Raw genomic sequence first — 57,506 nt, forward strand, 5'->3', positions numbered from 1 at the left:
GGATCGAGCAGACGTCGCCGATGCTGGCGTCCGGTCCCTCGGATTCCACCGTTAATCCGATGATCTGGATCACTTTGCCGTTCACCCGCACCGGATCCAGCTCGCGAAGCGTCTCCGTATAACGTCCGATCTCAGGAGGCGTCATGCGGTTCGCCCCCCTCGCCGCGATGGGCCGCGACTCTCAGCAGCTGCTCGCGGATCGCTTCGAGCTGCGTATCGACTCTCGCGTCGATGCTGCCGAACGCCGATCTGACGATGCATCCGCCTTCTTTGATCGAAGCGTCGGGCACGACCTGCAGCTCCGCCTGCGCGTCCAGCACGAGCGCCAGCTCGTCCTTCGCGGCCTGCACGTAAGCGAATTGGGAGGGCGACACGCACAGCACGATAACGCCTTGTTCCTTCCTTCGGGCCAGCGCCTTCTCGAACAGCTTCATCGACATCTCCGGCGCCTTCGACAGCTTGCGCTGCACAATCTTCTCCGCGATGGCGCAGCTCAGCTCCACGAGGAACGACTCGCCTTCGACGATGATCGCTTCCTTCGCCTGGTAGGCTTGGGCCACGATCGCCTCCGCTTCGCGAAGCCGCTCGTCGTATTGCCGTTTCAGCTGTTCCTCCGCCTCGTTCGCTCCGTTGCGGTAGCCTTCGTCGTAGCCTTGCCGGCTCGCCTCCTCGCGCGCGCGGTCGTCTTCCTCGCGGCGCGATTGCCACCACGCTTCCGCGTCCCGTTCGGCGGCCGCTTTCAGCTCCGCGGCGTCGGCCTTCGCCTGCCGTACGATCTCCTCGGCCGTATGCTCGGCATCGGCGATGATGCGTCCCTTTAACGTTTGTGTTTCGACATCGGGAGCTTGATTTCCTTCGCCATCCGTGTCGGAACCGGAAATATTTTGCGGAACGGGCGCGATTCTCTGAATCAATTCCAATCTCTTCAGATCGTCCAGCGATACGACATGCGAGGATTTGATGAGATTAGACAATAATATCGTCTCCTCCGCCGCGAGCGATAATGATCTCTCCGGCCTCTTCCAGTCTGCGGATCGTCGCTACGATGCGAGTCTGCGCCTCTTCCACGTCGCGCAGCCGCACCGGCCCCATGTATTCCATCTCTTCCTTGAACGTCTCGGCCATCCGCTTCGACATGTTCCGGAAAATCGATTCCCGCACTTCCTCGCTGGCGACCTTAAGCGCAAGCTGCAAATCCGCGTTCTCGATGTCCCGGATGATGCGCTGGATGGAACGGTTGTCCAGGTTGACGATGTCCTCGAACACGAACATCCGCTTCTTGATCTCCTCCGCCAGCTCCGGATCCTGGATTTCCAGGGAATCCAGAATCGTGCGTTCCGTGCCGCGGTCTACGCCGTTGAGGATTTGTACGATCGCCTCGATGCCTCCGGCGTTCGTGTAATCTTGCGTGACCGTGGAGCTGAGCTTCTGCTCCAACACCCGCTCGACCTGGGAGATGACGTCCGGCGACGTGCTGTCCATCAGCGCGATTCGTCTCGCGACCTCCGCCTGCTTCTCCTGCGGCAGGGACGAGAGCACCGCGGACGATTGATCCGGCTGCAAATAAGAGAGCACGAGCGCGATCGTCTGCGAATTCTCATTCTGGATGAAGTTCAGAATTTGCGAAGGCTCGGCCTTCCGCGCAAAATCGAACGGCCGAACCTGCAAGGTTGCGGTCAGGCGATTCAGAATGTCCATCGCCTTCTGCGAGCCTAGCGCCTTCTCCAAAATTTCCTTCGCGTAAGTAATGCCGCCTTGCGTTATGTACTCCTGCGCGATGCAGATTTGATGGAATTCGCCGAGAATTTGCTCCTTCTCCCCGGCGTCCACCTTGCGCACGTTGGCGATTTCGAGCGTCAGCTGCTCAATTTCGTCGTCGCGCAAGTGCTTGAACACTTGCGCGGATACTTCCGGTCCAAGGGTGATGAGCAGAATGGCCGCCTTCTGCCTCCCGGACAACTGAAAACCTTTCGCCACCGCTGCCACCTCTATTCATCCACCAGCCAAGTCCGGAGAAGATTGACGAATTCATCCGGCTTGCGCTTGGCTAAGCTTTCCAACTGCTTGCGCACCTGGCTCTCGTTCGTAATGTTGTCGATATCGATCGTCGGCATTTCCGCGCGCGGCAGCTCCGCGATCTCGGCCGCTTCCTGGGCGGCTTTGCGGCGACGGTAAATGTAATAGCCTCCGCCTCCGAGCAGCGCCAGCGCGAGCAAACCCGTCGCGGCCATCCAGTAGGTCGAGTTCGACACGCCGCCCGAAGCCGACGTCGTCCCCTCGAAGGATTGCGACAGAACCGACACCCGCTGCGCCAGAGCTTCGTCCGACAGCTCCAATCCGGACTCGGCCAGCAGCACTCTCACGTTCCCTACCAGCATCCCTTGAATCTCTTCCAGACGCTCGGGAGTCATATTTGCGGAATTTACTGCGACATTTATCGATAAGTCCTTCACTTTATAAGGTCCGTAGTCGATATTATTAGTAATGCGAGTCACATCGTAATTGATGAAGGTGGATACTTTCTCCGAAGAGGAGGAGCCCGTTCCGCCCGACGAAGGGTAGTTCGCGACATCCGTCTCGCCGGTGCCCGCGACTCCGCCGGATTGGCTGTCCTGGCCCTGATACGTTTCGCTGGATTCCTCGCGGCTGATCTCGATGCCCTTGTTGTCGTTGTCCGGCAGAGGCTGCACGATCTGCTCCTGCGAAGTCTTTTTGTCGAAGTTCAGGGAAGACACGACGCTCACAACCATGTTGTCCATGCCGACGATCGGATTCAGGAATTGCTGGATGTCCCTCTTCAGCGTATTCTCGAATTCGTTCTGGATCGCGAACTGCGTCTCGTAGAGCGCGCCGCCCGCTCCGGCGCCGCCGCCCAACTGGGTGGACGGAGTCAGATCGCCGGTGCTGCTGCTGATCGTGATGTCGTTAATGGCCAAGTTCGGCACGGCCGACTTGACGAGATTGTAATAGCTGTCGATCTCTTCCTGTTTCGGACGGAAGCCCGGCTTAAACGTAATGACGACGGCCGCGATCGCTTTCTCCTTGTCCGATTCGTTCAGGAACACCGAATCCTCGGGCAGCGTCACAATCGCTTTGACTTTCGAGATCCCTTGCTTGCTCATCAGCAATTGCTGAATTTCCCCATTAAGCGCATTGCGGAACTTGACGTTGAACTCCTGGTCGGTCGTCCCGATCGCCGACGATGATTTGCTGAGCTCCGGGAAGCCGATGGAGCCGTTCTGGACGAGCCCCTGGGAGCCGACGTCCACTTTGACCCTGGCCGCGGAAGCGCTCGGCACGTAGATGCTCGTCCCGGCATCGCTCAGCTTGTAGCTGATCCCGCTGCCGTCCAGGTATTCTATAATGGCGGCGGCGTCGGTGCTGTCCAGGTTCTGGAAAGCGATCTCGTATTCCGTCCTGCTGAATAGATAGGTCAGCAATATGATGGCAAAAAGCAACAAGGCCGCTGTTGAGGCGAGCACCCACTTTTGCGTCTTGCTGTACTGGTTCCAGAAACCGAGCAGCTTTTCTCGAACCCGTGCCCACTTCTCGTTCACGATTTCACCCCACCTGCGGTTAGAAGAACAGAGAAGGCCGGTCGACGTAGACGCGCGCCTTCATCCGTTGATTTCAAAATTTCTTGTCGATTCTGCATCGAAATCAGACCTGCATCCGCATTATTTCCTGGTAAGCTTCGATCACCTTATTGCGGACTTGTCCGGTCAAGGAGAGGCTGAGCTCCGCCTGCGTAGCGGCGATAAGCACCTGGTTCTCGTCGACTTCCCCGATCAGAAATTGGTCGTTCAGCTTATGTACGTTCTGCTCTTGGGCGGCCACGCCGTCAAGAGCGCTCTTCAGGAACGAGGCGAAACTCTCCGTCGCTTCCGCCGGAGTCGCCTTCGCCTGAATCGGATTCAGGCCGGACAGCGCGCTTACGGAGTTTATCGGCATTGCGTTCGTAATCAAGCTACCACTCCTTCAACGTTATTGGGGGTCGTTCGGCGGACGGGCCGCCGTCAGCGGCCCATTTCCAGCGCCTTCATGAACATCGATTTCCTTGCGTTCAAAGCCGTGATATTGGCTTCGTAAGACCGGGAAGCGGCCAGCAGGTCGACCTGCTCCTTCAACATGTCTACGTTGGGCATATAGACCATGCCGCTCGCATCCGCGTCGGGATGCGTCGGATTGTATACCTGCTTAAACGGCGCCGAATCCTCGCGGATGGCCGCCACCTTGACGCCTTGCGCCGACTGCCCGTTCAGCTGCTGTCCGAGCACGTCCTGGAACTTGGGCTGAGCGGCTTCCATTACGACGACCTGACGGCGGTAAGGAACGAATTTGCCGTTCACGTAACCGGCTCTCGTCGTCTCCGCGTTCGCGATGTTCGCCGATATGACGTCCATCCGCAGCCGCTGGGCGGTTAACGCGGAAGCGCTGATATCGAATCCTCCGAGCTTCATTCGTTACGCACTCCCTTGAATTCCGATTCTCATCATTTTCGCCTCGTGGCTGACCTGCTGCGTCATCAGGTTGTATCTGAGCTGATTTTCCGCGAGCAGCGCCATTTCCTTCTCGATATCCACGTTGTTCCTGTTGTTATTGATAGCCGTCGATTCGTCGGTGACGACCCTCGGAGACGGGGACGGATAAGCTCCGTTAATCGGGATGTGGCGCGGATCGGTCAGCCTGCCCGCGAGCGCATGCGTCCTCTGCGAGCCGATCGCCCGCGTCAGCATCTCCTCGAAGGCTACGTCCGATCTCTTGAAGTTGGGCGTATCATTGTTCGCGATGTTGTTGGACAGCACGCGTTGTCTCATCGCCGCGGCCTGGATGGCGGTCTCCAGACGCTGAAACGATGCGCCGCTTAACAATTCCATCATGGGTCGCCCCTTTCCGCTCGTTCATGAGATAATCTTCATTATTGCTCTCGTTCGCTCCAAACTCTGGCTTTGCATCTGTTTAATTCCACGCCGTTCTCGCAAATTCCTGCTTGATGCGACAAGAGATTTGCTCATTCTACAAAAAAAACGGCGCAATACGACATATTAGAATTTTCTAAGATCCATCATCTACGACATCCGGGTGCGTGACAATAAGAAAAAAGCCCTAATCTTCCAAAAGAAGATAGGGCTTCCTTGTTCGCCTGGCGTTCGCGTTTATCCGTTCTTGCGATGCTCCAGCTCCTGCAGCAATTGGGCGTTGAGAATGCGAATGTACGTTCCTTTCATCCCCAGAGAGCGAGTTTCGATCACTCCCGCGCTCTCCAGCTTCCGCAGCGCATTGACAATGACAGATCTTGTAATTCCGGCCCTGTCCGCGATTTTGGAAGCGACCAGCAGCCCTTCCTTGCCTTGCAATTCTTCGAAGATTTGCTCGACGGCTTCCATCTCGCTGAAGGAGAGCGAATTGACCGCAACCGACACAATCGCCTTGCTTCTGGCTTCGGCTTCCCGCTCGTCGATCCTCTCCCGAAGTATCTCCATGCCTATAATCGTAGATCCGTACTCCGCCAAAATTAGATCGTCGTCCCCAAACGGCTCGTGTTCGCGGGATAGGACCAAAGTCCCCAATCTGTCGCCTCCGCCGATAATCGGAACGATGGTGACAATTCCGTTCCCGAAAGCCGCTTCGATCGGGGTTAAAATTTCCTCATTCGACGAAACGTTGGCCGCCGTCTCCGAAATTCGCAGCAGCCGGTCGTTCGTCTCGGCGGGAAATCGCATCCCGTCCGCCGCTTCCCTGCGCAGCCACATCTCGGGAAATCCCGCGGAATGCGCCGAGCCGAGCACTTTTCCCTTCCTGCTGAGCACGAATACGTCGCCCTGCATCGTCTCGCGCAGCCTTTCCGCCATCTCGCGAAAGTTGAGAGGCTTGCCCGCCGCTTCCTGCAGCAGCCGGTTAAGCGTACGGGTCTTCATCAACAGCGTCATGATTGTGCTTCCTCCTAATGCGACAAGCAAATACAACGATTCCGCCGTCCGAAGACGGCGGCATGCGTTCGGCCAGAGCCTCTATAGAATATATTGACTCAAATCTCGATTGCTTGCAATCATCGATAATTTCTCGCGGACGTACTCCGGCGTAATCTCCATCTCCTCCAGCTGCAGCTCGGGCGCCTCGAAGCTCAAATCCTCCAGCAGCTTCTCAAGCAGCGTATGCAGCCGGCGAGCGCCGATGTTCTCGGTATTCCGGTTGACCTCCTGGGCCATTCTCGCCAGCTCCGAGATCGCGTCGTCCGTGAAGACGACATGAATGCCCTCCGTCTGCAGCAAAGCCGTGTACTGCTTCGTCAGCGCGTTCTCCGGCTCCGTCAGGATGCGAATGAAATCTTCGTCCGTCAGGCTGCTCAGCTCGACGCGGATCGGAAACCGGCCCTGCAGCTCGGGAATCAAATCCGAAGGCTTGGCGATATGGAACGCTCCAGCGGCGACGAACAGCACGTAATCCGTCTTGACCGGTCCGTACTTGGTCACGACCGTGGAGCCTTCGACGATCGGCAGAATGTCCCGCTGCACGCCTTCGCGCGAGACGTCGGGTCCTTGGCCGCGGCCCTGGCTGGCGATCTTGTCGATCTCGTCGATAAAAATAATGCCCGACTGTTCCGCCCTGCGCACGGACTCGGAGATCACGTCGTCCATGTCGATCAGCTTGTTGGCTTCCTCCACGATGAGCACCTTGCGGGCTTCCTTCACGGGAAGGCGGCGCTTCTTGCGGCGCTTCGGCAGAAACTGCCCGAGCATCTCCTGCATGTTGCCGAACTGCTCCTGGCCCGGTCCGCCAAGCATATCCAGCATCGTCGGCGAATTGTCCTCGACCTCGATCTCGACGATCTCGTTCTCGAGCTGCCCGGCCTCCAGCTTCGCCTTCGTATCCCGTCTCCTGTCCTGCAGTCCCGGATCGACGGGATCGGGCTCGTCGCCGGGCGAAGCGCTGCCTCCGAACAGCATCTCCAGCGGATTCTTCTGCGGCTTCGGACGCGACGGGGACGGCGCCAGCAGCGAGACCAGCCGCTCGTTGGCGGCTCTCTCGGCCTTGTCCTTGACCTTCTCCGTGCGCTCCTCCTTCACCATCCGGATCGCCGTCTCGACCAAATCCCGGACCATCGACTCGACGTCTCTGCCGACATAGCCGACTTCCGTAAATTTCGTCGCTTCGACTTTAACGAACGGAGCGTGAACGAGCTTCGCCAGCCGGCGCGCGATTTCCGTTTTCCCTACGCCGGTCGGCCCGATCATCAAGATGTTTTTCGGCACGACCTCGTCGCGGATGTCCTCCGGCAGGCGGCTGCGGCGATAACGGTTGCGGAGCGCCACGGCGACCGAACGCTTGGCGGACTTCTGGCCGACGATGTACTTGTCTAGCTCGGCTACGATTTGGCGGGGCGTCAGTGCGTCGTTCATAGGATCCTCTCCCTTGCGCTTGTCGAAAGTAATCATTCTATTTCCTCGACGATTAAATTGTTGTTGGTGAACACGCAGATTTCCGAAGCCGTCTCCAGCGCCGCCCGCGCAATGTCGCGGGCTTCCATATCCGGCGCGTGGCGCTTGAGCGCGCGCGCCGCGGCGAGCGCGAAGCTGCCGCCCGAACCGATGGACAGAATGCCGTCGTCCGGCTCGATCACTTCTCCGTTGCCGGAGAGCAGCAGCATGCCCGTGGCGTCGACGACGATCATCATCGCCTCCAGTCGGCGAAGCACGCGATCGGAGCGCCATTCCTTGGCCAGCTCGACCGCCGCCCGCTGCAGGTTGCCGTGATGCTCCTCGAGCTTGCCCTCGAATTTCTCGAACAGCGTAATCGCGTCCGCGACCGAGCCGGCGAACCCGGCCAGCACCTGGTTGCGGTACAGCCTGCGAACCTTCTTCGCCGTATTCTTCATCACCATGTTATTGCCGAACGTCACCTGGCCGTCTCCCGCGATCGCCCCTTTGCCCTTATGGCGAATCGCGCAAATCGTCGTGGCGTGGAATGTCATATCCATAGGCTGATCCCTCCAGATCATTCATATTTGAACAGTTGTGCAGAAGTCCGTAAAGCCGGAAAAGCAGCGGCATAGGTTCTTATACGCAGCCGCTGCTTCATCGGTTACAAGACGGAACTGACGCGGATTTCGGACCGCAGCGCGTCGATGGCCTCCAGGGCGCGCGCGGCGATGGCGTCGTTCTTGTCCTTCTTGCTCTTCACGCGGTAGCCGAGCGGCGGGAATAAGCCGAAGTTCGCGTTCATCGGCTGGAAATGCTTAAAGTCCGCCGTCGTAATATAATGCGCCATGCTGCCGAGCGCCGTATGGGCGGGAAGCGTCAGCGGCTCCCTGCCCCCGGCCAGGCGCCCGGCGTTCAGCCCCGCGATCAGGCCCGAGGCGGCCGACTCCACGTAGCCTTCGACCCCGGTCATCTGGCCCGCGAAAAACAGCGTCTCCCGGGCGCGGAATTGATACGTCGGATGCAGCAGCTTGGGCGAATTGATGAACGTATTGCGGTGCATGACCCCGTAGCGGACGAACTCGGCGTTCTCCAGCCCCGGAATCAGCGAGAACACCCGTTTCTGCTCGCCCCATTTCAGATGGGTCTGAAAGCCGACGATATTGTACAGCGTGCCGGCGGCGTTGTCCTGGCGCAGCTGGATGACCGCATGCGACCTCGCCTCCGTGCGCGGATCGACCAAGCCGACCGGCTTCATCGGCCCGAACAGCACCGTCATCTTCCCCCGCTTCGCCATCGCCTCGATCGGCATGCACCCTTCGAAATACATTTCCTTCTCGAAATCTTTCACTTCCGCCGTCTCCGCATGGATCAGCGCGTCGTAGAAGACGTCGAACTCGGCCTCCGTCATCGGACAGTTCAAATATGCCGCTTCCCCTTTGTCGTAGCGGGAAGCGAGGAACACCTTGTCGAAATCGATGGAGTCCTTCTCCACGATCGGAGCGGCCGCGTCGAAGAAATAGAAATATTCCTCGCCCATCAGCCGCTTGATGTCGTCCGACAGCTCCGGCGAAGTAAGCGGCCCCGTCGCGACGACGACGATTCCGTCTTCCGGAATGGCGGAAACCTCCTCGTTCACGACCGTAATGAGCGGATGCTCCTTCAGCCGACTGGTCACCTCCGCGGAGAAGCCTTCGCGGTCGACCGCAAGCGCTCCGCCCGCCGGCACGGCATGCAGGTCGGCGCAGGCGAGAATGAGCGAATCGAGCCGCCGCATCTCTTCCTTCAGCACGCCGACCGCGTTCGCCAGCCCGTTCGCCCGCAAGCTGTTGCTGCAGACGAGCTCGGCGAAGCTCGCCGTATGATGCGCCGGCGTCTGTCTGACCGGCCGCATCTCGTATAACCTGACGGGAATCCCCTGCGCGGCAATCTGCCAGGCAGCCTCGCTGCCTGCCAGCCCCGCTCCGACGACCGTCACGGATTGTTGTTCGCTCACTGTCATTCCCCCAAACCCCATGTTGCTTCGAGCCAAGCCCCGATTATTCCGCCGTTTCCTCCGCCTCTTCGGCAGCCTCCGTATGGCCGCATACGGTACAGTTCAACTGCGTCTCGCCCTTGACCCGCTTCTCGACCATCAGGCCGCCGCAGCTCGGACAAGGCTTCGCCGACGGCTTATCCCAGGACACGTAATCGCAGCCCGGATACAGATTGCAGCCGTAGAATACGCGTCCCTTCTTGCTGCGCCGCTCGACGATCTGGCCTTCCTTGCACTTCGGACAGGTTACGCCGGTATCTTTAATAATCGGCTTCGTGTTCCGGCAGTTCGGGAAGCCCGAGCAAGCCAGAAACTTGCCGAAGCGCCCCATCTTGTACACCATCGGGCTGCCGCACTTGTCGCACACCTCGTCGGAAGGCTCGTCTTTGATCTCGATTTCCTTCATCTCTTCTTCGGCGACCGTGAGCCGTTCCTCGAACGATTTGTAGAAATCCCCGATCACGTTGACCCAGTCCTGGGTGCCCTCCTCGACATGGTCGAGATCGTCCTCCATGTTGGCGGTGAATTCGACGTCGAGGATTTCCGGAAAAAACTCCTCCATCAGCTGGATGACCAGCTCCCCGAGCTCGGTCGGAATAAACTTCTTCTCTTCCAGCGCCACGTAGTTGCGCTTCTGGATCGTCTCCAGCGTCGGCGCGTACGTGCTCGGACGGCCGATGCCGAGCTCCTCCAGCGCCCGAACCAGACGGGCTTCCGTAAATCGCGGCGGCGGCTGGGTGAAATGCTGCTTCGGCTCGATGTCCTTAGCCTCCGCCTTGTCACCCGGCGCCAGAGGAGGCAGCAGCCGATCCTCGTCCGTCGTCGTGCCGTCGTCGTTGCCTTCGACGTACACTTTCATGAAGCCGGGAAACTTCAGCTTCGAGCCGTTGGCCCGGAACATGACCGGACCGTTCTCCAGATCGACGGTCATCGTATCGAGTACGGCGGACGCCATCTGACTGGCGACGAACCGCTCCCAGACCAGCTTATACAGCCGGAATTGGTCCTTCGACGTGAACGCCTTGACCGATTCCGGATCGCGCAGCACCGACGTCGGGCGAATCGCCTCGTGCGCGTCCTGCGCGGAGGCGTTCTTTTTCGTATACACGCGGGGCGTCTCGGGATTGAACTGGCCGCCGTACTTGCCCTCGATATATTCCTTGGCTTCCTCCTGCGCGATCGGCGAGATGCGGGTAGAGTCGGTACGCATGTACGTGATGAGACCGACCGTCCCCTCCTTGCCCAGATCGACGCCCTCGTACAGCTGCTGCGCGATCTGCATCGTCTTGGAGGCGCGGAAATTCAGCTTCCGGGCGGCCTCCTGCTGCAGCGAGCTCGTAATGAACGGCGGAGACGGGTTGCGCTGACGCTCCTTCTCCTTCACTTCGCCGACGGTGAACTGTCCGCCGGCCAGCATCGCCAGCACTTCCTTGACCTCGGCTTCGCTCGTCAGCTCCCGCTTCTCTCCGCCAACGGAATGAAACTTCGCCTCGAAGGCCGATTTGCCCTGGGTCAGGTGAGCGGTAATGCTCCAGTACTCTTCCGGAACGAACGCGTTGATCTCGTTCTCGCGGTCGTAGATCAGCTTGACGGCGACCGATTGCACGCGGCCGGCGCTGAGCCCCTTCTTGACCTTCTTCCATAACAACGGACTGATCTTGTAGCCGACGAGCCGGTCGAGCACCCTTCTCGCCTGCTGGGCGTTCACCAGGTCCATATCGATCGGTCTGGGCGTCTTAAAGGCGTCCTTGACCGCTTGCTTCGTAATTTCGTTAAATACGACGCGGCAATCTTCCTTCTCGTCCAGCTCCAGGTAATGAGCCAAATGCCAGGCAATCGCCTCGCCCTCTCTGTCGGGGTCAGCCGCCAGATAAACCTTTTTCACCTTTTTTCTGGCGTCGCGCAATTCCTTCAGCACGTTGCCTTTGCCTCGAATCGTAATGTACTTCGGCTGAAAGCCGTTTTCCACCTCGACTCCGATCTGGCTTTTCGGCAAATCGCGAATGTGCCCCATGGACGCTTTGACGATAAATTTACTTCCCAAATATTTGCCGATGGTCTTCGCCTTGGCCGGCGATTCGACGATCACTAGCGAGTCCGCCACGTCCATTCCTCCTCTCCTACGGTCGACAAGTCCTCGTGCCTATGTTCTTATGCCTTCTTATTAAAGGACATGATATACGGAACCGGGTTGTTGTTCAATTCGTCGTGTCATTAGTAAATTTAGCAGAATGGAGTGTAAATGTCCAAATGTCATCCCGGAAGAGGCCGCCAGCTCGTCGACGGAGGAGGGCCGTTCGAGAATGAGACGGTAGATCAGGCGCTCGTCTTCGCCCAGCTCTTCCTCCGCGTCCCGTGCCCGGGATACCGCGCCGTTCCGGGCTTTCGGTCCGGGGAGCTCCGGTAGCCGATATTCATAATATTGAAAAATGTCCCCGGCGTCCAACGCCGGATGAGCCCCTTTGCGAAAATATTCGAGAGCCCCGAGGCTGCGCGGAGAAGTCACCTGACCCGGGACGACGAAGACGTCCCGGTTATAGCCGATCGCCAGGTCCGCCGTGATGAGCGCTCCGCTCCTGCGGGCCGCCTCCACGACGACGACGCCCAGCGCGAGGCCGGCAATGATCCGGTTGCGAAGCGGGAACAAGCCCGGATGCAAAATCGTATCCGGGGGACTTTCCGCCAGCAGCAGCCCCCGGGCTCCGATCTCGCGGTACAGCGCGAAGTTTTCCGGCGGATAACACCGGTCGACCCCGCCGGCCAGCACCGCTATCGTCCCGCAGGCGGCGGATACGGCCCCTCTGTGGGCCGCCGCGTCTATTCCCTTCGCCAGCCCGCTGACGACCGTCATGCGCCCCGCGCAGCCCTCTGCGATCTCCTCCGCGACCTTGCGCCCGTACCCGGTGGCCAGACGCGTGCCCACGATCGCGATCGCCGGCCGCTTCAGCAGCTCCAACCGCCCTCTGTAATACAATACCCAGGGCGGATCGGAAATTTCTCTCAGCAGCGGCGGATATTCGTCGTCCAAATAGGTGACGACGTCCATTCTTCCCGCGGCATAGCGGCTTTCCCTCCGCTCCGCGGCGGCCGGCCGCACGCTTTTCTCCGCGGCCAGCGCCTGCCTGGCGCTCAGTCCCATGTCCCGCCAGTCTCCGGCGAGATAACCTCCCGAATGCCGCAGGGAGCCGGGCCCTTTCATCGCCCCGTACAGGAAGATCGTCGCGATCGTCACCCGCCCGACTCCGTCGGTCTCGTGCAGGGCGATCAGAATTTCTCTCGGCATGCCTGTCTCCCGCGCTTCCGCCAGCGAGACGACCCTGACGTTCTCCTTTTTCCCGCTCTCCTGGTTGTCCAGCATCCTCTCCAACCCCTCTCAGGTTCGCATACGGCAAAAAGCCTTCCACTCCCTCGTAAAGAGGGCGCGGAAGGCTGCCTGCCTTGCCGATCGCGCGGAGAATCGTTCGTCAATCCCCGCGTGTAAATCGTATATCGCTACTGTAGCATTATCCTTTGCACTTTTCCAGCAGGCCTTTTTCCTCAAGCACGGCGACCAGCGTCGCGCCCATGTCGGAAGGCGTCGGAGCGACGCGGATGCCGTTGGCTTCGAGCACGGAAATTTTCTCCGCGGCCGTTCCTTTGCCGCCGGAGATGATCGCGCCGGCATGGCCCATCCGTTTCCCCGGAGGCGCCGTCGCGCCGCCGATAAAGCCGACGACCGGCTTCGTCATGTTCGCCTTGATCCATTCCGCCGCTTCTTCCTCCGCCGTTCCGCCGATTTCGCCGATCATGATGACCGCGTACGTGTCCGGATCTTCGTTGAACAGCTTCAGAATGTCGATGAACTCGGAGCCCTTGACCGGGTCTCCGCCGATGCCGACGGCCGACGACTGGCCGATGCCGCGCGTCGTCAGCTGGTGAACCGCCTCGTAAGTGAGCGTGCCGCTGCGGGATACGACGCCTACGTGGCCTTTCTTATGGATATAGCCCGGCATAATGCCGATCTTGATTTCTTCCGGCGTAATGACGCCCGGGCAGTTCGGCCCGATCAGGCGGGTTTTCTTGCCTTCCATAAAGCGCTTGACCTTGACCATGTCCAGCACCGGAATGCCTTCCGTGATGCAGATGACCAAGTCCAGCCCCGCGTCGACCGCCTCCATGATGGAATCGGCCGCGAACGGAGGCGCGACGTAGATAACGGACGCCGTGGCGCCGGTCGCCGCTACCGCTTCTTTCACCGTATTGAAGATCGGGAGCGTCACTTTTGTGCCGTTCTCCAGATCGAAATCGATCGTTTGGCCGCCTTTGCCCGGCGTCACTCCGCCGACCATCTGCGTGCCGTAGTCCAAAGCACCTTTGGCGTGGAAAGATCCCGTCGCGCCCGTGATGCCTTGGGTGATCACCTTGGTGTTCTTATCGATCAAGATACTCATGATTTACACACTCCCCGGTAAGTTCTCCCTTGTCATTTCACGAGCGACACGATTTTCTGCGCGCCGTCCGACATCGAATCGGCGGCCACGATGTTCAGGCCCGATCCGTTCAAAATTTCCTTGCCCAGCTTCACGTTCGTTCCTTCGAGGCGCACGACGAGCGGCTTGTCCAGCCCGAGCTCGCGAGCGGCCGCAACGACGCCTTCGGCGATGATGTCGCACTTCATGATGCCGCCGAAGATGTTGACGAAGATGCCCTTGACGTTCGCGTCGGACAGAATGATCTTGAACGCTTCGGTGACCTTCTCTTTCGTCGCGCCGCCGCCTACGTCCAGGAAGTTGGCGGGAGCTCCGCCGAAATATTTGATAATGTCCATCGTCGCCATGGCGAGGCCGGCTCCGTTAACCATGCAGCCGATGTTGCCGTCGAGCGCGATGTAGCTCAAGTCGAATTTGGAAGCCTGAATTTCCTTCTCGTCTTCCTCGTCCAGGTCGCGCAGCTCGAGCACGTCCTTGTGGCGGAACAGCGCGTTGGAATCGAAGTTCAGCTTGGCGTCGAGCGCCATAACGTCGCCGTCGCCCGTGACGACGAGCGGATTGATCTCGGCAATAGAACAATCTTTGTCCACGAACGCGCTGTACAGCGCCAGCATGAACTTGATCGCCTTGTTGACGAGCTCTCCCGGAATCTTGATATCGTAAGCCAATTGGCGGGCTTGGAACGTAGTCAATCCGACCGCAGGGTCGACGACGACCTTGACGATCTTCTCGGGCGTGTTGGCGGCGACTTCTTCAATATCCATGCCGCCCTCTTCGGAACCCATCATGACGACGCGGCCGGTTCCCCGGTCGACGACGACGCCGACGTAGTATTCCTTCTTGATGTCGCAGCCTTCCTCGATCAGCAGGCGCTTGACTTCCTTGCCTTCCGGACCGGTCTGATGCGTGACCAATACTTTGCCGAGCAGCTCTTTCGCGTAGTCGGCGACGTCCTCCGGGCTCTTGGCGATTTTGACGCCTCCGGCTTTGCCGCGTCCGCCCGCGTGAATCTGGGCTTTAACGACGGTAACCGGGCTTCCGAGTTCTTTCGCTGCGCTGACGGCTTCGTCGACGGTAAACGCCACTTTGCCGCGCGGCACGTTAACGCCATACTGCCTCAAGACTTCCTTGCCTTGATACTCATGAATATTCATGGCTCTGGCATCCTCCCGTTGTGCGCTTGTTATCTGGTGCGATCCTGTCGCTTCGGCGCGGGAGCGCCGGGGCGGGACCGTCACAGCTGGATTCATGTCGGTGATGCGCGATGCACCGCCGGCAGCCGTTACATTCTTTAAGCAGATATGTAACAAAACCTCCATCATTGTATCACTAATCGCCGACAGGTACCTCATATTTTCGTTAAATTATTAGTCTTCTTTGGCAATGATTTCATCGAATATTGAGATGGAAGCAAGGCCAATGTATCTCTCAATTGTAATGGATGCCTCAATTCCGCTTTATTTTGTCCAAAGCCGGAAAACTCATGCTCCAGCCCGGCGGCTCGCGCCGCTTGGGCGTCCCGTTTGTACAAATTCAATTGCCCGATTTACGTTTGTCCATTGAGCGGAATTGCGCCATCTTCTATACTTTCACTGACCGATAATGATTCTCATTATCTAACGATCACATCGAATCTATGGAGGAATCACAACAGATGAGCAAGAAAATGAAAATCGCCCTGGCTCTCGGCGGCATCGCTTTGTTCGGAACGCTATTAACGGCTTGCGGGAGCAGCGGAGAAAACAATGCCGCGCCCGGCGGGAGCGCCCCTGCCTCCGGTCCGGCGGCCTCGGTCTCGGCCCCCCCGTCCGCCGCAGCCGCTTCGGTGCGCAAAATCACCGATTATATCGGCCACGAGGCGGAAATACCGGTCTCTCCCGAGCGCGTTATCTTCGTCGGTGAAACGTTCAGCGACTTGCTCGCCCTGGATGTCAAAGCGGTAGGAACCTCGCTCAGCATGGCTTCGGAAACCGTATATGAGGATCGTATGGACGGAATCGAAGACATCGGCTTCCCGATCAACCTGGAGAAGGTCATTTCGCTGGCGCCCGATCTCATTATCATCGCGGATACGGACGAGAAAGTGTACGAGCAGCTCGGCAAAGTCGCGCCGACAATCGTGTTCGACACGTTCGCCCCGCTTGAAGAGCGCCTGCCCCTGCTCGGCGATATCCTGGGGAAAAAGGAGCAAGCGGCGGCGTGGCTGGAGGAGTACGACAAGCAGGAGGAGCGGATGTGGAAGCAGTTGGAGGCGGCGGGCTTGCAGCCGGGCGAGACGGCTTCCGTCTTCACCTATTATCCGGGAGAGCGGCTGTTCGTGATGGCGCGAACCGGCCTGTCCCAAGTGCTGTACGTTCCGGAGGGCTTAAAGCCGACAGCTCGCATTCAGCAGGTCCTGGATGCGGGCAGCGGATTCGAGCAAATCTCGCCCGAGCTGCTGCCCGAATACGCCGGAGACCGGATCTTCATCCTTAACCCGGCTTCCGAGCTGCAGGACGCCATCCAGTCTACCGCAGATTTGCTGCAGAGCCGGATTTGGCAGGATTTGCCCGCCGTCAAAGCAGGCCATGTCTACCGGCTCGATATCAAACAATCGGGAAGCGACGCGCTCAGCAGGCAGTGGCTGACCGAGCAGCTTCCGAAGCTGATGGCCGAATAGCGCGCCAACCGCGCACCGCCTCACGACCAAGAAGACGCTTCGACGAAACCGTTGAAATCCGTCTTCTTTTTCGTATACAATCGTCTTAATGATAATCATTATCAGTTATGGGAGGCCGCACGACCATGCGTTTAAGCTCCGATTCCGCCGACGTTCCGCTTGACTCCTTGCTTTTCCACTTTGCCGATATCGAACGCATCGAACGCGAAGCCGCCCGGTATCCCGATACGTACGAAGCCGAGCTGTATACGCTGCTGATCGCGACGGAAGGACAAGGCCGACTGCTGCGGGACGGCGCGCCGACGAACGTCGTCGCCGACAAATGCTACTGGCTGAACCCGGGCTCCCCGTTCAGGCTCTTTAACGAATGCGACGCGATACGCTGCTACCGCCTGACCTTCTCCGCGGTTCGGATCAACAGCGGCGGGTACGACAAATATGCCGGAGAGATTTGGCCCGAGGGAACCGCGCTCGCCGCCTCCCCTTTCTCTCGTCTTTCTCGTCTGGCCGACGCTCTCCATGAAAGCAAAATGACGCCCGGAGACGTCGAAAGCCTGGCTCGCCAAGCGCGATTCACGGAAATGCTCGCCGTTCTGTTCGAGCGCAACCTGCGCGCCGAGCATTCCTCCGGCCCGCTGCAAGCCGTCGAATCGACGATTAAATATATGCGCGGCAACTATATGTATCCGCTGACCGTAAAGCAGCTTGCGGAAATTTCGGGGATCGCCCAATGGCAGTACAGCGCGGCGTTTCAGGAGCTTACCGGCAAGAGGCCGCTCGATTACTTGACGGAGCTGCGCATCGGGCGGGCGAAGGAATGGCTGGGCCTGTCCGCGGAGCCGCTGCGGGAAATCGCCCGCCGGGTCGGATTTTCGGACGAATATTACTTCAATCGCCGATTCCGCCAATCCACCGGGATGACGCCCCGACAATACTCGGAGTCGATTCGCGGCAAAATCCGCGTGAAGGATTGGACCGGCCACGAGGTCGATATTCCGGAAAGTCCGCAGCGGATCATCTACCACGGGGAGACGCTGGGCGACTTGAGCGCCCTGGGGGTGCGGGCGGTCGGGACGAGCGAAAGCTTCAAAAACAATGGCTTCCTCGAAGCGGACGAGCGCGGCGTCCCGGACGTCGGCATGCCGATCGATCCGGGCAAAGCCCAAGCGCTTAAGCCGGACCTGATCATCTTCGCGAACGCGGACGAGGAACAGTACAACGCCTTGTCCAAAATCGCGCCTACCGTTACGTTCAATACGTTCGCCCCGCTGGAGCATCGTTTGCATACGTTGGGACAGTGGCTGGGGCGCAAGCGGGAAGCGGAAATGTGGCTCTCGGCCTTTAACCGGAAGGCTGCCGCCATGTGGGACCGCCTCCGCCCCGTCGTGCGGCGCGGCCGGACGGCTTCGGTATTCGTCTACGAGCACGGAGAGCGTCTGTTCGTCATGGGAGCCTCCGGCCTGTCCTCGGCGCTCTACCATCCCCGCGGCTTTCAAGCCGCGTGCGGAATCCGCGACATCGTCGAAGCCGGCGTAGGATTTGCGGAGATTCCCCCGGACAGATTGCCCGAATATGCGGGAGACCATGTTTTCATGCTGCTGTCCGAGAACGCGCCTTCCCGCCGCGCCGCGCTGGCGATGATGGAAAGCCCGCTGTGGAACAGCCTGCCGGCGGTGCGCAGCGGCTGCGTCTACGTGCTTGAAGCCGACGCCTGGAATTATAGCGACGCCAAATTTCAGGAGCGGCTGCTCGACACGCTCCCGCTGCTCCTTCATCGAATTTCGTAAGGCGCGTCGCCTTCCGTCTTCTATTCCGCATACACGGGGTTGCTCAGCGCGGCGATCAGCTCGCGGCCGGCTTCGGGAAAATAACGCCAAATCTCGACCCGATAAAACCGACGGTCGAGAACGGGCCACGAATAGCCGGCCGCGCCGTCTTCATCCGCCGCGTATCGCCGCTCCTCGCCTCGCTCGGAGACGACTTTTACCGTATCTCCCTGCAACAGCCCGGCGAGATTTAACCGGGCCTCTCCCTTCTCTCCCGAGCTCCGGTCGTACGCCTCTCCCATCATGCGGGAGCCGATCGTCAGGTCGATGGTCGGTCCGTCCGGCGCGTACGAGAGAAAGACACGGCCTTTCCTGATCCCCTCCAGTATGCCGGCGGACGTGCGCGAGCAGGCGTACACCCATGTCGTCGGCATCGCGTGACGGACGTAAGGATGCGGCCGATGCACGTCGCTTCCGCCCACGGCGACCAGCCGCTCCCCGGCGGCGAGCCGCGACTGCCACCAGGCCAGCGCCCGGTCGTTGCGCTCCGTCCACGGTCCGTTCCATACCTCGACCGCGTCGCGCTCCACGTCGAAGCCCCATTCCCACGGGCAGAACTCGCAATGCGGGTGGTTCAACACGACAAGAGCCCCGCTGCGCTTCGCCTCGGCCAGACGGCGGCGAAGATCGTCCGGACCGGGCGCACGAAAATCCCGCACCGGCTCCGTCACGCCGAGCAGGTTGGCATGGCCGCGCGTCGTCGTCAGCTCCATGCCGGGTATGAACACGAGGTCCGTCTCCTGCGGATGGGCGGTATTCTGACTGACCGTATTATGATCCGTCGTGGCGATAAAATCGCACCCGAGCGACGCCATGATCGCCCCCGCCTCGCGCAGCGTATACGTTCCGTCGCTGTGCTCGGTATGGGTATGCAGGTCGCCCTTCAGCCACCGGGGCGTTTCCGGCGCGCAGCGGATGCGGACGGTTACCCGGCAGCCCGCCTGCGGCACGCGATAAGCGCCCAGCAGCACGGCCCACGTTCCAGCGCCCAGCTCTCCCGCCAGGTAGCCCGGCGTCGCCTTCTCGCGGCCGACGGCGATCGACTTTCTCGCGCCGCCGCTCCAGCCGCGAATGCGGGAAGCGTCTCTCAGGCCGAGATCGACGACCGCCTGCCCTTCGCCGAGCGGCTCGACCTCGATTCCGACCTGAAGCTCCTCCGTGCGCTCCGGCAGCTCGAACGGAAGCTCGAGGTAGTAGTCCCGCTCCTCTTCGTGCCGGATCGTCCTAACGATCGTCCGGCTTTCCGGTTCATTTCCGTTCATCTTCTCCCTCCTACTCCTTCACCGACCCGAGCATGATTCCGTGGATGAAATACCGCTGCAAAAACGGATAAACGGCGAGAATCGGAATCATGGACACCATAATTTTGGCCGCGTTTAACGTTTTGTCGGACATTTTGTCGAGCAGGTCCATATTCGTCGAATCCATATACTCCGGCGGCAGCTGCACGACAAGCTGCTGGATATACGTCTGGAGCGGGTAATTTTCCACGCTGCGCATGAAAATCAGACCGTCGAAAAAGGCGTTCCAATGGCCGACGATGCTGAACAGCGTCACCGTGGCGATCGCCGGCAGCGACAGCGGCACGAAAATGCGGACGAGCATATACCACGGACCCGCTCCGTCGATCAGCCCCGCCTCTCCCAGTTCCTTCGGAAGGTTGCGGAAAAAGTTCATCAGCAGCACGACGTTAAAAACCGGCACCGCCCCCGGCAGGACAAGCGCCCAGAGCGAATTGAACATGCCCATGTACTTGACGACGAGATAGAGCGGGATGATCCCGCCGCTGAACAGCATCGTGAACAGCACGAACCACATGTAATAGTGGCGAGCCCGGAACTCCCGGGGACCGCGGGACAGCGGATACGCCATCAGGACGGTCAGGACGAAGTTGACGACTCCCCCGAGCAGCACCCGCTTCGTCGATACGAGGAACGCGTTGCCGAAATGGGGGTCCTCGATAATTTTCCGGTACGATTCGAAATTAAAGCCTTTCGGCCAGAACGTGATGAAGCCGCCCGCGGCCGCCGCGGAATTGCTGAGCGATACGGCCGTCGTATGAATGATCGGAGCGAGCGATGCGAAGGCGGCGAGCGCCATCGCCGCAATCAGGCCGACGTTCCAGGCGCGCGCCGACAACGAGCGATCCCGTACCATTTTCGTTAACACCGCCTTTCTCTAGAACTAGAAAATCCGGTAATTCGCGAACCGGTACGCCAGCCGGTACGAGACGACGATCAGGACAAAGCCGATGACCGATTTCAGCAGGCCGACCGCGGTTGCGAAGCCGTACTGCGCCTGCACGAGACCGACCCGGTACACGTACGTGTCGATGACGTCCCCGGAGGCGTAGACCAGCGGATTGTACAGATTGAAAATTTGATCGAAGCCCGCGTTCAAAATATTGCCGATCGACAGCGTCGCCAGCAGGATGACCGTCGTCGCCAGGCTGGGCAGCGTAATGTACCGCATCTTCTGCCAGCGCGTCGCCCCGTCGATCTCCGCGGCCTCGTACAAGGTCGGATCGATGCCCGCCAGCGCCGCCAGGTAGACGATGGCCGCGAAGCCGAAATCCTTCCACGTATCGGAGCCGATCAGAATCCACGGAAACCAGTCGTTGCTGGCCAGAAACATAATGTTGGTCCCGCCGAACGAAGCGATGAGCCGATTGACGATGCCGCCCGTCGACAGCATGTCGATCAGCACGCCGGCCAGAATGACCCACGACAGAAAATGCGGCAGGTAAACGACCGTCTGCACCCAGCGCTTAAACGCGGCCGCCCTGAGCTCGTTCAGCAGCACGGCGAACGTGACGGGCACGACGATGCCGGCGATGATTTTGCCTCCGGATATGAACACCGTATTGTAGAAAATCGTTTTGCTGTCCCGGATCTGGAACAAATACTTGAAGTTTTCCAGGCCGATCCACGGCGATCTCGCCAGTCCCAGCCCGATGTTGAAATCCTGGAACGCGATCGCGACGCCGAACAGCGGAACGAGGTGAAAAACGACGAGCAGCGCGACGCCCGGCAGCAGCATCAGGTGGTAGTGCCTTTGAAAACCTCTCATCATGCCGTTCACCTCCTTTCTCAAGGCATGACGGAAAGCGCCACCGTCGCGAAAGCTGCGATGGCGCTGCCGTCCTTCCTCCAACTTATCGCTGCTTCAGCTCTTCGCCGATTTCCGCCGTAATCTCGTCGCCGCCCTGCGCTTTCCAATCCGCGACGAATCGGTCGAACTCCTCCAGCGGCTTGCTGCCCATCACGATGGAGAAGAAGGTTTCGTCCTCGAGCTTTTTCAGGTTGGCCCATTTGCGGTCCATCGTCGGCGTCGTCACCGTGTATTCGTTGTAGATGGAATGCATCGGCAGCTTCAGCATTTCCGCCGGCTCGGTATAGCCGTAGAACCGGCCCCAGCCCGCCAAATCCGCCTTCGGCGCCGCTTCGTCCGCCTTCGCCAGATCGTACAGCACCCGCATCTCCGGAATCAGATCGTCCGGCTTGATTTTGCCGGCGAGCGCGTCGGCGAGAACGACCGATTTGCGCTCCACGGCGTCGGCGTAGTCGAACGTCGGGTTGCCGATCGGCCAAAATTCCGTGCTGATCGACGTATCCAGCTTGGCCGCGTCCGGCTCCGCCTTCCGTTCCGCCCGAATGAACGTATTCATGTAGACGATCGCCGCCTCGGGACGCTTGAATCCTTTTTTCACGACGACGAACTTCTGGCTGACCGGCATGAGCAGATTGTTGATCCGGCCCTGCGCATCCTCGATCATGTACACCTTGAACCGCGCGTCCGGATCGTTGGCGTACGTGTCGCGGAGCACGCCTCCCGACCACCACGGACCGAAGAACATGCCGGCCTTGCCGGAAATGACCGTCTCGTCCGTATCCTTGCGAATCGCGAACTCCTTGTCGAGCAGCCCCGCCGTATACAGGTCGCGAAGCTTGCTCAGCGCTTCCTTCGTTTCCGGCAAAATCGAGCCGTACGCAAGATGGCCGTCCTTATCCTTCACCCAGTTGCCGGGGAACGCATTATAGGCGGCGTAGAACCCTTTCAGATCGTGCCTGCCGGACTTCATCGGCACGGTCAGCGTATTGTTCGGTCCCGTCAGCCCGATCGTGCCTTCTCCGCCCGACTTGTTATCGACGAAGGCTTTGGCGATGCGCTCCACGTCCGCGATCGTTTTCGGTCCTTCCAGCCCAAGCTGGTCGAGCCAGTCCTGGCGCACAAACAGCATGCTCGCAGCGTCGGCCTGCACGGAAATGTTCGGAATCGCCATCAGCCGCCCTTGAATCGTCGCCGCCTCCAGCGCCCGGCCGTCGGTCGAGGCGAGAATCTCGCGGGTCAACGGCGCCGCGTACTGCTCGAACACGTCCGTCAAATCCTCGATCTGCCCGGCCTTGGCCAGCGTCCGGAACATCTGCTCGTCGACGACGAAAATGTCCGGAATGTCGCCGCTGCCGATCGCCAGCATCGACTTTTGGTCGAAGTCGCTGCCCGATGCGTACCACAGCACTTTGGCGGTGATGTTGGCCTTCTCCTGCAAATATCTCGTATACTGGTTGTCCTCTACCGTATCGCCCGCAGGCAATTTCGAGTTGGCCCCCACATGCTTAAACGTGGTGAATTCGGCGGGCTCGTCGAGCCGGTACGGATCGATCTCCTTGGCCGACCCGGACGGAGACGCCGGAGCGCCGGCCCCGCCCGACTCGCTCGTCCCGCTCGCTCCTGCGGTATCCGCAGCGTCGTTCGTTTTGCCCCCCGAACACGCCGTCATCGCCAGCGCCAGCACAAGCGTCAGGACGACGAGCCATGCGCTTTTGGATTTTGCCATTGTACAGCCTCCTTAAGGATGAAGTCGCTTTCCTGTGTCCTATCATAAATGAAAGCGCTTCATCATATCGTCATGGCGCATCTTCACTGCGGTCGCAAAACGTCCTGCAATTCGGCGCTAGGCGGCTGCGCAAAAGACGAAACTGCACCTTCGAGCGGATCAATTGTGACTTTTCAGATGTTTTCTCCGGTAATCGCGCGGCAGCTCGCCCGTCGTTTCGCGGAACACCTTGCTGAAGTAGCGCTCGTTCGGATAACCCGACTCCGACGCGATCCAGCTGACCGGCTTGCTTGTGTGGCGCAGCAGCTGGCCGGCGCGTTCGATCCGGCAGTCCCGGACATACTCCTGGAACGTGCGGCCGGTAATGTCGCGAAAGCATTTGCTGAAATAGCTCCGGCTCATATTCACCTTCCGCGCGATATCGGGAAGCTGGAGGTCTTCGTTCCGGTGCTGCTTGACGTAATCGGCCGCCTTGAAAATGCTGGCGACGATGGCCGGAGAATACGCCTCCCGGTTCGCTTGGGCCGTCGCGTTCGCGCGGATGTCCCGCAGCCGCGCCAGCCATTCGCGCCACGTCTGCGGCCGATCGGGCTCGTCGAAGCGCAGCAGCTGCGGGTCGCAAACCTTGACCCACTCCTCCGTCGCCACGTACATCATCTGCTCCAGCTGCGCCGCCGGCAGCTTCAGGGCCGCGGTCCGCGCGGCAAGCCGCGCGAATTCGTCCGCATCCGTCATCCAGCTCAGCCCGGACCAGCCCAGGCCGAGCTGCACGATCTCTTCCCGGGACGCCGCAGGCTCCTCCATCAGCAGCGCGATCGGCCATTCATACTGCCGAGCGCCGTCCTCCGCGCCGTAAAACAGCTCGTTCTCGCCGCGAAGCTGCAGCTTCTGCAGCAGCTCCGGCTTCGCCATCCCGCTCACCCCGCGCAGCTTGACGACAGCTCCGTCCAGCGGATGGCGGCTGCCGCGGAAGGCGGCGGCGTCCGGAGCCTTCGCTCCATCCCTGCCGTCCGCGCCGCTTATGCCTTCTGCGCGCACCCCACCGCTCGCGCGATCTTTTGCGCTGTCCATACCTTTTGTTCCATCCCTACCGTTTATGCCGTCCTCCGCTGCCGCTTCGGCCGTCTCCGCGACGTTCCAGCGCCTTTCCTGTCCGCGCACGCGGAACGAAGCATAGACTTCGTCCTCCTCAAGCCTGCCTTCCGCATCGCGCTCCGCTCCCGCAGAAGGGCCGGGCGGCAAGCTGCGAATGCGATCGGCAATCCGCTCCAGAATCGAGGCCAGCCTATCGTCCTCCAGCTCCACCTTTGTAATATAGTCCAGCACGCCCAGGCGGAGCGCGTCCTTGACCAGCTCGAATTCGTGGTGAAACGTCAGGACGACCATATGCACATGAGGATACCGTTCCTTCACTCGCTTGATCAGCTCCAGCCCGGACATGCCCGGCATCGCCAGGTCGGTCACGAGCAGGTCGACGCCGGTCGCGGCCATCGTCTCCAGCGCTTCCTCCCCGTTGCTCGCCTCGCACGTCACCTCCATGCCGTAACGCTCCCAGGGCATTACGCGAATAATGCCTTGACGCACGAGGTAATCGTCATCCACGACCATCACTTTCAGCATGTTCATCCTCCTTTTCCCTGACGACGGGCAGCAGCAGCGTAATCGTCGTGCCCGTCTGCGGTCCGCTCCGCACGCGCATGTCGGCCTTCCCCGCAAATTGTAGCTCCAGCATCCGGCGCACGTACTGCCAGCCGATTCCCAGCCCCGTCCTGCTCGTCTGCTCGCCTCCGCCGGACAGCATCCGCTCAACCTCCGCTTCGGTCATCCCGTAGCCGTTGTCCCGCACCTCAAGACGCACGCGCCCGCCGTTTTCCTCGATGACGGCCACCTCGATTACTCCCGGATCTCCGCCCTTGTTCCGAAGGCCGTGCGTAATCGAATTTTCCACGAGCGGCTGCAAAATGAACCGCGGCACAGGCAGCTCCAGCAGCCGCGGGTCGGCCTGGTAACGAACCTCGAAATGGAAGTTGTACCGCACCCCCTGCAGCAGAACGTAGTGCTTCAGCGCTTCGATCTCGTCCCGGATGCTTGCCGACCGCCCCTTGCCCAGATTGTAGTAGAGCAGCTTGTTCAGCGTGGAGACGAGCCGGTCCGTCTCGTGATGCCCGTTCACCCGGGCGAGCCAGCGAATCGTATCGAGCGTATTGTGAATAAAATGCGGATTGATCTTGTACAGCAGGTTCTCGATTTCCAGCCGCCGCTTGCTTCTCGCATTGCGGTCGATGTCGCGGATCAGCTCGTTGATCCGGTCCCGCATCGAAGCGAACTGCTGGTGAATTTCCGCGAATTCGAGCAGCGGCTCGCGCTCGTAGCCCGCCAGCTCGGACAAGTGGTCGTTTTTCAGCCGGCGGATGTTGCGCTGCAGATGCAGCAGCGGCTTGTAGACCATGCGCCAGATCGCCAGCGCGAGCAGCGACCCGATGCCGACCGACAGCACCGCGATAACCGCGAACTGCACGATCCAGCGAACGATCTCCTGATTGTAGGAGCGCTTCGGGACAGCCGCCACAACCCGCCACGACTGATTGCTGATCTCCTCGAACAAATAGTAGGCGCCGTTTTCCCCCGGCACGCCGGACAGCTGCGGCAGCGTATCCCCGGTTCGGAACACGTCCTGCTTTTCGCTGTAAGCGATCGTGCCGTTCTGGTCGACGAACAGGTGGAACGTGTCCCGGTAAATATCGTCCGTGTTCAGAATCCGGTCGGTCAGCTTAAAATCCGTCTCGATATACAGGTAGACGTCGTCCCGCGCGGGAATATTCACCTTGCGGATCACGGACAGCACCCGATTGCCGTCCAACGGATTGATTGACGTGTGCGGGCCGTAATACGTCATGCTGAGCTGCTCGGCCAGCACCGGCAGCTTAAACAGATCGAAATCGGGCGCGAGCTGCGAGTTTTGAAAAATGACTTCCTTCGTGTCCGCCAGATAGTAGAAAATGACGCCCAAGGTCGGGTTCGTAAAATGAATGAGGCTCATCTCGTTCATAATTTGCGTTCCCAGCTGCCGCTTGACGGTCAGGTTGTCCGTGCTTAAATACGTGTCCAGCTTGCTGCCCGTCTCCCCTTCGAACACGAGCTGCTGGGAGGCGCGATTCAGCTGGCTCAGCGTATTCTCGAACGACAGGCGCACCAGATGCAAATTGCTCGCGATCCCTTTGTCCGCCTTGTTCTTCAGCATCGCGTACATGGAGGAATACGAGATGCTGCCGATCAGGACGACGGGAAACAACGAGCTGAGCAGGAGCAAAACGATGAGACGATGTTTTAGCGTTTTCGGCAACGGCATCCGCTGACCTGCTTTCTGTCGGAAAATCGCCGCGTCGGGCGTTGGAAGCGCTTGCTCATTATTGATCATAAAGAATCGCGGCCCGGAGTACAATTATGAATTTTTGTTTCCGCGGAATCCGTCCGCTGCCGCTCCCGGGCGAATCGGGCCTCGCTCGGCTCCCGATGCGCGCCGTAACGCTGCATGACGACGGTCCGCAGCCCCTGATACGGCCGGTCGCTCCGACCGTTGACAGCGGCTTTTCCGACGTGTATGCTGGTATCAATCGCAATATTCCCGGAGAGGAAGCACCTTTCCCGTCGCCCTATTTCGGACGGAGGAGGTGTTTTTTTGTTATGTACGCGAAAATAATGAGCGCAAGCGTGCTGGGCATCGAAGGACGCTTGATCGAGGTTGAGGTCAACATCAGCTCGGGGCTGCCCCAGGTGAACGTCGTCGGCCTGCCCGATTCGGCGGTGCGGGAATCGATCGACCGAGTGAGGGCCGCCATTCAGAACGGGGGGATGAAATTTCCGCTGGACCGGGTAACGATCAATCTCGCTCCGGCGGACCTGCGCAAGGAAGGCAGCGCGTTCGACCTGGCCATCGCCGCGGGCATTCTGTGCGCGAGCGGACAGGTCGATCCGGAGCGGCTGGACGATACGCTGTTCATCGGGGAGATGTCGCTAAGCGGCACGATCCGCGGCGTCCCCGGCGTGCTGCCGATGACCGAGCTCGCGCGGCGAAGCGGTATTCGCCGAATGGTCGTGCCCCGCTCCGCCGTGGCGGAAGCCTCGCTCCTTCCGGGCATCGAGGTGCTGGGCATCTCCTCCCTCTCGGAATGGATTAACGGGGAGAGCGGCGAAGAGCCGGACGGGATGCCCGCCGGATTCGGGGCGAAGCGGCTGCGAGGCTTGAGGCGCCCTGCCGATTCGCCCGACAGCGAGCTCGATCTTGCCGACGTAATCGGCCAAGAGCAGGGCAAGCGGGCTTTGCTCGTCGCCGCGAGCGGCATGCACAACCTGGTTTTCGTCGGGCCTCCGGGCACGGGGAAGACGATGCTATGCCGCCGTCTGCCGACCATCCTCCCCCCTCTGAACGAGGAGGAAGCGCTGGCCGTGACGAAAATTTTCAGCGTCTGCGGCAAGCTCGGCGAAGCGCGAACCGGCCTGATCCGCAGCCGCCCGTTCCGCGCCCCGCACCATACGATCTCGGCCGCCGGCCTCGTCGGGGGCGGCTCCGTCCCGAAGCCCGGAGAAGTGACGCTGGCCCACCACGGCGTGCTGTTCCTCGACGAGCTGCCCGAATTTTCCCGCGCCTGCCTGGAGACGCTGCGCCAGCCGCTCGAGGACCGCGAGGTCACGATCGGGCGCGCCAGGGCGGTATGCCGTTTCCCCGCGGGATTTATGCTGGCGGCTTCGATGAATCCGTGCCCTTGCGGAGGAGAACCGAGCGGCAAGCCGTGCGCCTGCTCGCCCGCCGCCGTCGCCAGATATCGATCGCGCATATCGGGACCGCTCGCCGACCGGCTCGATCTTCAGGTGGAGCTTGCGCGCCAGCCGCTGCAGGGTTTCTCCTCCGCGGGGAGCGGGAGCCTCTCCTCCGCGCAAGCGCGCGAGATCGTCGCCGGCGCCGCCGCGAGGCAGCGCGCCCGTTACGCCAGGCACGGCTTTCAATGGAACAGCCAGCTTCAAGGGAGCCACCTGCGCAAGTACGCCAGGCTTTCTTCGGATGCCGAGACGCTCCTGCAGCAGGTGTACGATCGGCTCGGCTTAAGCTTCCGGGCGCACGATCGCATTCTCCGGATGTCCCGCACCATCGCGGATTTGGCCGACAGAGAGGCAATATTGGCCGAAGACGTGGCCGAGGCGATCAGCTACCGCTGCCTGGATCGGGCTGCGCTTCCTTAAGCGGCGGATGCAAAATGTCCGCGCAGTATTTCGCCAGCCGCACGCCGATCTCCGAACGCAGCGTTTCGCGCACGATCGCAAACCTGTCTTCGTATCCGCGGCAGGAGAAGCGGTGATAGATGATCCCGTCGAGCGTCTCGTCCTCGAACACTTTGATGTTTCGTCCCCGCAGCTCCCGGCGGAGGACGAACATTTCTTTGCTCAGCCGATCCATCAGAAGCTGGAGAAACTGCTCGAAATACCGTTTGAACAGATTGGGCGTCCGCCGGATCTCCTGCAAGCTCTTGTCGCACATGGTCAGCATATGAGGATACATGATCGAGTCGCGGACCATCGTCAGCTCTTCGGGAGTAATGCGGCCCTTCGACGTTCGGCCGCCGCGATTCTCGTACTGCTCCTGATGCTCGGTCAGCAGCATTTTCGATTTCCACCTTTCGTTTTTTTGCAGCTTGCTCATTTGTAATGCCCTCCGATCTGTGCGGCCCTCTCGCGCGCGACGCCGGCTTCCAGCAGCGAGGACGCCCTCATGATGGCGACGCTGCCGTACCGGTCCTTGATCCCGTCCGTCGTCCGCTCGATGTCGTATTCGGAGGCGCGGTTCTCGAACAGCGTAAGCTGGTACGCGCTGTCGTCGGTCAGCTCCGTCAAGACGACGTGCAGACGGGTGACCGACATACCCTGCCAGTAGGTGGCGAACAGTCTGTGCGCCGCGGTCGCCACTTCCCGGGTCAGGGAGGTCGGCTCCGGTAAAGTCGTCTGCCGCTGAAAACCCGACTGGCGCTCCCCGTCCGTCTCCGATACCCCGACCGCCACGACGCGGCCTTGATAGCCCAGACGGCGGGCTCTGCGGCAGATTTCGACGACCAGCTCCAGCAGCACGACCTCGAGATCTTCAAGCTTGCGGTACTGGCCGGCCTTAAGCGCTTTGCCGTGGCTGACGGATTTGAGTTCGCCGCGGATCGCGGATTCGACCGGACTCGGATCGATGCCGCGCGCCGTCTGCCAGTAATATTCCGCCTGAATATCGCTCTGCCTGCCCATCTCCCAGCGCATCCGGCGCTTAAGCTCGGCCAGCTCGAGCCGGGCGACGTCTCCGATCGTCGGCAGTCCCATGCGCTGGAAATGGACGGCCATTCTGGACGCGACCATAAACATTTGATGCACGGGCAGCGGCCATAGCTCCTTCTCGATATTTTCGTAGTCAAGGCGGAAAATTCCGATTTCGTTTTTTTTCGCGAAATTATCCGTGGCCATCTTGGCGAGTATTTTGCTCGGCCCGATCCCGATTCGCGCCACTACGCCCGTCGCCAGCCGGATATAATGCTGAATGTACCGCGCGATCTCCTCGGCCGAGCCGTAGCTGCCGATCGATCCGGTCACGTCGATGAACTGCTCGTCGATGCTGTACGGCTCGACCAAATCGGAGACGGACTCGAAAATTTCCGTCATCAGCAAAGAAATCGTAATATACCGCTGCATTCTCGGCCGAATGACCACCAGATCGGGACATTTCGCGCGGGCCTGGAAAATTCTTTCCGCATTGATGACCCCGTACTTCTTCGCCACCGGGCATGCGGCAAGAATAATGCCCGCCCGGCGTTCCGGGTCCCCGACCACGACTGGTTTGTTGCGATATTCGGGGTGGGCGGCCTTCTCGATCGAAGCGTAGAAGGACTGGCCGTCCACCAGAAAAATCGTGCGCTCAGGAGGCATGCACGATCACCGGCTGCGCCGCCAAAATCCGTTCCGACGCGAATCTCCTCGGCTCGTTGCGCGACAGATCGAACGCATGCACCGTACCCCCGTCGACCCGGATGATCCGAATCGTCCTTTGGCTGATCCGCTCCTTTTTGTCCATATACACGATAACGACCGTCCGGCCCACATACTTGGCTATGGACATCTTCCTCGCCTCCACAGGGAACGTTTGTTCTTATCATAATACGAACAATTGTTCCCCGGCAATACTCAATTTATTCCTGCTCGTCCGCATGAGAACCAGCGACTGTAGGCGAAATGAACATCCGTGGCGGCTGGACGATGCGAGTTTCTGGTTGGAAGGATGGTAGAGGTTGGGGGTGGCGAAATGCGGGGGGCGGCGGAGGATGCGGGCTACAGGCGGTAGGAGCGGCGGGCCATGCGGCTACGGCGATAGGGGGTAGGAACGGCGGGCCATGCGGCTACGGCGATAGGAGGTACGGAAGATTCGGAAGGCGGGGCGGTATAGGCCACGGCGATACAGGCGGTGGCGATACAGGCGGCGGAAGATGGCGACGGTACACAACAAACCTGCGAAAGGAAACATGGCTTCGACGAGGCAAGATAGTTGTTCTAAGGAATCGGTTATCTTGGGCGGAAATTGGCGGTTTGGCGGGGCGTTGTTCTAAGGAATCGGTTATTGCGAGCGGAAATTGGCAGTTTGGCGGGGCGTTGTTCTAAGGAATCGGTTATCTCGAGCGAAATTGGCGGTTTTGACGGGGCGTTGTTCTAAGGAATCGGTTATCTTGGGCGGAAATCGGTGATTTGGTGGGGCGTTGTTCTAGGGAATCGGTTATCTTGGGCGGAAATTGACGGTTTGGCGGGGCGTTGTTCTAAGGAATCGGTTATCTCAGGCGGAAATTGGCGGTTTTGGTGGGGCGTTGTTCTAAGGAATCGGTTATTGCGAGCGGAAATTGGCAGTTTGGCGGGGCGTTGTTCTAAGGAATCGGTTATCTCGAGCGAAATTGGTGGTTCGGCGGGGCGTTGTTCTAGGGAATCGGTTATTGCGGGGCGGAAATCGGGGGATTGGCTGAAAATCGAGGAGGCGGTTGGGAAGGGACGACTACTCGTCGGATTCGGGGAATGCGAACGGGAACGGAAGACAGCCAAAAGCTGCTCTCCCGTTCCCGCGCGATGCCGCTATGCTATTCGTTGCCGCCTTGCTGCACGCCGTCGATCAGCTGCAGGAACGCCGCCGGAATCGGGTATTCCTGGTCGCGGATAATAATCCGCTTGGAGCCTTCCGGAGGGGCGTTCTCCATCCGGTTTTCCTTGATCTCGAGCACTTCGTTGTGAAGCCGTTCCATCTGCTTGTCGAGCGCGGCGGCGGAATCGGCGGCCTCTTTCAGCTCGCGAAGCAGTTCCGCAGGCACGGATTCGTTGTACTTGTAGAAAATTTTATGCTCGAGGCTCGCCCAGAAATCCATGGCGATCGTGCGGATCTGCACCTCGACGCATACCCGCTCCTGACGGTCGGACATGTATACCGGCACCTCAACGATCAGATGCAGGCTCTGGTAACCGTTCGGCTTCGGATTGCGAATGTAGTCCTTCGTGTCGATGATGTTCAGGTCGCTCTGAATTTTAAGCATGTCGGCGATCCGGTAAATATCCGAGACGAACGAACACGTGATTCTCAGCCCGGCGATGTCCTTGATGTTGCTACGAATGCTCGGAAAGGAGATGTCGCAGCGCTTCCGGTACATTTTGTTCAAGATGCTCTCGGGCGATTTCAACCGCGATTTCGTATGCTCGATCGGATTGTAGTCGTGCAGGAAATGAAACTCTTCCTTCAAAATCTCGATCTTCGTCTCCAGGGAATCGAGCGCGAATTTGTACATCATCAGAAACCGGGTAATCTCGTCCTTGAATCGCTTGAATTGCTCCATCGGTAACGGTAAATTAGTCAGAATGGTTCACCTTCTGCGTCAGGTCAAGCAATGACTTACTTGCCCAATAGGATGCGAGTGTACGGCGAATCGATCGGCAGCAGGATGACCGGCTCGTTGTTCAGCGTCGTCACGTAGCTCTGCAAAGTCCGGTAGAAGCTGTAGAACTCGGGATCTTTGCCATAAGCCTGGTTGTAGATTTGCGCGGCTTCCTGTTCCCCTTGCGCGATAATCTTCTTGGCGTCCGCCTCGGCCTGGGCCAGCAGCTCGGTCGCCGTGCGGTCGGCCTTGGACGTGATTTTCCGGGACTCCTCGTCGCCCTCGGACAAATAGCGGGCGGCGATCGCCTGACGGTCGGAGATCATCCGGTTGTAGACGCTCTCCTTGTTGCTCTCCGGCAAATCCGTCCGCTTGATGCGCACGTCGACGATCTCGATGCCGTAGTTGTCGCGGATGATCGCGTCGGACACGTCCTTCGTAATGTCATCGTTGATGTTGCCGCGCGCCGTATTCTCGCTAATTATATTATCATAGTTGACCTCGGAAAGCTTGCGCCGGACGGAATTGTATACCGCCTCGTCGATCCGCTGGACGCCTCCGCTGACTGTCTGAACGGTTTTCAGGAAGTGCTGCGGATTGGTGATTCTCCATACGGTGTAGTTGTCGACGATGATCGGCTTTTTGTCCTTCGTCAGAATCGAGGTCGGATTGCTCTCGTACGTCATCTGATATTTCGGAAGGGGAGAGACGCTCTCGATAAAAGGAATTTTCACGTACAGGCCCGGGCTGCTCTCCACCCGCACCGCCTCGCCAAACTTCAGGACAACCTTGTATTCCCCTTCTTTGACGACGAACAAGGAGCCGCCGAGCAAAATCAGAGCGACGATAATCGATCCGACCCAGATGATCAGCTTTTTGTTCATGGCGCCGTCCCTCCTTGCTGCTGAGCGCCGGCCGAGCCGGAAGCGCCCGAAGCGGATGATCCGGGGGGCCTGAGCAGCTCGTTAAGCGGCAAATATTTGACCGTCTCGCCCGCGGAGGAATCGGAGATGATAATTTGCGCGTTCGGCAAAATTTTCTCCAGCGTTTCCATCAGCAAACGGCTTTCGGTAATGCCTTTGTTTTTCACGTATTCCGCGTAAATCGCGTTGAACTGGGCGACGTCCCCCTGCGCATTCAAAATCCGCGACTTCTTCACCGCTTCCGCGTTTTCCAGCTGCGCCTGGGCTTCGCCGCGGGCTTTCGGAATTTTGTCGTTCTCGTATTTGGAGGCGTTGTTGATCTTCGTGTTTTTCTCCTCGCGGGCGTTCGTCACCGCGCGGAACGCTTCCTCCACCTGGCCGCTTGGCGGCTCGATGTCCTGGAATTTGATGTCGATGATCTGGATGCCGGTCTGGTATTTGTTTTGCAGCTCCAGCAGCCGCTCCCGGACCTTGTCCTGGATTTCCGTCTTCCCGTCCGTGATGGCGTAATCAAGCTTCTCCGAGCCGATGACGGAACGGATGGAAGAGCTGGCGGCATTGCGCAAAAATTGCTCCGGATCGTCGATATTGTACAAATAATCGCGAACGTTGCTGATTTTCCACTGGACGACCGCGTCGGCGGAGACGATATTTTCGTCCCCGGTAATCATCATCGCTTCCTCTTCGACCGGCGTATCGACGTTCCCGTTTACCCGGTACCCGATATGGATGCGCTGCGTCAGCTCGGCAGGCACGATGATGACCTTCTGGATCGGAGACGGCCATTTGAAATGCAGCCCCGCCGTCGTCTCCCCCGTATACTTGCCGAAAGTCAGTATCGCGGCGCGTTCCTGCTCCTGCACGGTGTAGAAGCAAGAAGATCCGAGCACCACGACGATCAGCGCAATGACGCCGATAATGATTTTTTTCAGCATGCCCGGCGGCAGGTTCAGCGGGTTATTTTGCCGTTTCGGTATTTTCACCAGTTCCATGCGGCTTTGTGCCTCCTCGTCTGTTTTCTATCGTGTCTTTATTTGTTACGTGCCAGGGCGCCTTGGCGTTTCAACTGCTTTTGCCGAGCGGCTTGCGAGAATAAGCGAAGGGATGACCCGGACTCGGAAAAAAAGGCGGGAAACGGAGGCAATCCGGCGGAAAGGCGAACGCGCGAAAAAGGGGACTCCCAAGCAGGGACGTACAGGATGATCGATGAAAAATGCGGGCATCCAACCCTCGTTGATTGTTCGATGCGACTCTTCAACTTAAGGGACGGCTCTTCGCTTACCCCGTCGGGCACGTCAGAACGCGTTCGGCACATGGCGGATATCCGCCACGCTGCCGTCGCGGCCAAAGGTGACGGCCACGACGTCAAACCGTACGCTATCCGCGGCGGCTCCGCGCGTCTTCAGGTAGATCGCGGCCAGCTCGCGCACTTGACGGCATTTGCGCGGCGTGACCGCTTCGATCGCCGTGCCGAACCGGGAAGGGCCGGTTCGCGAGCGAACCTCCACGAAGACAAGCGCGTCTCCGTCTCTGGCGATCAAATCCAGCTCGCCGGAGCGGCAGCGCCAATTGCGCCGCTCCACGACGAATCCCGCTTCGGCGAGATACGCTGCGGCGGCCTCTTCGCCCGCGCGGCCGACGGCCGCCTTATCGCGCTTCTCCGGCCGCTCGCCGCCTGCTGCATCCTTCATCGCAACCTCTCCTTACAGCGGCTTTCGTCCCCGCCCGTTGGCGCCTAGTCCGGCGCGGCGATCCGAACGGTATACGAAGCTAAGCACTTCCGCCACCAGCTTGTACAGCTCGGGCGGAATTTCCTGATTCAAGTCGAGCTTGGACAGCACCTCCACCAGAGAGGAATCCTCCTGCAGCGGAACTCCGTTCTCCTGCGCCCGTTTCATGATTTCTTCCGCGATCGCGCCTTGCCCTTTGGCGACGACGATCGGAGCCGAGCCCTTCTCGGGCTCGTATTTCAGCGCGACGGCTTTCTTCGGAACGAATCTCTTGTTGTCCGATCCCGACTCGTTCATGCTCTATAGTCGACTCCCTTGTACGGTTTGGCGGCATAATCCCCCGCCGCGATCGCTCTGTGCGCGTAATCGGCCGACGACCGCGCCGAAGCGGCCGAGCCGACTTTCCATTCCGGCAGAGAAGACGAAGTAAGCGACAGCAGTTGGAATCCGGCCGACGACATCCCGTCAGCCAGCTCCTCCCGCGCCCCCTCGATCAGCTCGGTCATGCCCGGAAAGTCGCTCAGCAGCTTTAAGGAGACGATTCGGTCGACGACCTGCACGTCGACGAGCGTATCTCCGAGGTGGCGCATACGCAGGTCGAACAGCAGATGGCAGTTGTCGGCGTCCCATTCTCCCCGCCGGCCGCGCCTTGTCTGCACGTGAACGGTCGCGGTCGTCTCTCCGTCCGATCCGCGCATCGGGACGAACAGCGTCATATGGCTGAACGGCGCCGCCGCGCCCCGGTCGGACGAGAGCAGCAGCTGCTGGCCCGTCACCTGGCTCGCCAGCGTCTGCGCCGCTTCGCGCAGCGCCGGCGGCACGTCGTCGCGCGCCGCAAGGGCCAGCAGCGCGCCCTTGAGCGTCTCCGCGGCCGACCGCGCTTCCTGCCCGGGGGCCTCCGCCCCCGCCGGCGCTCCGCCCGCGGCCGGGTTGGGCCCGGCGTCCGGCAGGCCGCCGGGCAGCCGGGCTTCGGCGGCGTGCAGGAGCTGACGCTCATGCCCGACGCCGAGCCACTGCAGGAAGCGGCCGATCCACGCCGCTTCCGGCTTCGCTGCCGACGCCTGCTGCTGCCCCGCAGCAGCGGCGTCGGCACGGCCATCGGCGCGGCGGCCGTCCGCGGCCGCGCCGTCTTGGGCAGCGGGGCGGCTTCCCGCCGCCGCTGCCCGCTCTTCGGCCGCCGGCGCCCGGGCGGCGGCCGCAGCGGAATCAGCCGGGCGCGCAGCTTCCGGCTGCAACTGCGCAGGCGCAGCCTGCGGGGCCGCCCCGGCCTGCGGCTGGGCGGCCGCTCTGGCCGCGGCGGCGCCGTCGCTCCGGGGCGCTGCGGCTTCGGCGGCGGGCCGGGCCGGCTCGCCGCCCGCGCGCGCGGAGGCGGCGGCTGCCGCGGCATCGCGCTGCGCGGCGTTCGCCTCCGGCTTCGCCGCAGCCTGCGCTTCGCCCTTGCCCGCGCGCGGCTCGCCCGCCAGCAGCGCCTCCCCCTCCGCCAGGATGGAGGCGCCTTGCGCCAGCAGCGCGGCCAGCCGCTGTCCCAGCGCCGCCGCTTCCGGCGACGCCGTCTTGGCTCCCCCGCTTCCGAGCCAGCCGTCCAGCGCCGCGCGGAAGCCGGCCAGCTCCTCGTGAACCGGCGGCCCGAACAGCGCTTGCCTGAGCGAGGCCAGCGTCGTCTCCGTCGGCTTCAGCCCGCGGCGGAACGCCACGTCCGCCGCGCTCGTCCACGACTCCGCGTCGACCCCGGGCGGTTTTAAAGCCGCCGCCGCGTTGAAGAACGCCGCCGTATCCTTCCCGATCGGATAACCGTCCCGCTTCAATCCGCGCACCAGCTCCATCGCCCATTTCTGGTCCGTCAGGCCGAACGTCTTGAGAACGTCCTTCATCCCTTCCTCCGGCAGCGCGTCCGTCGCGTCGGCCAGCGGCTTCAGCGCGACGAGTCCTCCCGCCCCTCCCGGCTGAACCTGCAGCAGCGTGCCTCTGCCGAGCGGCATCTCCGCGTCCAGCTTGGCTCTCACCTGGACGCCGTTAATATTGACGAGCGCCTCCTGGTTGTCCAGCATTTCCATCAGGACGCCTCTGACGATTTGACCGATTCTCAGCTCCAGCGAGCGGCTGTCGGCCGGCGCCGCGTCGCCCAGCATCGCCCGCAGCATCGGACCGATATTCATGCTCATGCCCTTTTCCTCCCCGCTCACGCGACGTCGAGTCTTCCATGCTGCCGGAACTTCCGATACTCGCGTTGCTTCCGCTGCGCTTACGTTTTTATTCCGTGACTTTGTTTTTACCCTCTATGACGCCGTAAACCGAACTGTTTGCAACCCGTACTTTATGTATCGGCGCCGGAACGGCCTTTCGTGAATGACGCCGCAGCCTCAGAAAAGCGCCTGCTGCTCGGCCTCTAGCCCTTTCAGGAAGCTGCGCCGATGCATCGGCGTCGGTCCGAGCTCAAGCAGCGCCTGACGGTGCGTCTTCGTTGCGTAGCCTTTATGTATCGCAATTCCGTAGCCGGGGTACAGCGCGTCCCACACTTCCGCGCACAGCCGGTCCCGCGTCACTTTGGCGACGATCGACGCGGCCGCGATCGACTGGCTCAGGCTGTCCCCCTTAATAATCGCCGTCTGGGCAACGTCCAGATCTACGCTCTCCGCGTCGATGAGCAGATGCTCGGGCGCAATGCCGAGCCCCAGCACCGCCTGCTTCATCGCCAGCCTCGACGCCTGCCGGATGTTGATTTTATCGATCACGGACGATTCGACTCTCGCTACCGACCAGGCCGCGGCTTCCGCTACGATCTGCTCGTAGAGCCTGTCCCTCTTTTTCTCGCTGAGCTGCTTCGAATCGTTGACCTCCTCGAGCACGAGTCCGACCGGCAGCACGACCGCGGCCGCCACCACGTCTCCGAACAAACAGCCGCGCCCGACTTCGTCCACGCCGGCCACCGCCGTCAGTCCTTGCGACCACAGCTCGCTCTCATAAGCCAATCTATGGATAGCTTCCATTGCATATCTTCCTCCCAGCCTGCATCCCTCTATTGTCCGCGATCTCCGCCCGCATGCCAAGCTCTTTTTGGGCTTGTCCGCCCGCGGATCGCCTCCTGCGTTCGTTCGATTTCCCTTGCGATTCCCCACATTTCGGCTATATTTACAATATAGCACATATGTTCGCCCCCAGGCAAAAACGCCTTCGTCGTCCTCCGGACGCAAATCTCGTGCTACTCCAGAAACCGCGAACGCATTTCCGGAGTCGGCAGCAGGCAGCTTTCGCTGCGGCCGAACCACCGGTAACGTCGGCGCGCCACGAAATCATACGCCCGATCGCGAACGAAACGCGGCAAGACGATGGCCGGATAAGCGATCGCCCAGGGCAGTCCCAGCTTCCTGCCGATTCGCAGAGCCGCGGCGGATTTCGTATAATACTTCCCGTTGTCGACCATAACGAACGTCTCCAGCGCGTCCTCCGGCATGCCGCCTTCCTGCAGCAGCTTTTTGCCCCGTTCGGATTGCAGCGAAGCAAAGCGAAAAATCGCGCGCTTGTCCCGGCGGATCACAAACTTGGCGAGACCGTGGCACATGTTGCAGTGTCCGTCTATGAGCAGCACGATCGGCTCGTCTTGTTTCTCCTTGCGCTTCATAGCCACCGTCTCCTTTCCCGCTTCCATTGTACCTCTATTTTCCGCTTCGGCACAGCGCCTGTCGATACGAATCTCCGCCGGCCATGTAAGCCTGGCAGCTATTTACGCCGCGCCTGGCTCCCAAGCCCGCGCTTAATTCCCGTTTTTGACGCGGCCGTATTTTTTCGCGAATTCGGTAATGCGCCGGTATCCCGACTTGTCCACGCTTTTCAAAGGATAATACTGCGGCCGGGTGTTCGCTTCGAGAATCCACAAACGCCCTTCCCTGTCTACCGCCACGTCCAGACCGATCTCGCGGAATCCGTCCAGGTGCCGGTCGAAGCAATGACCCGCCGATTCGCCGAGCAGCTCCAGCTTCCGATGGGCTTCGCGGATGGCCGAATCGGAGTAGCCGGCCCCCTTCATCGTTTCTTTGAAGCCGGACAATCTTCCCCCGCTATGATAGTTGGTGACGACCTTTCCCCGTTTTCCGATTTTGGCGAACACGGCGGTGGCGGTCCAGCCGCTCCCGTCCTTCTGCGCCATGACGCGAAGATCGAACGGCCGGCCTTTCGTCAGCGCGAGGTCGATGCCTCTCTGCAGCAAATAACGTTGACCGCGCGCCAGCGACTTCATCCTCGCATGCAGCTCGCCCGCCGACAATCCGCTCCGTCTTCCGCCGCTCCCGCTAATCCGGTATCCGCCCGAGGACAACCGTTCGATACGGGCGATTCCTTTTCCCCCCGTGCCTTTCGAGGGCTTGAAATAAAGGACCGAATGCCGCTTCAGCATCGTTTCCAGATTCTCTCTTCCGAACAATCTCGTCTCCGGAACGTAGGGTTTCAGATTCGAATCCCCGAGCATCCATCCGGTTTTCCTCCATTTGCTTGCGATCGACTTGCTGGCGTATCCCACATGGCCTCCCCCTTTGCTCGCGCTATTTCAATAGCATATGAAAGCTTCCCGGCAGCCCGTCACCGCGCAGTTCCCGTTACGATTCCGCAGAATGTTCGCGTGCCTTCCGTCAAGAGATTAACGTAGGGTTCTCGGAGAGGTATAATAAGATAAAACGCATTCCAAACGGATGCGAAGGCCAAAGCTGCCGATTATGGATCAGGCGAACTTGCCGGAAGGCCGGTCGCACATCATAAAGGAGTGGGAAAACGATGACCTCTTGGCAAGATCCCTATATCCGCAACGAAGAGGAACGCGCGCGCGCGGCGCGGGTGGAAGAGCTGGCGGCCCGGTTCGCCGCGAGAGCCGAACAGCACGACAGGGAAGGGACGTTTCCGTTCGAAAATTTCGCCGACCTGCGCGAGGCGGGTTATCTGAAACTGACGGTTCCGCGCGAATACGGAGGAGACGAGGTGTCGCTGTACAGCCTCCTCCAGCTGCAGGAGCGGCTGGCGTACGGAGACGGCTCGACCGCGCTGGCCGTCGGCTGGCACGTCGGTCAGGTGCTTCACTTCCGCACAAGCCGCAAATGGCCGGAACCGCTCTTCGCCGATCTGTGCCGTTCCGTCGTCCGGGACGGGACGATGATCAACACGTTCGCGAGCGAGGCGGCTTCGGGCAGCCCGAGCCGGGGAGGCCGCCCCGAGACGACGGCCGTTCGGGCAGACGGGGGATGGCGGATTACAGGCCGTAAAACGTTCAGTACGCTGGCCCCGATTCTCGATCGGTTCATCGTAACGGCGTACGTGCCGGAGGAGGACTGCGCCGCCGAATTTCTCGTCGAACGGACGGAGCGGGTCAGCGTCGTCGAAACCTGGGATACGCTGGGGATGCGCTCGACCGGCAGTCACGACGTCGTGCTTGACGGCGCGTTCGCGGGAGCGGACCAAAGAATTCGCGGCAAAGGCGAGGACGACGGGGGCGGTTGGCTGCTGCACATTCCCGCCTGCTATATCGGCATTGCCCGAGCGGCCAGAGATTACGCGCTGGAGTTCGCCCGCTCGTACCGGCCCAACACGTTAAGCGAGCCGATTGCCTCCCTTCCTTCCGTGCGGCAGACGATCGGAGAGATGGAGCTCGAGCTGCGAACCGCCCGTTCGCTGCTATACGAAGCGGCGGACCGCTGGGACCGCGAGGAGAGCCGACGTCCCTCGTTAAGGCCGGAGTTCGGCATGGCCAAATACGTCGCCGTGAACAACGCCATTCGGGTTGTCGATTTGTCGATGCGCATCGTCGGAGGCACGAGTCTCTCCCGGCGTTCGCCCCTGGAACGCTACTACCGGGACGTCCGCGCCGGCCTGCACAACCCGCCGATGGACAACGTCGTATTGCAGATGCTGGCGGATGCCGCCATCGGGGAAACGCGCGCCTGATTGTCTGCCGAAGGGCAGCCTGCCGCAGCAAGAACGTATGTTTGCATCCGATACGGAGTTATGGTATGCTCCATTCGAAACCCATTCAAAAGGAGTGAGCCGTTTGCCGTTAAACGCTTATTTGAATTTCGACGGGAACACCCGGGAAGTCGTCCAGTTTTACGCGCAGGTGTTCGGGCTCGAAGAGCCGCATATCATGACCTTCGATTCGATGCATTCCGAAGAGGAATTGCCTCCGGGAGCGGGAAGCCGGGTCATGCACGCGTTCCTGAACATCGGCGGGGGCACCCTGATGTTCTCCGACACGTTCCCGGGTATGCCCTTCCAGCAAGGCACCAACAACTTTTCTCTCGCGCTCGTGCTGAATGACGAGAACGCGCTCCGCGACGCCTTTCATAAGCTGAAGGAAGGCGGATCGATCGTAATGGAGCTGCAGGAAGTGCCTTGGAGCAAGGTTTACGGCAGTCTAACGGACAAATACGGCGTTTCTTGGCAATTTAGCCTGGAGAGCTGAAACGGTTTCCACTAATACAAAGGGGCTATCCCATAAGCAGATCTGCTTATGGGACAGCCCCTCATTTGTATTTCTCTGCGGCCGGTCCCTCGAAGGTGATCCGTCCAAGTTTGCCCGAACGCAAATCCCGCAGCAGCACGCCCGCCGCCTTCTCGTAATCGACATGGCCTCCGCCAACGATGCAGCCTCTGCGGCGGCCGATGCTTTCCAGCATCTCGACGGCGGCCTGCATGTCCGGCAGCTCTGCGGGCAGCTCTTCCAGGCCGTAACGCTCGGTCAACGCCGCGCCGTATTCCTCGACGAGCACCTTCAGCATAAAACAAGCGACCTCGTCGATATGCAGAACGTCTTCCTTGATCGCCCCCGTAGCCGCAAGACGGAAGCCGACGACGGGATCGTCGAACTTGGGCCACAGAATGCCCGGCGTATCGAGCAGCTCCAGCTCTCCCCCGGAACGAATCCACTGCTGTCCTTTCGTCACTCCGGGCCGGTCCCCGGTTACCGCGACGTTGCGTCCGGCCAACCGGTTGATCAGCGTCGACTTGCCGACGTTCGGAATGCCGACGATTAACGCGCGAATCGGCCGAGGCTTCATCCCCTTGGCGATTTGGCGGTCGATCTTCTCCTTGAGCAGCTCCTTGGCTTTGCCGGCCAGCTCCTTGACCCCCGTGCCTGCGTTGGCGTCGATCGAATGGACGGCCAGTCCCTTGTCGCGAAAATACCGGCTCCATTCCGCCGTCCGGTCCGGGTCCGCCAAATCCGCCTTGTTGAGCAGCACGAGCCGCGGCTTCGAGCCGGTAATCTCGTCCACCATCGGATTGCGGCTCGAGCTTGGAATACGGGCGTCGAGAAGCTCGAACACGACATCGATCAGCTTCAGCTTTTCCTCGATCTGCCGCCTCGCTCTTGTCATATGGCCCGGGAACCATTGGATCGTCATATCTCGTCCCCTTCCTTACTGTCTTTTGAACGCGACTATAAAAATCGGGGACTGTCCCCTCTAAGTCCGGCGAAAGACGCTTGAACGTCCCCGACGACTTATATACGGAACAGCCCCGTGTTAAATCAATGCTTTACCAGCTTGAAATCCTTGATCGGCCAGAAAATCAAATCCGCGCGGCCCACGATCTCGTCCACCGAGACGTAGCCGATCATTCGGCTGTCCTCGCTGTTGGGCCGATTGTCTCCCATGACGAACACCGTTCCTTCCGGCACGACGCCGTCCGGGAAAGAGCTGTTCGGAAAGTTGGAACGATCCCCGTCGTAACGGTTGTACAGCACGCCATCCGAGTGGGCTTTGTCGTAGGCCCCCTGCAAATAAGTTTCGGCTAACGGTTCCCCGTTTATGTAGACCTGGTCGCCGTCGACCTTCACGGTCTCGCCCGGCAGCGCGATCACGCGCTTGATGAAATCGCGGCCTTCCTGCGGCACATGGAACACGATCACTTCCCCGCGCTTCGGCTTGCGAATGTCGTAGATGATTTTGTTGACGATAATCCGCTCCCGGTTCCAGAAATTCGGTTCCATGGACGGCCCGTCTACGATAAAGGGACTGACCAGAAACCAGCGGATGACGAGCACGAGAACGCCGGCGATCGCAAGCGCCTTGATCCATTCCACCAGCTCGTTCTGCGAACGCTTGGGAGGCCTTGCCCTTCTGCTTGCGTCGGAAACCGCGCCCGCCCCGTCGTCGCGAGCCTCGCGATCATCCGCGGCCAAGTCTGTTTCCTGCCCGGCCGATTCGTTTGGTTTGGAATTGTAGTTGTGGTCCATTCGCAATCGCCTCTAGTTTTCTGGTATACATGCAAAAAGGAGGACTTGAACGTCGCCAAGCCCTCCTCTGTCGTCCATTATCGAATTTCTTTAATACGTGCTGCCTTACCGCGCAGGCTGCGCAGGTAGTACAGTTTCGCGCGGCGAACTTTACCGCGGCGAGCCACTTCGATTTTCTCAAGACGCGGGGAATGCACCGGGAAGGCACGTTCTACGCCTACGCCATACGAGATTTTGCGAACCGTGAAGGTTTCGCTGATTCCGCCGCCGCGGCGTTTGATAACAACGCCTTCGAACAGCTGAACGCGCTCGCGGGAACCCTCGACGACTTTCACATAAACTTTCAACGTATCGCCCGGACGAAAGCTTGGAACGTCCTTGCGCAGTTGCTCTTGCGTGATCGCTTGAATCAGATTGCTCATTGGGTGTTCACTCCTTCCCTAACAGACGTTCGTACCCCGCTCCCCGAATGTCTGGCATACGGATCTTGGCGTGCAGAGGACCGTCCTACTTCGCTTCATGTTGTCCGCTCAATGACGAGCAATGACAAAACAACATTTGAAATTCTATCATATTTCCGCCCAAAATACAACTGCTACCGCGATTCTTTTGCCGAATTTTCCCGTTCCGTCCGCAAGCCGTCCAGCCACGCCCGTTCTTCCCCGGTCAGCTCCGCTCGTTCCAGCAGCTCGGGGCGGCGCGCGAGCGTCCGCTCAAGCGATTGCCGGCGGCGCCACTTCTCGATCTCGGCGTGGTGGCCGGAGAGCAGGGCGTCCGGCACCTTCCAGCCTCTGAATTCCGCCGGCCGGGTGTAGTGCGGGTACTCGAGCAAGCCGTCGCTGAACGAATCGGCGACCGCCGACTGCTCGTTGCCGAGCGTGCCGGGCAGCAGCCGCACGACAGCGTCCGTGACGACCATCGCGGGCAGCTCCCCGCCGGTCAGCACGTAATCCCCGACCGACAGCTCGTCCGTCACCAGATATTCGCGAATGCGCTCGTCGTAGCCTTCGTAATGGCCGCAGATGAAGATCAAGTGCTCTTCCGCGGCCAGCTCCCGCGCGATCTCTTGAGAGAAAGGCCGGCCCTGCGGACACATTAAAATAATTCTCGGCGATCGTTCTCCCGCTTCGCTCCCCGCGCGACCCTCGAGCAAATGCTCGACGGCGCCGAAGATCGGCTCGGCCTTCAGCACCATCCCGCCGCCTCCGCCGTACGGCGTATCGTCGACCGTGTTATGCTTATTGTTGGCAAAATCGCGGAAATTAAGCGTGTTCAACGAGACGATCCCTTTGTCCTGCGCCTTGCCCAGAATGCTCGAGCCGAATACGCCCGCGAACATTTCGGGGAACAGCGTCAATACGTCAATCCGCATGCTAGAGCAGCCCTTCCATCAGGCGCACCTTGATTTTGCGCGCGCCGATATCGACGTCAAGCACGACGTCGTCGATGACCGGCAGCAGCAGCTCCTTGCCTTTGGGCATTTTCACGACCCAGATGTCGTTCGCTCCGGGGGACAGCACATCGGAGATCGCGCCGAGCAGTTCGCCCTCTTCCGTGTATACCTCGCAGCCGACGATATCACGGACGTAATATTCCCCTTCCTGCAGCGGCACGCGGTTATCCTCGGACACTTTAAGCTCCCAGCCCTTGTACTTCTCCGCCTCGTTGATGTCGTCGAAGCCTTTGATTTTCACGACGTACATCTTCTTCTGCTCGCGCGCCGAGACGATCTCGACCGTAACCGGGTCTCCGGATTCCGGCGGAATCATCAGCAGCTTGCTTCCCGCCTTGAACCGCACCTCCGGAAAATCCGTCTGCGGCCATACCTTGAGTTCTCCTCTGATCCCGTGCGTGTTTACAATTTTTCCGACGTTAAGCAACCGGCCTTCCGACATGCAACTAGCTCCTTCCATTCTGCGCCAAAACTCTTATTTCCTATCATATAGCATCGGCGCCCGCATGCGCAAACGCGACAAAGCCGAAGGGCTGTCAGCCCCCCGCACGTCGGCGAGACCCGAACAAACGCCGTCATTCCCCGCCGTTTTCATGCAAAAAGCCGCACCATGCTGACGCACGATGCGGCCTCCTAGCCTATTATTCCGAGACAATATCCACGATGACGCGCTTCCGCTCCTTGACGGAGGCGGAAGAGACTACTGTGCGCAGCGCCTTGGCGATGCGCCCCTGCTTGCCGATTACTTTGCCGACATCGTCGGGATGCACGGAAAGCTCGTACACCAGGCCTCTCGCGTCTTCCCTGACCTGAATCTGCACGTCTTCCGGATGATCCACAAGCGCTCGGGCGATAACCCGAATCAATTGTTCCATGGCTCAACCCTCCGGTTAGAGACTGCATTGAAATCAAGTATCGCTCATTTCGCCGCAGCTCCTTGGAGACTGCATCGAAATCAAGTATCGTTAATTTCACCGCAGCTCCTTAGTGACAGGATTACTTCTGGAGCTTGGATTCGTGGAACTTCTTCAAAACGCCGGCTTTGCTGAGCAGGTTGCGAACGGTATCGGAAGCTTGCGCGCCGTTTTGCAGCCATTTCAACGCTTTTTCCTCGTCGATCTGTACTTGAGCCGGTTGAGCGACCGGGTTGTACACGCCGATTTCTTCAATAAAACGACCATCGCGCGGGGAACGGGAATCCGATACGACTACGCGATAGAACGGGGCTTTGTGAGCGCCGATCCGTTTCAAACGAATGCGAACTGCCATGTGACTTTCACCTCCTTGACAAGAGTGGGAATAGAGAATCCTGTTCGATTAGAACGGGAATTTCATATTTTTGCCTTTGCCGCCGAACATGCCCTTGAGCGCCTTCATGCCGCCCTTCGGACCTTTCGGACCCATCATGCCGGAAAACTGCTTCATCATCTTCTTCATGTCCTCGAACTGCCGGAGCAGCCGGTTAACGTCGGCCAGCGTCGTGCCGCTGCCCGCGGCGATCCGCTTGCGGCGGCTGTAGTTGATGATGTCCGGCTTGCGCTTCTCCGCCTTCGTCATCGACTTGGCGATCGCTTCCGTGCGGGCGATCTGCTTCTCGTCGATCTTGAAGTTCGGATTGTTCTTGACCTTGTTCATGCCCGGGAGCATGTCGAGCAATTGATCGAGCGGCCCCAGCTTGCGAACCTGCTCCATCTGCTCGAGGAAATCGTCGAAGGTGAACTCGGCGGTGCGCATCTTGCGCTCCATCTCGGCCGCCTTCTCCTGATCCATATTCTCCTGCGCCTTCTCGATCAGCGACAGCATATCGCCCATGCCGAGAATCCGCGAAGCCATCCGGTCCGGGTGGAACGCTTCGAGCTGGTCGATTTTCTCGCCCGTGGAGGCGAACTTGATCGGGCAGCCGGTGACGGCTTTGACCGACAGCGCGGCGCCGCCGCGCGTGTCGCCGTCGAGCTTCGTCAGCACGACGCCGGTCAGCGCGAGCTGCTCGTGGAAGCTCTTGGCCACGTTGACCGCTTCCTGTCCGGTCATCGCGTCGACGACGAGCAGAACCTCGTCCGGCTTGACCGCGGCGTGGATATCCTTGATCTCCTGCATCAGCTGCTCGTCGATCTGGAGACGGCCCGCCGTATCGATCAGGACGTAATCGTTGCCCTGCTCCTTCGCCTGCTGCACGCCTTGCCTGGCGATCTCGACGGGGCTTACCTTGTCCCCAAGCGCGAACACCGGAGCGCCGATCTGGCCGCCGAGCACCTCGAGCTGCTTGATCGCCGCCGGACGATAGATGTCGCCCGCGACGAGCAGCGGCTTATGGTTCTGGGACTGCAGCAGCTTGGCCAGCTTGCCGGTCAGCGTCGTTTTGCCCGCGCCCTGCAAACCGGCCATCAGAATGACCGTCGGAGGCTTGCTCGCCTTCGCCAGCTTCTCCTGGGTGCCGCCCATCAGCTCGGTCAATTCCTTGTTGACGATATCGATGATCACCATCGCGGGCGTGAAGCTCTTCTCCACTTCCTGGCCGGTCGCGCGCTCCTTCACCTTGGCGATGAAGTCTTTGACGACCTTGAAGTTTACGTCCGCCTCGAGCAGAGCCAGACGCACCTCGCGCATCGCTTCGTTGACGTCGTCCTCCGAAACTTTGCCGCGGCCTTTCAGCTTCCCGAATACGTTCTGCAGCCGGGTTGTCAATCCTTCGAATGCCATCTTCCCATCCCTCCTTCGGAACGGTTATTGTTCATCTTCTGCCCGGGGGCCGCCGCACGGCGAAGCCGTCATTCCGCGCTTCTCAGCAAAGCGGCTGTACGGGCGAGCGGTTGGCGCCATTCCGCCGGCAAACCGGCGATCTGCTCCTCCAGCAGCTCGATTCCCGCATTCAGCCGGCTGTGCCTCGCCGCGAGTCCGAGCTTCGCTTCGTACTCCTCCAGCACCTGCTCCGCCCGCTTCAAGTGCTCGTACACCGCTTGGCGGCTGATCCGGAAATCCGCGGCGATCTCGCCCAGTGTATAGTCATCGTGAAAATAACATTTCAGGAACGTCTGCTGCTTGTCGGTTAACAAAGGTCCGTAAAAATCAAACAACGCATTGATTCGGTTCGTCTTCTCGAGCGCATTCTCCCCGTTCACAATGGCTGCTCCCCCTTATTCCCCTGCGACGCGATGCGAATTCCGACGTTCGTCTCGTCCCCGCATCTCCGCGCTTGCGGCGTCAAGGAAAAACACTTTACACCAATCACATTGCCTATCATACCGAAAAGAAAATAGGATGTCAAGGTGAATACCTTAACAGAATGCGCAAGCTGCTATTCATGATTATTATCCTTGATTCACATGCATCGACAACCACTTCAATAAATACGGTCGATCATTGTTTGCAGGAATTTCATACCACTCCGAACATAGGAAATATTCTTCAGAATTGATCTTGAGGGGTTCGGCATAATACCGATCAGGCCTGTCCGTCTGCGTTGAGGATTTTTTTAGCAAAAGCGGGTATTGAATGTCAAAGGTTTCCTTAGAATATGGCTTTGTTTGCATGTTCGCTATTTCTTCTTCCGACAGCTTGCTCTCTTGAAGTATTTTTCTCAAAACGGTTCTTACGATAACGCCAATCTTCATTTCGTCGAGTCCTTCTAAGTTCTCAACTGCTATACTCTCATGCTCGGGAGAAATCTTTCTTGAGACTGAACTCCGTCGCGGAAACGTTTGTTTAGATTGATTTGTTGCAAACAAGTTGTACATCTGCAAACTTCGCATAAACAGTTCCGACGTATCCGCAATATCCCCAAGAATATTTAATACGGGTTCAAGTATTCTCTCACTGAACTCTTCATTAGCGATAATTCGTACATTAAAGTTGAGTCCCGATTGCGCCAATACAAAGTTAATATCCCCAACACAGCTTTGCAGAGCCTGGGCAACCGAAGGGTTAATCTTAGGCGACGCAAAAATGATTGTTCCATAATTGATTTCAAAGTAACCAGAGATGCACATAGCGGTTCTTAAACATTTCTTCACTACTCTCGCTATCGTTTCGTCCTGTGATGCCCCATAATTCAGTCCTGCTTCGTGAAAAGCAACGTCAATAGCATAAATGTAACTCTGATTATTTTCATAATGTATACCTAACACATCTACTTCAGCTTGCCCAATTAACTGACTGAGAGACTTTGTTCCTTTATAGAGGTCGTATCCGTACTTTTGAGAAAACAGATTGCTCGAGACTTGCATTAATTGTCCAAGATTGTCTGTATTTTTTAGCTCCCATTTGCTTGAAGCTTTCCAATTGGTTTGCACAATTTGACATTCCTTAATGTGCCTGAGCCAGGATAAAAGCAGAGATTCGCCTACTTCAATCTTCATTCTCATTATCCCCCTATAAATAAAAAGCGTGTATCTCCGTAAGAAGGTACACGCTTCCCAGCCGAACTTCCGACTACTGCGATTCGTTTTCGCCTTCCGTCTCCTCAGTTCCCGCCATGCCCGCGAACAGGGCGTGGACAAACTGGTCGGCGTCGAATTCCTGCAGGTCGTCCATCTGCTCGCCCAGGCCGACGAACTTGACCGGCAGCTTCAGCTCGTTGCGGATCGCGATGACGATGCCGCCCTTCGCGGTGCCGTCCAGCTTCGTCAGCACGAGGCCGGTCACGCCGCTCTTCTCGCCGAACAGCTTCGCCTGCTGCAGCGCGTTCTGCCCCGTCGTGCCGTCCAGCACCAGCAGCGTCTCGTGAGGAGCGCTCGGAATTTCCCGCTGAATGACGCGGTGAATCTTCGCCAGCTCCTCCATCAGATTGTGCTTGTTCTGCAGACGTCCGGCCGTGTCGCAAATCAGTACGTCGACGTTGCGCCGCTTCGCTTCCTGCACCGCGTCGAACATGACCGCCGCCGGGTCCGCGCCCGAATCCTGCTTAACGACGTCTACTCCAACGCGTTGGCCCCACACTTCGAGCTGCTCGATCGCGCCGGCGCGGAACGTATCGCCGGCAGCCAGCAGCACGTTTTTGCCCTGCTGCTTGTAGCGCCAGGCGAGCTTGCCGATCGTCGTCGTTTTGCCGACGCCGTTAACGCCGACGAACAGAATGACCGTAATTCCGTTCGGATTTTCCTTCATCCCGACGTCGTCGCCCGAGCCCTTCAGCATCTCCACAAGCTTCTCGGACAAAATCGGCTGCAGCTCGGACGGCTCCTCGATCTTCCGCTTCTTCACCTCGTCGCGCAGCTCGTCGATCAGCGTCATAACCGTATTCACGCCGACGTCGGCGCCGATCAGAATTTCTTCGAGCTCCTCGAAAAATTCCTCGTCGATCTTTTTCCGACGGCTGAACAGCTCGCCGACCCTGCCCACGAGCGCGTCCCGCGTCTTGGCCAGACCGTCGCGGAATTTGCTTGTCACCGCCTCCGTCTTGGAAGCGATGCTCTCCTTTAACCTCTTAAAAAAACTCATTCTCGTTCCTCCAACCCTGTCGCGTTTGCTCAGCGTCCCGGCCGCGGGCGACCCCTCGGACCGTCCGGCAACACGCCATTCATCTTCTCGGGCTTCCGCTATTGCTGCCTATCCCCGACACCACCGCTAACGGTCTACCAGACCGCTATTTCACGCCATCGAGCCCTCCAGCCACCTTTAACGGTCCACCAGACCGCTATTTCACGCCATCGGACCCTCCGACCACTTTTAACGGTCTACCGGACCGCTATTTCACGCCATCGGACTCTCCTGACACTTTTAACGGTCCACCGGACCGTTATTTCCCGTCATCGGACCCTCCGACCACTTTTAACGGTCCACCGGACCGCTATTTCCCGCTATCGGGCCCTCCGACCACCTTTAACGGTCCACCGGACTGCTATTTCCTGCCATCGGGCCCTCCTGACACTTTTAACGATCTACCGGACCGTTATTTTCCGCCATCGAGCCCTCCGACCACCTTTAACGGTCCACCGGACCGTTATTTCCAGCCAGCGGGCCCCCCAGCCACCTTTAACGGTCCACCAGACCGCTATTTCCCGCCATCGGACTCTCTAGCCACCTTTAACGGTCCACCGGACCGTTAAGCCTGCCGCCGCCCAAAATTCATCCTATGCTAGAGGCAGTTAAGCCGTCGCGATCATATCGTCCGTCTCTTCCAGACGGACCGATACGAGCTTCGACACGCCGCCCTCCTCCATCGTCACCCCGTACAGCACGTCGGCTTCCTCCATCGTGCCTTTGCGGTGCGTCACGACGATAAACTGCGTCGAGTCCGAAAACTCGCGCATGTACTGCGCGTAACGGGCCACGTTCGCCTCGTCCAGCGCCGCCTCGACTTCATCCAGCACGCAGAACGGCACCGGCTTGACGTGCAGGATCGCGAACAGCAGCGCGATCGCGGTCAGCGCCCGCTCGCCCCCTGACAGAAGCTGCAGGTTCGTCAGCTTCTTGCCCGGAGGCTGCGCCACGATGTCGATGCCGGTATCCAGCGGCTTGTCCGGCTCGGCCATGAGCAGATCCGCCCGGCCGCCGCCGAACATCCTCGCGAACACGACGACAAAATGCTTGCGAATCTCCTCGAACGTCGAGCGGAAACGCTTGGACATCTCCTCGTCCATCTCGCGGATAATGCCGTGCAGCTTCGTCTTCGCCTCGATCAGGTCGTTCTCCTGAGCCGACAGGAAGTCGAAGCGCTCCGATACGCGCTTGAACTCCTCGATCGCGCCGAGGTTCACGTCTCCGAGCGACGAAATTTTGCGCTTCATGTCGCGCACCTCGTTCTGCGTACTCGCGACGTCTTCCGGAACCGGATAGCGCTCCTTTGCCAGCTCGAAGCCGATCTCGTACTCCTCGGTCAGCTTGCGCAGCAGGTTGTCCAATTCCACGTCCATCCGGTTGACGGCGATCTCCGCCTGGCGCAGGTTCTCGTCGACGCTGCGCAGCTTCGCCCGCTGATCCTTCGTCTCGCCTTCCTTGCGTTCCAGCTCCCGCTGCTTCTCGGCGCGATCGGCCCGCTTGAACTCGAGGCTCTCGGTCAGCTGCTTCTTGCGAATGCGCAGCTCGTTAAGCTTCTCCCGCTGCTCGACCGATTCCTGCAGCGTCCGCTCGGCCTCCGCTTCGTTCTGTTCGAGCGATTCCTTAAGCTGCTTGAGCTCGCCGGTCAGACGGCCGAGGTCGGATCTGTGGCGGCCCAGCTGCTCGTCCAGCGACGCGCGGTCCTGCTCCATCCGCGCGATCGCGACCTTGAGCTCGGTCAGCGCCGCCTGCAGCTCTTCCTTCGCGGACGCGCTCTTGCGGCGAAGCTCCTCCGCCTCGCGAATCCGCTCCTGAATGCGCCCTTCCTCCGCGGTCAGATCGGCCAGCCGCTTCTCGGCCTGCTCCTTGCTCTCGGCCAGCACCCCGGCTTCGACGGCGAAAGCCGCCTTCTCGCCTTCCGTAGCCGAACGCTGCTCCTCCAGCTGCCGCTCCTCCTGCTCGAGCTGCGCGCTCTCGGCGGAAACCTGCTGCTCTCTCAGCCGCTCCCGCTCGCCCTGACCCCGGAGCTGCTCGATATTTTGCGCGACCTGCGCCAGTTCTTTCTTCAGGTCGTCGACCGACGCCCGCGCGTTCTCGCGCGTCTTCTCCGCCTCGGCAATCTCGCGCTCCAGCTCCTCGAGCTGGCGCTGACGCCCTAGCAGATTGGCCGATTTCTTCTGCAAGCTCCCCCCTGTCATCGAACCGCCGGCGTTGACGACGTCTCCGTCGCGCGTAACGACGCGGTAGCGATACTGCAGCCTTGACGCGATACGGTTCGCCTGCTCCAGCGTCTCCGAGATCAGCACGTTGCCGAGCAGGCTGCCCACAATCGACGCGTACTTCGGCTCGAAGCCGACCAGCTCGGCGGCGACGCCGATCAAACCCTCGGCCTGCTCCAGCGTCCGCCGGTCGCCATCCGAGATGGACCGCGGACGGATGACGTCGAGCGGCAGGAATGTCGCCCGGCCGGATTGGCGCTGCTTCAAATGGGCGATCGCCGCCCGCGAACACTTCTCGTCCTCCATAACGATATGCTGAAGCGCCGCGCCAAGCGCGGTTTCGATCGCCGTCTCCAGATGGCCCGGCACGCTGACCAGCTCGGCGACGGCGCCGTGCACGCCGTGCAGCGAGCCGCGCTTCGACGCCTTCAGCACCTCGCGCACGCCGTGCTGGAAGCCATCGTAGTCGTTTTGCAGCTCCTTGATCGTATCGCGCCGCGAGACGAGCGCTTCCCTGCGCTGCTCGTGCCGCCGCACCGACGCCTGCGCTTCCTCCAGCTTGCGCTGCAGCTCCGAAGAGCGGGCCCCCTCGGCCACATAGCGGTCGCGCACCTCGTGCAGCGCCCGCGTCACCTCTTCGAGCTTCGCCTCCAGCTGCGTCCGCTTCGTTCCCAGCGCCTCCAGCTGCTCGCGCCATTTCGCTTCCTCTTCCGCAATTCGCGCCATCCGCCGCTCCAGCACCTCGCGCTGGCCTTCGCCGTAGCGGATGTCGTTGCGCGCCTGCGCCATCGCGTTCAGCGTATCGAACAGCTCCGCCTTCAGCCGCTCCTCGACCTCGGTGCTGCCGTCGGCCAACGCCAGCCGGTCCTCTTCCTCCGCCAGCCTGGCGAGCGAAGCGGCGAGTTCCGCTTCAAGCGTGCCGCGCTTCGCGTGCAGCGCCTGGACTTCCTCCGTCGACAAGGCGAAGCGCTCCTCCGCCCCGGCGAGCGATTGCCGCAGCCCGTCGCGGGTGCGCTCCAGATGAATGCGTCGCTCGTTCAGCAGCTCGACATGGCCTTCGGTTTTCTCCGTATCTTCACTGCAGCGCAGCAGCTCGTCCTGCAGCTTCTCCAGCAGCTCCTCCAGCTGGACAAGTGTCTGCCGCTCCTCCTCAAGCAAGGCGTCGTGCTTGCTCACGAAGGTGGAGAGGCCCGTCTGCTCCTCGCGCAGCGCGTTCAGCCGTTCGCTCGTCTGCGTCCAGGACGCGTGCACGCCCTCGATCTGGTGGACGTACAGGGCGATTTCTTTATTTTTCAATTCTTCTTTCAGCGTTTTGTACGTTTCGGCCTTCGCCGCCTGATCTCTAAGCGGTTCGATCTGGCCGTTCAGCTCGCTGACAAGGTCGTGAATCCGCAGCAGGTTGCTCTCGGTGTCCTCCAGCTTCTTCTGGGCTTCCTTCTTCCGGCTTTTGTATTTCACAATGCCCGAGGCTTCCTCGAAAATGCCGCGGCGATCCTCCGAGCGCGTACTCAAAATTTCTTCGATCCGGCCTTGCCCGATAATCGAATACGCTTCCCGGCCGATCCCCGTATCCATGAACAGCTCGGTAATATCCTTCAGCCGGCAGGGCTGCTTGTTGATCAGATACTCGCTCTCTCCGTTGCGGTGAACGCGGCGCGTAACCGTCACTTCGCTGAAATCCAGCGGCAGCGCCTTGTCCGCGTTGTCGAGAGTAAGCGACACTTCCCCGAAGTTAACCGCCTTGCGGGAGTCGCTGCCCGCGAAAATAATATCCTGCATGTTGCCGCCCCGCAGCGACTTCGCGCTCTGCTCGCCGAGCACCCAGCGGATGCCGTCGGAGATGTTGCTCTTGCCGCTGCCGTTCGGACCGACAACGGCGGTAATGCCGCGAACGAATTCGAGTTCGGTGCGGTCCGCGAACGACTTAAACCCAGTCAGCTCGATTCTTCTCAAAAACATAAGGACAGTTGCTCCTCTCGAGTCGTTAGGTCATCTTCGATCCTGCTTCGCAAACGACGCCAGCGCCTGGGAGGCGGCCCGCTGCTCCGCTTCCTTCTTCGAACGGCCGGTCCCTCTGCCCAACTGCCGGTCGCCTACCCCGACGACAACGATAAATTCCTTGTCGTGGGCGGGGCCTCTCTCCTCGACGATGCGGTAGTCGAGAGCGCCCATGGACAGCTGTTGGACCTTCTCTTGAAGCTCCGTTTTGTAGTCCTTTAGCGGAGCCTGGCCGTTCCGCGGCAGCTTAGCGAACATATGCCGCTCAAGGAACGACCGGACGGCCTCCAGCCCCTGGTCCAAATACAACGCGCCCAAAAACGCTTCGAAAGCGTCTGCCAGCAGCGAAGGCCGGGTACGTCCCCCCGTCTGCTCCTCCCCTTTGCCGAGCAGCACGACCTGCCCGAATTCGAGCGTCTCGGCAAAACGGACAAGCGACGGCTCGCAGACGATGCTCGCCCGCAGACGGGTCAATTCCCCTTCCGGAGAATCCGGATAGAGCCGATATAAATATTCGGACACGGTAAGCTGCAGCACGGCGTCTCCCAGAAATTCCAGCCTTTCGTTGTCCGGAACGCGCGCGCCCCGCTGCTCGTTCACGTAAGAAGTATGCGTAAACGCCTGCTTGAGCAGCGCCGGATTGCGAAAGTCAACCTCAATGCGCTGCTGCAATCGTTTAAATCCGTCCTTCATGAACCGTCACCTCGATTGCGCCCCATACACAACCGACGCAGACGGCTTATTCCCGCCTGCGTCGACGTTCCGCGCACTTTTTCGACTCGCATGTCTTGACTTGCTTCCGCTTATTCCGCGAATTTGCGCATAATAATTGTCGCGTTGTGTCCCCCGAAGCCGAAGGAATTGGATAACGCGATTTGAACGTCCGCGTCGCGCGGCTTGTTCGGCACGTAATCCAGATCGCATTCCGGATCGGGCTGCTCCAGGTTAATCGTCGGAGGGATGACGCCGTTCTGCAGCGTCAGGCCGAGAATAACCGCTTCCACGCCGCCCGCCGCGCCGAGCAGATGCCCGGTCATCGACTTCGTCGAGCTGACGGCCAGCTTGTAAGCGTGATCGCCGAACGTCCGCTTGATCGCCGTCGTCTCGGACTTGTCTCCCGCGCCCGTCGACGTGCCGTGCGCATTGATGTATTGCACGGACTCCGGCTCGATTCCCGCGTCCCGGATGGCCTTCTTCATGCAGCGAGCCGCTCCGTCCGGATCGGGATCGGTCATATGGTATGCGTCTCCGCTCATGCCGTAGCCGATCACTTCGGCATAGATGCGGGCGCCTCTTGCTTTCGCATGTTCGAGCGACTCCAGAATAAGCACGCCGGAGCCTTCCCCCATGACGAAGCCGTCGCGGTCGGCGTCGAACGGCCGGCTCGCTTTCTCGGGCTCGTCGTTGCGGGTGCTCATCGCCCGCATGGCGCAGAAACCCGCCATGCCGATCGGACGAATCGTCGCTTCCGCGCCGCCGCAGATCATGACGTCGGCGTCGCCGCGCTGGATCATCTTGAAGCTGTCGCCAATCGAGTGCGTCCCGGTGGCGCAGGCGGATACGGCTGCGGTGTTCGGCCCCTTCGCTCCCGTGATCATCGAGATTTGGCCGCTGGCCATATTCGCGATCATCATCGGAATGAAGAAGGGGCTGACCCGCCGCGGGCCTTTCTCCATCAGCATCGTGTGCTGGTCTTCCCAAGTGCCCAGACCGCCGATGCCGGAGCCGACGATTACGCCTACCCGTTCCGGGTCGGCATTTTCCCCGATGGCCAGTCCCGCGTCTTCGACCGCGAGCTTGCTCGCGACAACGCCGAACTGCACGAACCGGTCCATTTTCCGGGCTTCTTTCTTGTCGATATGATATAAGCCGGGGTCGAAACCCTTGATTTCTGCTGCAATCTTGGTTGTATATTCGGTCGTATCGAAAGCTTCGATCAGACTGACTCCGGATTTGCCGTCGAGCAAATTGCTCCAGAACGTAGGCAAGTCGGAGCCGAGGGACGTAACGACCCCCATTCCCGTAACAACGACACGCTGTGTCAAAACCCATTCACCTCTTCAGGCTATATCATCCGTCGCGCACGGCGCGAGGGGACGTTAGAATATGCAGAGGTCCCGTCGCAAGTACGGGACCCGTCGATCATTAGGCATGAGATTGTATGTATTTAACGACTTCTCCCACCGTTGTGATCTTCTCTGCATCCTCGTCGGAAATCTCCAAATCGAATTCGTCTTCGAGCTCCATAACGAGTTCTACAACATCCAGAGAGTCAGCGCCCAAGTCGTCTTTGAAAGATGCTTCGGGTGTTACCTCTGCCTCTTCTACACCCAGGCGTTCGATAACGATGCGTTTTACGCGATCCAGTACATCGGACATCCGGTTCACCTCCCTTAACGTATTATACGTGAATCATGGACAAAAAGCCATAGAGGCCTTGCATGAGTCCGGCCGGCCGAAGCGCCGCTTTACTTGCCTCAAGGGCAGGCGTCCCGCGTCGGCCGACGGAGTTACATGTACATGCCGCCGTCGACGTGAATCGTCTGGCCCGTCATGTAGGAAGCCGCGTCCGAGGCCAGATATACGACGATGGAAGCGATATCTTCCGGCCGCCCCATGCGGCCCATCGGGATTTCTCCAAGCAGCTTGTCGCGGTATTCCGCGGGCAGCTTGTCGGTCATGTCCGATTCGATAAACCCGGGGGCGACCGCGTTCACGGTAATGCCCCGGGACGCCAGCTCCTTGGCCGCGGACTTCGTCAACCCGATGACGCCGGCTTTGGCCGCCACGTAGTTGGCTTGTCCGGCGTTGCCGAGCACGCCGACCACGGACGAAATGTTCACGATGCGGCCGCTGCGCTGCTTCATCATCGAGCGGGTGACGGCTTTGATGCCGTTGAACACGCCCTTGAGGTTCGTCTCGATCACTTCGTCGAACTCGGCTTCCTTCATGCGCATAATTAGATTATCACGAGTGATGCCGGCATTATTCACAAGAATGTCCAGCTTGCCGAAAGCTTCGAGCGCCGCCGCCACCATCTCGTCGAACTCGGCCGGTTTGCCGACGTTCGCCTTGATCATGACCGCCTTGCGTCCGAGCGCCTCGACGGCTTTGACCGTCTCGGCCGCGGCCGCTTCGCTGCCCGAATAGTTGACCGCCACGTCGGCTCCGGCTTCCGCCAGAGCGATCGCGATCGCCCGGCCGATCCCGCGCGACGCTCCCGTTACGAGCGCGCTCTTGCCTTGCAAATCCCACATCGCCATCGCTTCTTCACCTCTTTGCCTTTGTCGCCCGAATCGGCGTCTACTCCGCGGCGGCGCTTGCGGCC

General features: G+C 60.0%; 55 protein-coding genes (2 of these 55 running past the window's edge). 5 read left to right on the plus strand and 50 right to left on the minus strand.

Features of this window, described 5'->3' with window-relative positions:
• The 15 genes from fliI to sucC all read right to left on the minus strand — a co-directional run.
• Positions 1-145: the beginning of a flagellar protein export ATPase FliI gene (gene fliI, locus ACFFT4_RS01330; RefSeq protein WP_378044432.1), read on the minus strand. It extends 1,175 nt beyond the left edge of the window; only the first 145 of its 1,320 coding nucleotides appear in the window; the start codon lies at positions 143-145; its stop codon lies off the left edge, out of view.
• Positions 132-974: a flagellar assembly protein FliH gene (fliH, locus tag ACFFT4_RS01335; RefSeq protein WP_378044434.1), complete on the minus strand. Its 843-nt coding sequence runs from the start codon at positions 972-974 to the stop codon at positions 132-134. The genes fliI and fliH overlap by 14 nt, the downstream gene beginning before the upstream one ends.
• The gene (gene fliG, locus ACFFT4_RS01340) at positions 967-1,977 is read right to left on the minus strand and encodes a flagellar motor switch protein FliG (RefSeq protein WP_378044435.1); all 1,011 of its coding nucleotides are present in this window, start codon (positions 1,975-1,977) and stop codon (positions 967-969) included. Before fliG ends, fliH begins: the two co-directional genes overlap by 8 nt.
• An 11-nt stretch (positions 1,978-1,988) precedes the next feature.
• On the minus strand, positions 1,989-3,557 hold the full coding sequence (gene fliF / locus ACFFT4_RS01345; RefSeq protein ID WP_378044436.1) for a flagellar basal-body MS-ring/collar protein FliF: 1,569 nt from the start codon (positions 3,555-3,557) through the stop codon (positions 1,989-1,991).
• A 103-nt stretch (positions 3,558-3,660) separates the two neighbouring features.
• On the minus strand, positions 3,661-3,951 hold the full coding sequence (fliE, locus tag ACFFT4_RS01350; RefSeq protein WP_465252424.1) for a flagellar hook-basal body complex protein FliE: 291 nt from the start codon (positions 3,949-3,951) through the stop codon (positions 3,661-3,663).
• Between the two features lie 65 nt (positions 3,952-4,016).
• Entirely contained in the window at positions 4,017-4,460 is a 444-nt protein-coding gene (gene flgC, locus ACFFT4_RS01355) for a flagellar basal body rod protein FlgC (RefSeq protein WP_378044439.1), read from the minus strand.
• A 3-nt stretch (positions 4,461-4,463) separates the two neighbouring features.
• Entirely contained in the window at positions 4,464-4,880 is a 417-nt protein-coding gene (gene flgB / locus ACFFT4_RS01360) for a flagellar basal body rod protein FlgB (protein WP_378044440.1), read from the minus strand.
• A gap of 276 nt (positions 4,881-5,156) precedes the next feature.
• Positions 5,157-5,930: a GTP-sensing pleiotropic transcriptional regulator CodY gene (gene codY, locus ACFFT4_RS01365; RefSeq protein ID WP_378044442.1), complete on the minus strand. Its 774-nt coding sequence runs from the start codon at positions 5,928-5,930 to the stop codon at positions 5,157-5,159.
• Between the two features lie 81 nt (positions 5,931-6,011).
• A complete protein-coding gene (gene hslU, locus ACFFT4_RS01370) occupies positions 6,012-7,400 on the minus strand; it encodes an ATP-dependent protease ATPase subunit HslU (RefSeq protein ID WP_378044443.1) in 1,389 nt (462 codons plus the stop codon).
• A gap of 32 nt (positions 7,401-7,432) precedes the next feature.
• Positions 7,433-7,978 (minus strand): ATP-dependent protease subunit HslV, encoded by a 546-nt coding sequence (gene hslV / locus ACFFT4_RS01375; RefSeq protein WP_378044444.1) that lies wholly within the window; start codon positions 7,976-7,978, stop codon positions 7,433-7,435.
• 104 nt (positions 7,979-8,082) lie between these two features.
• Positions 8,083-9,414, minus strand: coding sequence for an FADH(2)-oxidizing methylenetetrahydrofolate--tRNA-(uracil(54)-C(5))-methyltransferase TrmFO (gene trmFO, locus ACFFT4_RS01380; RefSeq protein ID WP_378044445.1), 1,332 nt, complete (start codon positions 9,412-9,414; stop codon positions 8,083-8,085).
• A gap of 43 nt (positions 9,415-9,457) precedes the next feature.
• On the minus strand, positions 9,458-11,557 hold the full coding sequence (topA, locus tag ACFFT4_RS01385; RefSeq protein WP_378044446.1) for a type I DNA topoisomerase: 2,100 nt from the start codon (positions 11,555-11,557) through the stop codon (positions 9,458-9,460).
• A gap of 60 nt (positions 11,558-11,617) precedes the next feature.
• Complete coding sequence (gene dprA, locus ACFFT4_RS01390) at positions 11,618-12,811, minus strand: DNA-processing protein DprA (RefSeq protein ID WP_378044447.1); 1,194 nt, start codon at positions 12,809-12,811, stop codon at positions 11,618-11,620.
• Positions 12,812-12,956: 145 nt separating this feature from the next.
• The gene (gene sucD / locus ACFFT4_RS01395; protein ID WP_378044449.1) at positions 12,957-13,883 is read right to left on the minus strand and encodes a succinate--CoA ligase subunit alpha; all 927 of its coding nucleotides are present in this window, start codon (positions 13,881-13,883) and stop codon (positions 12,957-12,959) included.
• Between the two features lie 32 nt (positions 13,884-13,915).
• Entirely contained in the window at positions 13,916-15,076 is a 1,161-nt protein-coding gene (gene sucC / locus ACFFT4_RS01400) for an ADP-forming succinate--CoA ligase subunit beta (RefSeq protein ID WP_378044451.1), read from the minus strand.
• A gap of 500 nt (positions 15,077-15,576) precedes the next feature.
• Between sucC and ACFFT4_RS01405 the strand changes: the two genes are divergently transcribed.
• Both ACFFT4_RS01405 and ACFFT4_RS01410 read left to right on the plus strand, forming a co-directional pair.
• Entirely contained in the window at positions 15,577-16,581 is a 1,005-nt protein-coding gene (locus ACFFT4_RS01405; RefSeq protein ID WP_378044453.1) for an ABC transporter substrate-binding protein, read from the plus strand.
• A 125-nt stretch (positions 16,582-16,706) separates the two neighbouring features.
• Positions 16,707-18,368 carry an ABC transporter substrate-binding protein gene (locus tag ACFFT4_RS01410; protein WP_378044454.1) on the plus strand — a complete coding sequence of 554 codons (1,662 nt, stop codon included), beginning with the start codon at positions 16,707-16,709 and terminating at the stop codon, positions 18,366-18,368.
• 20 nt (positions 18,369-18,388) lie between these two features.
• Here the strand turns inward: ACFFT4_RS01410 and ACFFT4_RS01415 are convergent, their stop codons facing one another.
• The 6 genes from ACFFT4_RS01415 to ACFFT4_RS01440 all read right to left on the minus strand — a co-directional run bounded on the left by ACFFT4_RS01415 (position 18,389) and on the right by ACFFT4_RS01440 (position 26,593).
• Positions 18,389-19,669 carry a CehA/McbA family metallohydrolase gene (locus ACFFT4_RS01415; protein WP_378044456.1) on the minus strand — a complete coding sequence of 427 codons (1,281 nt, stop codon included), beginning with the start codon at positions 19,667-19,669 and terminating at the stop codon, positions 18,389-18,391.
• Positions 19,670-19,679: 10 nt separating this feature from the next.
• On the minus strand, positions 19,680-20,564 hold the full coding sequence (locus tag ACFFT4_RS01420; RefSeq protein ID WP_378044458.1) for a carbohydrate ABC transporter permease: 885 nt from the start codon (positions 20,562-20,564) through the stop codon (positions 19,680-19,682).
• 27 nt (positions 20,565-20,591) lie between these two features.
• On the minus strand, positions 20,592-21,479 hold the full coding sequence (locus ACFFT4_RS01425) for an ABC transporter permease (protein ID WP_378044459.1): 888 nt from the start codon (positions 21,477-21,479) through the stop codon (positions 20,592-20,594).
• An 82-nt stretch (positions 21,480-21,561) separates the two neighbouring features.
• Positions 21,562-23,244, minus strand: a complete 1,683-nt coding sequence (locus ACFFT4_RS01430) for an extracellular solute-binding protein (RefSeq protein WP_378044460.1) — start codon at positions 23,242-23,244, stop codon at positions 21,562-21,564.
• A 159-nt stretch (positions 23,245-23,403) separates the two neighbouring features.
• Positions 23,404-24,864, minus strand: coding sequence for a response regulator transcription factor (locus ACFFT4_RS01435; protein WP_378044462.1), 1,461 nt, complete (start codon positions 24,862-24,864; stop codon positions 23,404-23,406).
• The gene (locus ACFFT4_RS01440) at positions 24,839-26,593 is read right to left on the minus strand and encodes a sensor histidine kinase (protein ID WP_378044464.1); all 1,755 of its coding nucleotides are present in this window, start codon (positions 26,591-26,593) and stop codon (positions 24,839-24,841) included. Before ACFFT4_RS01440 ends, ACFFT4_RS01435 begins: the two co-directional genes overlap by 26 nt.
• Positions 26,594-26,928: 335 nt before the next feature.
• On the opposite strand from ACFFT4_RS01440, the gene ACFFT4_RS01445 reads away from it, so the two are divergent.
• Positions 26,929-28,482 carry a YifB family Mg chelatase-like AAA ATPase gene (locus tag ACFFT4_RS01445; RefSeq protein WP_378044466.1) on the plus strand — a complete coding sequence of 518 codons (1,554 nt, stop codon included), beginning with the start codon at positions 26,929-26,931 and terminating at the stop codon, positions 28,480-28,482.
• On the opposite strand, the gene ACFFT4_RS01450 is transcribed toward ACFFT4_RS01445, so the two are convergent.
• The 12 genes from ACFFT4_RS01450 to ACFFT4_RS01505 all read right to left on the minus strand — a co-directional run bounded on the left by ACFFT4_RS01450 (position 28,445) and on the right by ACFFT4_RS01505 (position 39,334).
• Complete coding sequence (locus ACFFT4_RS01450; RefSeq protein WP_378044467.1) at positions 28,445-28,939, minus strand: YhjD family protein; 495 nt, start codon at positions 28,937-28,939, stop codon at positions 28,445-28,447. The two genes, ACFFT4_RS01445 and ACFFT4_RS01450, sit on opposite strands and share 38 nt — an antisense overlap.
• Positions 28,936-30,195, minus strand: a complete 1,260-nt coding sequence (locus tag ACFFT4_RS01455) for a DNA polymerase IV (RefSeq protein WP_378044468.1) — start codon at positions 30,193-30,195, stop codon at positions 28,936-28,938. Before ACFFT4_RS01455 ends, ACFFT4_RS01450 begins: the two co-directional genes overlap by 4 nt.
• Complete coding sequence (locus tag ACFFT4_RS01460) at positions 30,185-30,385, minus strand: hypothetical protein (RefSeq protein WP_378044469.1); 201 nt, start codon at positions 30,383-30,385, stop codon at positions 30,185-30,187. Before ACFFT4_RS01460 ends, ACFFT4_RS01455 begins: the two co-directional genes overlap by 11 nt.
• Positions 30,386-31,385: 1,000 nt before the next feature.
• Positions 31,386-32,129, minus strand: a complete 744-nt coding sequence (locus ACFFT4_RS01465; RefSeq protein ID WP_378044471.1) for a GTP pyrophosphokinase — start codon at positions 32,127-32,129, stop codon at positions 31,386-31,388.
• 56 nt (positions 32,130-32,185) lie between these two features.
• Positions 32,186-33,052, minus strand: a complete 867-nt coding sequence (gene hflC, locus ACFFT4_RS01470; protein WP_378044473.1) for a protease modulator HflC — start codon at positions 33,050-33,052, stop codon at positions 32,186-32,188.
• Positions 33,049-34,083: an FtsH protease activity modulator HflK gene (hflK, locus tag ACFFT4_RS01475; protein ID WP_378044475.1), complete on the minus strand. Its 1,035-nt coding sequence runs from the start codon at positions 34,081-34,083 to the stop codon at positions 33,049-33,051. Before hflK ends, hflC begins: the two co-directional genes overlap by 4 nt.
• A 303-nt stretch (positions 34,084-34,386) precedes the next feature.
• Complete coding sequence (locus tag ACFFT4_RS01480; RefSeq protein WP_378044477.1) at positions 34,387-34,782, minus strand: YraN family protein; 396 nt, start codon at positions 34,780-34,782, stop codon at positions 34,387-34,389.
• 12 nt (positions 34,783-34,794) lie between these two features.
• Entirely contained in the window at positions 34,795-35,118 is a 324-nt protein-coding gene (locus ACFFT4_RS01485; RefSeq protein WP_378044478.1) for an EscU/YscU/HrcU family type III secretion system export apparatus switch protein, read from the minus strand.
• Entirely contained in the window at positions 35,115-36,983 is a 1,869-nt protein-coding gene (locus tag ACFFT4_RS01490; protein WP_378044479.1) for a TP0910 N-terminal domain-containing protein, read from the minus strand. Before ACFFT4_RS01490 ends, ACFFT4_RS01485 begins: the two co-directional genes overlap by 4 nt.
• A 198-nt stretch (positions 36,984-37,181) precedes the next feature.
• Positions 37,182-37,808 carry a ribonuclease HII gene (rnhB, locus tag ACFFT4_RS01495; protein WP_378044481.1) on the minus strand — a complete coding sequence of 209 codons (627 nt, stop codon included), beginning with the start codon at positions 37,806-37,808 and terminating at the stop codon, positions 37,182-37,184.
• Positions 37,809-38,020: 212 nt separating this feature from the next.
• Positions 38,021-38,440, minus strand: coding sequence for a thiol-disulfide oxidoreductase DCC family protein (locus tag ACFFT4_RS01500; protein WP_378044482.1), 420 nt, complete (start codon positions 38,438-38,440; stop codon positions 38,021-38,023).
• A gap of 132 nt (positions 38,441-38,572) precedes the next feature.
• Positions 38,573-39,334: a YheC/YheD family protein gene (locus ACFFT4_RS01505; RefSeq protein WP_378044484.1), complete on the minus strand. Its 762-nt coding sequence runs from the start codon at positions 39,332-39,334 to the stop codon at positions 38,573-38,575.
• A 251-nt stretch (positions 39,335-39,585) separates the two neighbouring features.
• Here ACFFT4_RS01505 and ACFFT4_RS01510 point away from each other — a divergent pair, with 251 nt between their 5' ends.
• Entirely contained in the window at positions 39,586-40,746 is a 1,161-nt protein-coding gene (locus ACFFT4_RS01510) for an acyl-CoA dehydrogenase family protein (RefSeq protein WP_378044485.1), read from the plus strand.
• Positions 40,747-40,849: 103 nt separating this feature from the next.
• The gene (locus tag ACFFT4_RS01515; RefSeq protein WP_378044487.1) at positions 40,850-41,260 is read left to right on the plus strand and encodes a VOC family protein; all 411 of its coding nucleotides are present in this window, start codon (positions 40,850-40,852) and stop codon (positions 41,258-41,260) included.
• A 61-nt stretch (positions 41,261-41,321) separates the two neighbouring features.
• On the opposite strand, the gene ylqF is transcribed toward ACFFT4_RS01515, so the two are convergent.
• From ylqF to fabD, 17 genes are all read right to left on the minus strand, one after another.
• The gene (gene ylqF, locus ACFFT4_RS01520; RefSeq protein WP_378044488.1) at positions 41,322-42,200 is read right to left on the minus strand and encodes a ribosome biogenesis GTPase YlqF; all 879 of its coding nucleotides are present in this window, start codon (positions 42,198-42,200) and stop codon (positions 41,322-41,324) included.
• A 125-nt stretch (positions 42,201-42,325) separates the two neighbouring features.
• The gene (gene lepB, locus ACFFT4_RS01525) at positions 42,326-43,033 is read right to left on the minus strand and encodes a signal peptidase I (protein ID WP_378044490.1); all 708 of its coding nucleotides are present in this window, start codon (positions 43,031-43,033) and stop codon (positions 42,326-42,328) included.
• A 77-nt stretch (positions 43,034-43,110) separates the two neighbouring features.
• Complete coding sequence (rplS, locus tag ACFFT4_RS01530) at positions 43,111-43,455, minus strand: 50S ribosomal protein L19 (protein ID WP_378044492.1); 345 nt, start codon at positions 43,453-43,455, stop codon at positions 43,111-43,113.
• 173 nt (positions 43,456-43,628) lie between these two features.
• Positions 43,629-44,405 (minus strand): tRNA (guanosine(37)-N1)-methyltransferase TrmD, encoded by a 777-nt coding sequence (gene trmD, locus ACFFT4_RS01535; RefSeq protein WP_378044494.1) that lies wholly within the window; start codon positions 44,403-44,405, stop codon positions 43,629-43,631.
• Between the two features lies 1 nt (position 44,406).
• Positions 44,407-44,928, minus strand: a complete 522-nt coding sequence (rimM, locus tag ACFFT4_RS01540; protein ID WP_378044496.1) for a ribosome maturation factor RimM — start codon at positions 44,926-44,928, stop codon at positions 44,407-44,409.
• 199 nt (positions 44,929-45,127) lie between these two features.
• Entirely contained in the window at positions 45,128-45,361 is a 234-nt protein-coding gene (locus ACFFT4_RS01545; protein WP_378044497.1) for a KH domain-containing protein, read from the minus strand.
• A 121-nt stretch (positions 45,362-45,482) separates the two neighbouring features.
• A complete protein-coding gene (rpsP, locus tag ACFFT4_RS01550; RefSeq protein WP_094050759.1) occupies positions 45,483-45,755 on the minus strand; it encodes a 30S ribosomal protein S16 in 273 nt (90 codons plus the stop codon).
• Positions 45,756-45,803: 48 nt separating this feature from the next.
• Complete coding sequence (ffh, locus tag ACFFT4_RS01555; RefSeq protein ID WP_378044498.1) at positions 45,804-47,186, minus strand: signal recognition particle protein; 1,383 nt, start codon at positions 47,184-47,186, stop codon at positions 45,804-45,806.
• Between the two features lie 68 nt (positions 47,187-47,254).
• Positions 47,255-47,605, minus strand: coding sequence for a YlxM family DNA-binding protein (gene ylxM / locus ACFFT4_RS01560; RefSeq protein ID WP_378044499.1), 351 nt, complete (start codon positions 47,603-47,605; stop codon positions 47,255-47,257).
• Positions 47,606-47,794: 189 nt separating this feature from the next.
• Complete coding sequence (locus tag ACFFT4_RS01565) at positions 47,795-48,841, minus strand: CBM20 domain-containing protein (RefSeq protein WP_378044500.1); 1,047 nt, start codon at positions 48,839-48,841, stop codon at positions 47,795-47,797.
• Positions 48,842-48,914: 73 nt separating this feature from the next.
• Entirely contained in the window at positions 48,915-49,922 is a 1,008-nt protein-coding gene (ftsY, locus tag ACFFT4_RS01570; protein WP_378044502.1) for a signal recognition particle-docking protein FtsY, read from the minus strand.
• 647 nt (positions 49,923-50,569) lie between these two features.
• Positions 50,570-54,139, minus strand: a complete 3,570-nt coding sequence (gene smc, locus ACFFT4_RS01575; RefSeq protein ID WP_378044504.1) for a chromosome segregation protein SMC — start codon at positions 54,137-54,139, stop codon at positions 50,570-50,572.
• A 30-nt stretch (positions 54,140-54,169) separates the two neighbouring features.
• Positions 54,170-54,871: a ribonuclease III gene (gene rnc, locus ACFFT4_RS01580; RefSeq protein WP_378044506.1), complete on the minus strand. Its 702-nt coding sequence runs from the start codon at positions 54,869-54,871 to the stop codon at positions 54,170-54,172.
• A gap of 110 nt (positions 54,872-54,981) precedes the next feature.
• A complete protein-coding gene (gene fabF, locus ACFFT4_RS01585) occupies positions 54,982-56,223 on the minus strand; it encodes a beta-ketoacyl-ACP synthase II (RefSeq protein ID WP_378044507.1) in 1,242 nt (413 codons plus the stop codon).
• A gap of 100 nt (positions 56,224-56,323) precedes the next feature.
• The gene (locus tag ACFFT4_RS01590; RefSeq protein WP_094050752.1) at positions 56,324-56,557 is read right to left on the minus strand and encodes an acyl carrier protein; all 234 of its coding nucleotides are present in this window, start codon (positions 56,555-56,557) and stop codon (positions 56,324-56,326) included.
• 131 nt (positions 56,558-56,688) lie between these two features.
• On the minus strand, positions 56,689-57,435 hold the full coding sequence (gene fabG, locus ACFFT4_RS01595; protein ID WP_378044537.1) for a 3-oxoacyl-[acyl-carrier-protein] reductase: 747 nt from the start codon (positions 57,433-57,435) through the stop codon (positions 56,689-56,691).
• Positions 57,436-57,481: 46 nt separating this feature from the next.
• A protein-coding gene (gene fabD / locus ACFFT4_RS01600; protein ID WP_378044509.1) for an ACP S-malonyltransferase crosses the window boundary here: on the minus strand, positions 57,482-57,506 show its 3' end. 902 nt of this gene lie beyond the right edge of the window; the window shows 25 of its 927 coding nt (coding positions 903-927); its start codon lies off the right edge, out of view — the gene reads right to left on this strand; it ends in the stop codon at positions 57,482-57,484.

The organism is Cohnella cellulosilytica (genome assembly GCF_042431195.1).
Lineage (GTDB): Bacteria > Bacillota > Bacilli > Paenibacillales > Paenibacillaceae > Cohnella > Cohnella cellulosilytica.

Bases quoted from the DNA above. Each gene is read 5' to 3' on its own strand.
- ACFFT4_RS01415 (WP_378044456.1), bottom strand. From the start codon at position 19,669: ATGAACGGAAATGAACCGGAAAGCCGGACGATCGTTAGGACGATCCGG.
- rnhB (WP_378044481.1), bottom strand. From the start codon at position 37,808: ATGGAAGCTATCCATAGATTGGCTTATGAGAGCGAGCTGTGGTCGCAA.
- ftsY (WP_378044502.1), bottom strand. From the start codon at position 49,922: ATGAGTTTTTTTAAGAGGTTAAAGGAGAGCATCGCTTCCAAGACGGAG.
- flgC (WP_378044439.1), bottom strand. From the start codon at position 4,460: ATGAAGCTCGGAGGATTCGATATCAGCGCTTCCGCGTTAACCGCCCAG.
- fliE (WP_465252424.1), bottom strand. From the start codon at position 3,951: ATGCCGATAAACTCCGTAAGCGCGCTGTCCGGCCTGAATCCGATTCAG.
- sucD (WP_378044449.1), bottom strand. From the start codon at position 13,883: ATGAGTATCTTGATCGATAAGAACACCAAGGTGATCACCCAAGGCATC.
- ACFFT4_RS01450 (WP_378044467.1), bottom strand. From the start codon at position 28,939: ATGAGCAAGCTGCAAAAAAACGAAAGGTGGAAATCGAAAATGCTGCTG.
- hslU (WP_378044443.1), bottom strand. From the start codon at position 7,400: ATGAACGACGCACTGACGCCCCGCCAAATCGTAGCCGAGCTAGACAAG.
- ACFFT4_RS01485 (WP_378044478.1), bottom strand. From the start codon at position 35,118: ATGAACGAGTCGGGATCGGACAACAAGAGATTCGTTCCGAAGAAAGCC.
- ACFFT4_RS01465 (WP_378044471.1), bottom strand. From the start codon at position 32,129: ATGGAGCAATTCAAGCGATTCAAGGACGAGATTACCCGGTTTCTGATG.
- ACFFT4_RS01440 (WP_378044464.1), bottom strand. From the start codon at position 26,593: ATGCCGTTGCCGAAAACGCTAAAACATCGTCTCATCGTTTTGCTCCTG.
- ACFFT4_RS01590 (WP_094050752.1), bottom strand. From the start codon at position 56,557: ATGTCCGATGTACTGGATCGCGTAAAACGCATCGTTATCGAACGCCTG.
- ACFFT4_RS01500 (WP_378044482.1), bottom strand. From the start codon at position 38,440: ATGAAGCGCAAGGAGAAACAAGACGAGCCGATCGTGCTGCTCATAGAC.
- hflK (WP_378044475.1), bottom strand. From the start codon at position 34,083: ATGGAACTGGTGAAAATACCGAAACGGCAAAATAACCCGCTGAACCTG.
- ACFFT4_RS01490 (WP_378044479.1), bottom strand. From the start codon at position 36,983: ATGAGCATGAATATCGGTCCGATGCTGCGGGCGATGCTGGGCGACGCG.
- trmD (WP_378044494.1), bottom strand. From the start codon at position 44,405: ATGCGGATTGACGTATTGACGCTGTTCCCCGAAATGTTCGCGGGCGTA.
- rplS (WP_378044492.1), bottom strand. From the start codon at position 43,455: ATGAGCAATCTGATTCAAGCGATCACGCAAGAGCAACTGCGCAAGGAC.
- rpsP (WP_094050759.1), bottom strand. From the start codon at position 45,755: ATGGCAGTTCGCATTCGTTTGAAACGGATCGGCGCTCACAAAGCCCCG.
- ACFFT4_RS01545 (WP_378044497.1), bottom strand. From the start codon at position 45,361: ATGGAACAATTGATTCGGGTTATCGCCCGAGCGCTTGTGGATCATCCG.
- hslV (WP_378044444.1), bottom strand. From the start codon at position 7,978: ATGGATATGACATTCCACGCCACGACGATTTGCGCGATTCGCCATAAG.
- ACFFT4_RS01480 (WP_378044477.1), bottom strand. From the start codon at position 34,782: ATGAAGGATGCAGCAGGCGGCGAGCGGCCGGAGAAGCGCGATAAGGCG.
- rimM (WP_378044496.1), bottom strand. From the start codon at position 44,928: ATGTCGGAAGGCCGGTTGCTTAACGTCGGAAAAATTGTAAACACGCAC.
- ACFFT4_RS01420 (WP_378044458.1), bottom strand. From the start codon at position 20,564: ATGGTACGGGATCGCTCGTTGTCGGCGCGCGCCTGGAACGTCGGCCTG.
- ACFFT4_RS01430 (WP_378044460.1), bottom strand. From the start codon at position 23,244: ATGGCAAAATCCAAAAGCGCATGGCTCGTCGTCCTGACGCTTGTGCTG.
- ACFFT4_RS01445 (WP_378044466.1), top strand. From the start codon at position 26,929: ATGTACGCGAAAATAATGAGCGCAAGCGTGCTGGGCATCGAAGGACGC.
- ACFFT4_RS01565 (WP_378044500.1), bottom strand. From the start codon at position 48,841: ATGAAGATTGAAGTAGGCGAATCTCTGCTTTTATCCTGGCTCAGGCAC.
- ACFFT4_RS01435 (WP_378044462.1), bottom strand. From the start codon at position 24,864: ATGCTGAAAGTGATGGTCGTGGATGACGATTACCTCGTGCGTCAAGGC.
- codY (WP_378044442.1), bottom strand. From the start codon at position 5,930: ATGACGCTGTTGATGAAGACCCGTACGCTTAACCGGCTGCTGCAGGAA.
- sucC (WP_378044451.1), bottom strand. From the start codon at position 15,076: ATGAATATTCATGAGTATCAAGGCAAGGAAGTCTTGAGGCAGTATGGC.
- ACFFT4_RS01410 (WP_378044454.1), top strand. From the start codon at position 16,707: ATGCGTTTAAGCTCCGATTCCGCCGACGTTCCGCTTGACTCCTTGCTT.
- flgB (WP_378044440.1), bottom strand. From the start codon at position 4,880: ATGATGGAATTGTTAAGCGGCGCATCGTTTCAGCGTCTGGAGACCGCC.
- ACFFT4_RS01455 (WP_378044468.1), bottom strand. From the start codon at position 30,195: ATGCCTCCTGAGCGCACGATTTTTCTGGTGGACGGCCAGTCCTTCTAC.
- ACFFT4_RS01510 (WP_378044485.1), top strand. From the start codon at position 39,586: ATGACCTCTTGGCAAGATCCCTATATCCGCAACGAAGAGGAACGCGCG.
- ylqF (WP_378044488.1), bottom strand. From the start codon at position 42,200: ATGACGATCCAATGGTTCCCGGGCCATATGACAAGAGCGAGGCGGCAG.
- ACFFT4_RS01405 (WP_378044453.1), top strand. From the start codon at position 15,577: ATGAGCAAGAAAATGAAAATCGCCCTGGCTCTCGGCGGCATCGCTTTG.
- ffh (WP_378044498.1), bottom strand. From the start codon at position 47,186: ATGGCATTCGAAGGATTGACAACCCGGCTGCAGAACGTATTCGGGAAG.
- dprA (WP_378044447.1), bottom strand. From the start codon at position 12,811: ATGCTGGACAACCAGGAGAGCGGGAAAAAGGAGAACGTCAGGGTCGTC.
- fabG (WP_378044537.1), bottom strand. From the start codon at position 57,435: ATGTGGGATTTGCAAGGCAAGAGCGCGCTCGTAACGGGAGCGTCGCGC.
- ACFFT4_RS01460 (WP_378044469.1), bottom strand. From the start codon at position 30,385: ATGTCCATAGCCAAGTATGTGGGCCGGACGGTCGTTATCGTGTATATG.
- smc (WP_378044504.1), bottom strand. From the start codon at position 54,139: ATGTTTTTGAGAAGAATCGAGCTGACTGGGTTTAAGTCGTTCGCGGAC.
- rnc (WP_378044506.1), bottom strand. From the start codon at position 54,871: ATGAAGGACGGATTTAAACGATTGCAGCAGCGCATTGAGGTTGACTTT.
- lepB (WP_378044490.1), bottom strand. From the start codon at position 43,033: ATGGACCACAACTACAATTCCAAACCAAACGAATCGGCCGGGCAGGAA.
- hflC (WP_378044473.1), bottom strand. From the start codon at position 33,052: ATGAACAAAAAGCTGATCATCTGGGTCGGATCGATTATCGTCGCTCTG.
- ACFFT4_RS01425 (WP_378044459.1), bottom strand. From the start codon at position 21,479: ATGATGAGAGGTTTTCAAAGGCACTACCACCTGATGCTGCTGCCGGGC.